This is a genomic window from Shewanella alkalitolerans (genome assembly GCF_019457575.1).
GTDB lineage: Bacteria > Pseudomonadota > Gammaproteobacteria > Enterobacterales > Shewanellaceae > Shewanella > Shewanella loihica.
The window spans coordinates 2,011,270-2,068,940 of the sequence record NZ_CP080422.1; the positions used below are offsets into that span (position 1 = coordinate 2,011,270).

39 protein-coding genes and 7 tRNA genes (2 of these 46 only partly in view) are annotated in these 57,671 nt (G+C 50.7%); 34 read left to right on the plus strand and 12 right to left on the minus strand.

Going from position 1 to position 57,671, the window contains the following annotated elements; translation table 11 throughout:
- From K0J45_RS09060 to K0J45_RS09075, 4 genes are all read right to left on the minus strand, one after another.
- Positions 1 to 334: the beginning of a GGDEF domain-containing protein gene (locus tag K0J45_RS09060; protein WP_220045036.1), read on the minus strand. 686 nt of this gene lie to the left of the window's left edge; 334 of the gene's 1,020 nt are visible here — the first part of the coding sequence; the start codon lies at positions 332 to 334; the stop codon falls past the left edge of the window.
- A gap of 157 nt (positions 335 to 491) precedes the next feature.
- Complete coding sequence (locus K0J45_RS09065; RefSeq protein WP_220045037.1) at positions 492 to 3,116, minus strand: PqiB family protein; 2,625 nt, start codon at positions 3,114 to 3,116, stop codon at positions 492 to 494.
- Positions 3,103 to 3,735: a paraquat-inducible protein A gene (locus tag K0J45_RS09070; protein ID WP_220045038.1), complete on the minus strand. Its 633-nt coding sequence runs from the start codon at positions 3,733 to 3,735 to the stop codon at positions 3,103 to 3,105. The genes K0J45_RS09065 and K0J45_RS09070 overlap by 14 nt, the downstream gene beginning before the upstream one ends.
- Positions 3,728 to 4,354, minus strand: a complete 627-nt coding sequence (locus K0J45_RS09075; protein WP_041406612.1) for a paraquat-inducible protein A — start codon at positions 4,352 to 4,354, stop codon at positions 3,728 to 3,730. Before K0J45_RS09075 ends, K0J45_RS09070 begins: the two co-directional genes overlap by 8 nt.
- Before the next feature lie 244 nt (positions 4,355 to 4,598).
- Here K0J45_RS09075 and K0J45_RS09080 point away from each other — a divergent pair, with 244 nt between their 5' ends.
- The 13 genes from K0J45_RS09080 (at position 4,599) to K0J45_RS09140 (ending at position 25,489) form a co-directional block, all read left to right on the plus strand.
- Entirely contained in the window at positions 4,599 to 4,895 is a 297-nt protein-coding gene (locus K0J45_RS09080) for a YebG family protein (RefSeq protein WP_011865597.1), read from the plus strand.
- A gap of 17 nt (positions 4,896 to 4,912) precedes the next feature.
- The gene (locus K0J45_RS09085; protein ID WP_220045039.1) at positions 4,913 to 5,371 is read left to right on the plus strand and encodes a GAF domain-containing protein; all 459 of its coding nucleotides are present in this window, start codon (positions 4,913 to 4,915) and stop codon (positions 5,369 to 5,371) included.
- Between the two features lie 272 nt (positions 5,372 to 5,643).
- The gene (gene proQ / locus K0J45_RS09090; RefSeq protein WP_220045263.1) at positions 5,644 to 6,288 is read left to right on the plus strand and encodes an RNA chaperone ProQ; all 645 of its coding nucleotides are present in this window, start codon (positions 5,644 to 5,646) and stop codon (positions 6,286 to 6,288) included.
- Positions 6,289 to 6,319: 31 nt separating this feature from the next.
- A complete protein-coding gene (prc, locus tag K0J45_RS09095; RefSeq protein ID WP_220045040.1) occupies positions 6,320 to 8,365 on the plus strand; it encodes a carboxy terminal-processing peptidase in 2,046 nt (681 codons plus the stop codon).
- Positions 8,366 to 8,437: 72 nt separating this feature from the next.
- Entirely contained in the window at positions 8,438 to 10,999 is a 2,562-nt protein-coding gene (gene pepN / locus K0J45_RS09100; protein WP_220045041.1) for an aminopeptidase N, read from the plus strand.
- A 180-nt stretch (positions 11,000 to 11,179) separates the two neighbouring features.
- Complete coding sequence (locus K0J45_RS09105) at positions 11,180 to 11,398, plus strand: DUF2835 domain-containing protein (protein WP_434086958.1); 219 nt, start codon at positions 11,180 to 11,182, stop codon at positions 11,396 to 11,398.
- A 325-nt stretch (positions 11,399 to 11,723) separates the two neighbouring features.
- Positions 11,724 to 13,772, plus strand: coding sequence for a DUF1302 domain-containing protein (locus K0J45_RS09110; protein WP_220045042.1), 2,049 nt, complete (start codon positions 11,724 to 11,726; stop codon positions 13,770 to 13,772).
- 18 nt (positions 13,773 to 13,790) lie between these two features.
- Positions 13,791 to 15,155 (plus strand): DUF1329 domain-containing protein, encoded by a 1,365-nt coding sequence (locus K0J45_RS09115; RefSeq protein ID WP_220045043.1) that lies wholly within the window; start codon positions 13,791 to 13,793, stop codon positions 15,153 to 15,155.
- Positions 15,156 to 15,270: 115 nt separating this feature from the next.
- Positions 15,271 to 16,284 (plus strand): WD40/YVTN/BNR-like repeat-containing protein, encoded by a 1,014-nt coding sequence (locus K0J45_RS09120; RefSeq protein WP_220045044.1) that lies wholly within the window; start codon positions 15,271 to 15,273, stop codon positions 16,282 to 16,284.
- Positions 16,285 to 16,296: 12 nt separating this feature from the next.
- Positions 16,297 to 18,600: an efflux RND transporter permease subunit gene (locus tag K0J45_RS09125; protein ID WP_011865606.1), complete on the plus strand. Its 2,304-nt coding sequence runs from the start codon at positions 16,297 to 16,299 to the stop codon at positions 18,598 to 18,600.
- A 264-nt stretch (positions 18,601 to 18,864) separates the two neighbouring features.
- The gene (locus tag K0J45_RS09130; RefSeq protein WP_220045045.1) at positions 18,865 to 23,709 is read left to right on the plus strand and encodes an NAD-glutamate dehydrogenase; all 4,845 of its coding nucleotides are present in this window, start codon (positions 18,865 to 18,867) and stop codon (positions 23,707 to 23,709) included.
- 62 nt (positions 23,710 to 23,771) lie between these two features.
- Complete coding sequence (gene pyrD / locus K0J45_RS09135) at positions 23,772 to 24,797, plus strand: quinone-dependent dihydroorotate dehydrogenase (protein ID WP_220045046.1); 1,026 nt, start codon at positions 23,772 to 23,774, stop codon at positions 24,795 to 24,797.
- A gap of 158 nt (positions 24,798 to 24,955) precedes the next feature.
- Positions 24,956 to 25,489 (plus strand): cell division protein ZapC, encoded by a 534-nt coding sequence (locus tag K0J45_RS09140; protein ID WP_011865609.1) that lies wholly within the window; start codon positions 24,956 to 24,958, stop codon positions 25,487 to 25,489.
- Between the two features lie 798 nt (positions 25,490 to 26,287).
- On the opposite strand, the gene K0J45_RS09145 is transcribed toward K0J45_RS09140, so the two are convergent.
- From K0J45_RS09145 to K0J45_RS09160, 4 genes are all read right to left on the minus strand, one after another.
- Positions 26,288 to 26,364 (minus strand) — tRNA-Met (locus K0J45_RS09145).
- 47 nt (positions 26,365 to 26,411) lie between these two features.
- Positions 26,412 to 26,488: transfer RNA gene (locus K0J45_RS09150), tRNA-Met, on the minus strand.
- Between the two features lie 47 nt (positions 26,489 to 26,535).
- Positions 26,536 to 26,612: transfer RNA gene (locus tag K0J45_RS09155), tRNA-Met, on the minus strand.
- 47 nt (positions 26,613 to 26,659) lie between these two features.
- Positions 26,660 to 26,736, minus strand: a tRNA-Met gene (locus tag K0J45_RS09160).
- 270 nt (positions 26,737 to 27,006) lie between these two features.
- Between K0J45_RS09160 and rlmKL the strand changes: the two genes are divergently transcribed.
- The 5 genes from rlmKL (at position 27,007) to rmf (ending at position 33,532) form a co-directional block, all read left to right on the plus strand.
- Positions 27,007 to 29,142, plus strand: coding sequence for a bifunctional 23S rRNA (guanine(2069)-N(7))-methyltransferase RlmK/23S rRNA (guanine(2445)-N(2))-methyltransferase RlmL (rlmKL, locus tag K0J45_RS09165; RefSeq protein ID WP_220045047.1), 2,136 nt, complete (start codon positions 27,007 to 27,009; stop codon positions 29,140 to 29,142).
- A complete protein-coding gene (locus tag K0J45_RS09170; protein WP_144199065.1) occupies positions 29,135 to 29,371 on the plus strand; it encodes a glutaredoxin family protein in 237 nt (78 codons plus the stop codon). Before rlmKL ends, K0J45_RS09170 begins: the two co-directional genes overlap by 8 nt.
- A gap of 1 nt (position 29,372) precedes the next feature.
- Positions 29,373 to 31,292 carry an ABC transporter ATP-binding protein gene (locus K0J45_RS09175; RefSeq protein ID WP_220045048.1) on the plus strand — a complete coding sequence of 640 codons (1,920 nt, stop codon included), beginning with the start codon at positions 29,373 to 29,375 and terminating at the stop codon, positions 31,290 to 31,292.
- A 24-nt stretch (positions 31,293 to 31,316) separates the two neighbouring features.
- Entirely contained in the window at positions 31,317 to 33,170 is a 1,854-nt protein-coding gene (locus tag K0J45_RS09180) for a DUF3466 family protein (protein WP_220045049.1), read from the plus strand.
- A 185-nt stretch (positions 33,171 to 33,355) separates the two neighbouring features.
- Positions 33,356 to 33,532, plus strand: coding sequence for a ribosome modulation factor (gene rmf / locus K0J45_RS09185; RefSeq protein WP_011865614.1), 177 nt, complete (start codon positions 33,356 to 33,358; stop codon positions 33,530 to 33,532).
- Between the two features lie 58 nt (positions 33,533 to 33,590).
- Here rmf and fabA read toward each other — a convergent pair whose 3' ends face one another.
- Together fabA and K0J45_RS09195 are read right to left on the minus strand one after the other, a co-directional pair.
- Positions 33,591 to 34,106, minus strand: a complete 516-nt coding sequence (gene fabA, locus K0J45_RS09190) for a bifunctional 3-hydroxydecanoyl-ACP dehydratase/trans-2-decenoyl-ACP isomerase (protein ID WP_144199071.1) — start codon at positions 34,104 to 34,106, stop codon at positions 33,591 to 33,593.
- A 67-nt stretch (positions 34,107 to 34,173) separates the two neighbouring features.
- A complete protein-coding gene (locus K0J45_RS09195; RefSeq protein ID WP_220045050.1) occupies positions 34,174 to 35,883 on the minus strand; it encodes a S16 family serine protease in 1,710 nt (569 codons plus the stop codon).
- Positions 35,884 to 36,449: 566 nt separating this feature from the next.
- Here K0J45_RS09195 and K0J45_RS09200 point away from each other — a divergent pair.
- The 11 genes from K0J45_RS09200 to K0J45_RS09250 all read left to right on the plus strand — a co-directional run bounded on the left by K0J45_RS09200 (position 36,450) and on the right by K0J45_RS09250 (position 46,946).
- Complete coding sequence (locus K0J45_RS09200; protein WP_011865617.1) at positions 36,450 to 37,118, plus strand: GntR family transcriptional regulator; 669 nt, start codon at positions 36,450 to 36,452, stop codon at positions 37,116 to 37,118.
- Between the two features lie 12 nt (positions 37,119 to 37,130).
- The gene (gene prpB / locus K0J45_RS09205) at positions 37,131 to 38,009 is read left to right on the plus strand and encodes a methylisocitrate lyase (protein ID WP_220045051.1); all 879 of its coding nucleotides are present in this window, start codon (positions 37,131 to 37,133) and stop codon (positions 38,007 to 38,009) included.
- Positions 38,010 to 38,110: 101 nt separating this feature from the next.
- Positions 38,111 to 39,235 (plus strand): bifunctional 2-methylcitrate synthase/citrate synthase, encoded by a 1,125-nt coding sequence (prpC, locus tag K0J45_RS09210; RefSeq protein WP_220045052.1) that lies wholly within the window; start codon positions 38,111 to 38,113, stop codon positions 39,233 to 39,235.
- An 86-nt stretch (positions 39,236 to 39,321) separates the two neighbouring features.
- Positions 39,322 to 41,910 (plus strand): Fe/S-dependent 2-methylisocitrate dehydratase AcnD, encoded by a 2,589-nt coding sequence (acnD, locus tag K0J45_RS09215; RefSeq protein WP_220045053.1) that lies wholly within the window; start codon positions 39,322 to 39,324, stop codon positions 41,908 to 41,910.
- Between the two features lie 58 nt (positions 41,911 to 41,968).
- Complete coding sequence (gene prpF / locus K0J45_RS09220; RefSeq protein WP_220045054.1) at positions 41,969 to 43,138, plus strand: 2-methylaconitate cis-trans isomerase PrpF; 1,170 nt, start codon at positions 41,969 to 41,971, stop codon at positions 43,136 to 43,138.
- A 269-nt stretch (positions 43,139 to 43,407) separates the two neighbouring features.
- Positions 43,408 to 44,052 carry a UvrY/SirA/GacA family response regulator transcription factor gene (gene uvrY / locus K0J45_RS09225; protein ID WP_220045265.1) on the plus strand — a complete coding sequence of 215 codons (645 nt, stop codon included), beginning with the start codon at positions 43,408 to 43,410 and terminating at the stop codon, positions 44,050 to 44,052.
- A gap of 31 nt (positions 44,053 to 44,083) precedes the next feature.
- The gene (gene uvrC / locus K0J45_RS09230; RefSeq protein WP_220045055.1) at positions 44,084 to 45,913 is read left to right on the plus strand and encodes an excinuclease ABC subunit UvrC; all 1,830 of its coding nucleotides are present in this window, start codon (positions 44,084 to 44,086) and stop codon (positions 45,911 to 45,913) included.
- Positions 45,914 to 45,960: 47 nt separating this feature from the next.
- Positions 45,961 to 46,518 carry a CDP-diacylglycerol--glycerol-3-phosphate 3-phosphatidyltransferase gene (gene pgsA / locus K0J45_RS09235; protein ID WP_011865624.1) on the plus strand — a complete coding sequence of 186 codons (558 nt, stop codon included), beginning with the start codon at positions 45,961 to 45,963 and terminating at the stop codon, positions 46,516 to 46,518.
- 140 nt (positions 46,519 to 46,658) lie between these two features.
- Positions 46,659 to 46,734, plus strand: a tRNA-Gly gene (locus tag K0J45_RS09240).
- Between the two features lie 12 nt (positions 46,735 to 46,746).
- Positions 46,747 to 46,820 (plus strand) — tRNA-Cys (locus K0J45_RS09245).
- Between the two features lie 39 nt (positions 46,821 to 46,859).
- Positions 46,860 to 46,946 (plus strand) — tRNA-Leu (locus K0J45_RS09250).
- Positions 46,947 to 47,031: 85 nt separating this feature from the next.
- Here the strand turns inward: K0J45_RS09250 and K0J45_RS09255 are convergent.
- The gene (locus K0J45_RS09255) at positions 47,032 to 48,042 is read right to left on the minus strand and encodes a tyrosine-type recombinase/integrase (protein WP_258406803.1); all 1,011 of its coding nucleotides are present in this window, start codon (positions 48,040 to 48,042) and stop codon (positions 47,032 to 47,034) included.
- 18 nt (positions 48,043 to 48,060) lie between these two features.
- Positions 48,061 to 48,348 (minus strand): DUF4224 domain-containing protein, encoded by a 288-nt coding sequence (locus K0J45_RS19800; RefSeq protein WP_350355024.1) that lies wholly within the window; start codon positions 48,346 to 48,348, stop codon positions 48,061 to 48,063.
- A 721-nt stretch (positions 48,349 to 49,069) separates the two neighbouring features.
- Between K0J45_RS19800 and K0J45_RS09265 the strand changes: the two genes are divergently transcribed.
- From K0J45_RS09265 to K0J45_RS09285, 5 genes are all read left to right on the plus strand, one after another.
- Positions 49,070 to 50,236, plus strand: coding sequence for a PD-(D/E)XK nuclease family protein (locus tag K0J45_RS09265; RefSeq protein WP_220045057.1), 1,167 nt, complete (start codon positions 49,070 to 49,072; stop codon positions 50,234 to 50,236).
- Positions 50,237 to 50,582: 346 nt separating this feature from the next.
- A complete protein-coding gene (locus tag K0J45_RS09270; RefSeq protein ID WP_220045058.1) occupies positions 50,583 to 51,512 on the plus strand; it encodes a restriction endonuclease in 930 nt (309 codons plus the stop codon).
- A gap of 96 nt (positions 51,513 to 51,608) precedes the next feature.
- Positions 51,609 to 54,278 (plus strand): type I restriction-modification system subunit M, encoded by a 2,670-nt coding sequence (locus tag K0J45_RS09275; RefSeq protein ID WP_220045059.1) that lies wholly within the window; start codon positions 51,609 to 51,611, stop codon positions 54,276 to 54,278.
- Entirely contained in the window at positions 54,271 to 55,551 is a 1,281-nt protein-coding gene (locus K0J45_RS09280; RefSeq protein ID WP_220045060.1) for a restriction endonuclease subunit S, read from the plus strand. The genes K0J45_RS09275 and K0J45_RS09280 overlap by 8 nt, the downstream gene beginning before the upstream one ends.
- Before the next feature lie 61 nt (positions 55,552 to 55,612).
- Positions 55,613 to 57,671, plus strand: the 5' portion of a protein-coding gene (locus K0J45_RS09285; RefSeq protein ID WP_220045061.1) for a type I restriction endonuclease subunit R. The gene runs 1,928 nt beyond the window's last position; only the first 2,059 of its 3,987 coding nucleotides appear in the window; it begins with the start codon at positions 55,613 to 55,615; the stop codon falls past the right edge of the window.

A 57,671-nucleotide genomic window follows, 5' to 3' on the forward strand; every position in this document is an offset into this window, starting at 1 on the left:
GCTGCTGAAAGACGGTGGCGTCCTGGTTGGTATCCTTGATCGATTGCGACAGCTCTATGGTCATGGCCTCGAGATTCTGGCGCATGTTGAGCACATTGACCTCGCTGGGATCGGCAATATGTTCGCGGTATAGCAGCTCGGCGGTGACCGGCGGACAGGTGTTGTACTCATTGACTATCCTGTCCATCTTGGTGATGAGTTCTGGATTTTGTTGACCTACGTAGGCGTACCAGAGGGCATAGTTGGTGGGGGTCGTCGGGATCTGATGCTTTAACATCAAGGGGACGGCTCTCTTGAGATTGATTGCGGCTTCGCGCAGCAAATCTTTGCTCATATCGACTCCAGAAAAACGTGGTCTCGTTTGCGCCAAGTAGATCAAGGGGGCGCTAAGTGGTGCAATGTCTTGCCGTTGGCAGATGACGCCCCTTAAGCGGTCGCTAATTAAAGCATAGCCACCAAAGTGACGCCCTGCCTTTCTATACTAGAGAGCCTTAATTAAGACTTTGTTGATTTGGCGCCCATTTTAGCCAATTAGGATCCAGTTTGCTCTGCAGACTAAATACCTGATGCTGACCGATGCGATTTTGCTCTGTGGTCGCCGATTGAGTCGCCACACCTATGCCGCCGGCGATAATGGTCTCAAGGGAGCCGGTTTCTATCTGCGCGCCGGAGAAGAGGCCGAGATCGACCTTGATGCCGGAGAGATCCCAGAACTGACTGCTCTGATTCACCAGGTGGCTATAGTCCTTGGCAATCTGCGCCGTCATCTCTACCTGAGTACCGGTGGGCGAGAGTTGCACCTGTTTGACTTCGCCAATCTTAATGCCGCGGAAGATGATAGGCGTGCCTATCTTGACCGAGCCCAGGTTGTCATCCACCAGGGTGAAGGTGAGGGCATCTTGACTGAGCAGGGTGGGCGATTCGACGCTGCCCATAAAGTCATGCACCTGATTGCCACTCTGGCCCGGTAGCACAGACACATAGGGGCCAGTGATCAGGGTTTCGGCAGCGGTGACGCCGGAAAGCGAGATGTTAGCATCGACGATAAAATATTGGGCGTCGTCGACCAAGAAAGGCGCGGCGTAGTCGCCATAGAGGTAGGCATCCACGCTGACGCTGCGTAAGTCCTGTGACAGCTTGACTCGCTCGACTTCGCCTATCTGGTGGCCCTGATAGCGTATCGGCGCGTGGCTGCTCAGGCGGGTGCTGGCATCGAACACTATGCTGATGGGAGTTGCCTTGGTGCGGGCCAAAGTCTCTGAGCCATAGAGGTGGCTCTGATTGCCGATATCGTCTTGTTCCAGCAGTCCAAGGGAGACGCTACCCTTTAATGCGCCTTCCAGCGGCGCCACGTCAACCTTGACGCCGTTGAGGCTGGCATCGACGCTCAGCGCACTGTTACGCCAGAAGATGGTGCTTGGCTTAACCAGAGAGGCGAACTGCTTGTCGATACCCAGCTCGATGGCAAAGTCTTCGCTGCTGGCGCGCCAGTTGACTCCCTGCACCTCACCGATCTGCATCTTCTTGTAGTAGATGGGGGAGTGGGCGGCGAGTCCGGCACCATCTGGGCTGCCAAGCACTATCTTGAGACGATTCTGCTTGGCGAGATAGCCTTCTGCCTGCTTAGTGTTGGCAAACAGCGGCAGCGATTGGCTAGGATTAGCGGTCTTCTTGCTGCGGCCCTGCACCAGGCTGATGGCGCCCTTGGTGAGCGTGGTCAGATCCCTCGTGTTTACGCTCACGCCATCAAGTGAAGCGTCGATGGCCAGAGCAGACTCGGCAACGAAGTAGCTCCCCTGATGGATAAGCTTGGCAAACTCTGGCCAGATCTGGATGCGGTAGGCAAGACCCGAATAGTCAGGCTTAAACTCGACGTTATCTACCTGACCTATGGGCAGCTGCTTAAAGCGCACTTCGGCGCCGGCGTTGATCCCCGGGTTCTCCTCGGCGCTTAGGCTTAGCATGAGTGGCGTTTGTGAGTGCTTTGGCGCCTTGGCCAGCAGCGGATAGCTGGTCTGGTGCTCGCCGCTGCCGGGTAGAAAGGCCACCACATTACCGGTCACCAAACGGCTGGCATGCTTGATGCCGCTGAGGGAAAGATCAGCGCCCTCTAGCCAGAATTGGCTGTCTGTGCCTAATAGCTCGGCATATTGGGTGGCGATGCTGGCATCGAAGCTGACGCCCGCTTCAGTCAGGTGAGTCTGGGTGATCTGGCCGATACTGATGCCGCGATAGACGATGTCGGCGCCCGTGCTCAGGCTATCGGCATCGTTGGCCGTGAGGCTAAAGGTGATGCCACCGAGGGCATGTTCCTTATCTTCGAAGATGGTGAAGGTCTGATTGACGCTGGCTTGTTCGCTGCTGCCCTGGGATGAGAAGCTGACGCCGCCGGCGAGGATGGCCGACAGGCTCTCTGTCTTGACCTTGATGCCTGAGAGCGAGGCGTCCAGCGCCAGGCCAGAGACGTTCCAGAAGCGTGAGTCTTGCTTCACCAGATGGGCATACTTCTTCTCTATATACGCATTGAAGAGGATGCTGTCGTCGTTCACCAGGCGGTAGCTGACTATTTTGCCGACCGGGATCTGACGGTAAAACACCTGAGAGCCCACATCTAATGAGCCGAGGGATGCGCTGGTGAGTTCTATCATCAAACCGTCTGAGCCAGGTGCCACGGGCGGCGCCTGATCTTCGGCGGTAAATTCGTTCTTGTAGTCCCCCTCGCCAGGCTGAATGGCGATATAGTTGCCCGAGAATAGGGCGTCCAGCCCCTCGACGCCGGTGATCGAGGCCTTAGGGGTCACCAGCCAAAACTTGGTTTCATCGCGCAGGAAGGGCGTCGAGCGGTAGTCCATCAGCAGATCTACGTAAACGCCCTGGAGCTGGTCGTCGATACTGATATCTACCACCTTACCCACGGTGAGGCCCTGGTATCTGACCAGCGTCTTACCCACGTCGATCCCCGTGGCGCTGGGGAAATGAATGCGCACCTCGACGCCGGATTCGCGAATACTCTTGATGCCCAGCCAAGCACCGAGTGCCAGGGCGATCAGGGGAAGTAGCCAGATGGGAGAGAAGAGTTTTTTCTTAACGACTTTTGGTGTTTCAATTTGTGTCATCTTTCGATTCCAATCGGTCCCAGAGTAAACGCGTGTCTAATACTTTTGCCGCCAGCTGTGTCAGCAGGATCACCAAGGCGAAGGCGGTGGCCGCCGGTGCCGGTTTGGCATCCCAAATCTGTCCCATGTTTATGAGCGCCGCGGTAATGGAGATCACAAACAGATCCAGCATGGACCAGCGGCCTATCCATTCGATGATATGAAAGCCGGCCATGAGTGTCTTTTTCGAGATCGGCAGGCGATAGCTGATCGCCGTCAGATAGAGCGCCAGCCCAAAAATCTTCAACATAGGCACTAAGATACTGGCGGTAAACAGAATAATGGCAATAGGTAATAGGTCTAGGTGCACCAGATGATTGATGCCGCTGAAGATGGTGTCCTGGCGTACCTGCCCCTGACTTGTCATGATAGTGATGGGGTAGAGGTTGGCCGGAAACAGCAAGATGGCGGCGGTGATCAGTAGCGCCCAGCTCTTCTGTACGCTGGTGCGATCCCGGCTCTGCACCGCTTGTCCGCAGCGCGGACAGTTACCCTGCTCGAGATGGCAGAGGAACTTGCAGGTAGGGCAGTTGGTCAACCCCAATGATTCGCCCTGGGGAGGCCTGCTGAGCTTACTCATCCAGTACGCCCCACATATGTTCTATGTCATATTCCCGCTGCATGAAGATCACCATGATAAACAGCATGGTGAAACAGAAGGTGCCGATGCCAAAGTAGAGGTCGGTGTAATCTGAGAGCTGAAATACCGAGACGAAGATGCTGATCATATAGATCTCCAGCATGGAGAGCTGGGCCAATAAGCTGTGCTGTTTCAGTAGCTTCTTATAGATGTTGCGAAAGAAGGGCACCTTGAGTCGGTATTTGACGATCAGCACCTGGGTCAGAATCGACAGAATAAGCAGGCCGGGAGCGATCACTGCCGCCACTAACACGGCAATGCCAACCACCCAATAACCCTGTGAGGCAACGGCCATGGCGCCGCCGGCTATGGTGGTGGTGCGAATACTGCCCAGAAAGTGCATCTCAAGCACTGGGAAAAAGTTGGCGGGAAAATAGAGCACCAGCGCCGTGATACACAGGGCCAACATGCCGTTGAGCGAGCAGTAAGGGGTATCATAGAGGTTAGTGTGGCAGCGAGGGCAGAGGGCCCGCACACCCGTTGGCAAAGCGCGTTTTCTCACGACCAGATCGCAAGCACGGCAGAGAACGATACTCTTATCTAACACCTCTGTTTTCATATCTGTTCTGGGGCGCTTCCTGTCATCTAAGGTCATAGCAAGAGTGCTAATTTCTTGATATAGACCAGTAATCTATTGCCTATAAGATATTACTATAGTCAATCTATTGAAATACCTAATAAGTTGGCTCCCAATTCCGGAGCTTATAGTTGCGCAGATTCTAACAGATAAAGTTTGAGACTTGCATAAGAAGTTGTATTTATGAGATTCTACAACTGTATATAAAAACAGTGTGAGGGCGGATATGGCAGTTATAACGAAATTTGTCGTAGTCAGAGAAGGGGTGGAGAAGATGACATTCACATCTAAGAAGGAGGCGGATGCCTACGATAAGATGCTCGATATCGCGGATAATCTTCTTCCTTTTATCGAGCAAGTTGATTTAGGCTTAGATGAAAATGCATTGGAACAACTCTGTTTCTACATGGCAGAACATAAAGATCAGCTCATGGGGCTCTTAAAAGGTGGCGCAGTGACAAAGGCTGCACCGGCTAAGAAACCTGCGAAAAAAGCAGAATCAAAAGCTGAAACGAAAACATAAATTGTTAGGAAATTTGTATGAGTACACCTTGTTATACGACGCTTACCCGTCAAGTTGAAGCCCTGTTTAGCGGCGAAGATAATCTCGTTACTGCGATGGCGAACTTCTCGGCGTTGCTCAACGAGCATCTGGATGATATTAACTGGGTTGGCTTTTATGTGCTGCAAGGTGAACAACTGGTTCTGGGTCCCTTCCAGGGGAAAGTGGCCTGTACCCGCATCCCAATGGGTAAAGGGGTTTGCGGCACCGCGGCCCAGAATAACACCACCCAGCGCATCGCCGATGTCCATGCCTTCGACGGCCACATCGCCTGTGATGCCGCCAGTAACTCGGAAATTGTTATCCCGCTGCGCCGCGAGGGTCAGGTGATCGGCGTGCTCGATATCGATAGCCCCTCATTCTCTCGTTTCGACGAGGCGGATCAATTGGGGCTAGAGTCCTGCGTAAAAAGTCTGGAAAAGGCTTTATTTGCTTAAACTACAACCAATTTTGCATAATTGATGGTCGCTTTCGTCTGGCGCGCCCTTATAATAGGCCGCTTGATGAATTCAAAAACACGCCGTGACATTTTTCATTAGTTGAAATGAATACATGGCGTTTATTGACTGTAATTGATAAGGTATGTTGGATTGTGTGGTCGCCGCCCAGGGGCAAATAAGCGACCCGATGTCTAACCAATATGAACGACACGCCAGTGCCGACGTTAACCCGGCGAGGTGATAGTCCCTTTTAAACTGTGGAAGTAATGATGGAATCAACAGAAAAGTTGACCGACACCAACGCAATTCTTGCGTATTTATATGAAACATTTCCTTTATGCTTTATCGCTGAAGGTGAAACTAAGCCTCTAAAAATAGGATTGTTTCAAGACTTGGCTGAAAGGTTAGCTGATGATTCTAAAGTCAGTAAAACGCAATTAAGAATCGCCTTACGCCGTTACACCAGTAGCTGGCGTTACCTGAAAGGGGTTAAGGCTGGGGCACAGCGTGTCGATCTTGACGGCAACGAGTGTGGCGAGCTGGAACAAGAGCATATCGACCATGCACAGGCTACACTGAAGGAGAGCCAAGAGAAGGCTAAGGCAAAGCGTGCGGCGAAAGCGGCAGCAGAGAAAACAGACAAGTCTGGTCCTAAGCCTGAGAAGAAAGCCTTCAAGAAGCCACTGCCTAAGCGTAGTAGCAAACCAGCGCCTAAAGCGGCTAAGCCACAGGTTGAAGCAAAGGATTTAACCCCGGCAACACTGACTGAGTTGAAACCAAATCAACGCGTGAGTGTCAAACTAGGTAAATCGCCTGTTGCAGGTGTTGTCCTGGACATCAAGAAAGAAGATGTTCAAGTGCAGTTAGATTCAGGATTAACGGTAAAAGTCCCGGTAGAGCATATCCTGTTATAACTGTTCATCGTTTAAAAGGAGTAACTTGTTGATGCGAAAACTCACTCTGGCAGCATCCATTGCCAGCATCTTTGTAGGATTCTCGGCATGGGCACTGACGCCCAGTATTCCATCTAGCGAGTTGCCCTCTCTAACGCAAGAGCCGCAACATAAAGTAGCGAGTAAGCGAGTGACGGGTCTGTTCACTCGCGCCCATTATCATAGATTCGATCTGGACGACGCCTTCTCAGAGCAGGTGTTCGATCGCTATCTTAAGCAGCTCGATTATCGCCGCAATGTCTTACTTCAGAGTGATATCGACAGTTTCAAGCCCTATGCGACCCAATTCGACGACATGTTGAAGAGCGGCGATCTCACTGCCGCCTACAAGATGTTCGATCTGGTGCAGCAGCGCCGCTATGACCGTTTTGCCTACGCCTTATCCCTGCTCGACCAGGAGATGGACTTTAACGTCCCCGGCGACAGTTATCAATACGACAGAGACGATGCCGCCTGGCCAAAAGATGAAGCCGAGCTCAACGAGCTGTGGCGTCAACGGGTCAAGTACGATGCGTTAAACCTCAAGCTGACCGGTAAGAACTGGGATGAAATTGTTAAGGTGCTCGATAAGCGCTACAACAATGCCATCAAGCGTTTGAGCCAGACTAAGAGTGAAGATGTTTTCCAGGGTGTGATGAACGCCTTCTCTCGTAGCGTCGAGCCACACACCAGCTACCTTTCACCGCGCAACGCCGAGCGTTTCCAGATGGAGATGAACCTGAGCCTTGAGGGCATAGGCGCCGTGTTGCAGATGGATGATGACTACACAGTGATTAAGAGCCTGGTTGCTGGCGGCCCTGCGGCCAACAGCGAAAAGCTGGCGCCGGAAGATCGTATCGTGGGTGTCGGCCAGGAAGGTAAAGAGATAGTCGATGTGATCGGCTGGCGACTGGATGATGTGGTCGAGCTGATCAAGGGGCCTAAGGGCAGCAAGGTTGTGCTGCAGATCCTGCCTAAGAAGGGCGGCTCTTCTGCCAAGCCAATCGACGTGACCATAGTCCGTGACAAGATCCGCCTAGAGGATCGCGCCGCGACCTCTGAGGTGATCGAGCCGGAAACCGGTGATTACGCCGGCCGCAAGGTCGGGGTGATTAAGATCCCAGGTTTCTATATGAACCTGTCTCAAGATGTCACCAAAGAGTTGGTTAAGCTAAAAGAGGCCAAGGTTGAAGGTGTGGTCATCGACCTTAGAGGTAATGGTGGCGGCGCATTAACCGAAGCGACACTGCTTACCGGCCTGTTTATCGAGCAGGGCCCGGTGGTACAGATCCGCGATGCTAACGGTAAGGTGTCGCAAAACCGCGACAATGACGGCCGTGTGACCTATTCTGGACCGCTCACCGTGATGGTGGATCGTTACAGTGCTTCGGCATCTGAGATCTTCGCCGCCGCACTGCAAGACTATGATCGCGCGCTTATCGTAGGTGAGTCGACCTTTGGTAAGGGCACAGTGCAGCAGCATAAGAGCCTGGGCCGTATCTATGATATGTACGACAAGCCTATCGGCCATGTGCAATACACCATCGCCAAGTTCTACCGCATCAATGGCGGTAGCACCCAGCTTAAGGGAGTGACGCCAGACATTCCATTCCCGAGTGCACTCGAGCCGGGTGAATACGGCGAAGCCGAGGAGGCCAACGCACTGCCTTGGGATAAGGTGCCAGTGGCTCAGTACGGTACGCTTGGGGATATCACTCCAGAGCTAGTGACTAATCTTGATTCGCGTCACCAGCAACGTATCAAGAAAGACGTTGAATTTGGCTATATCGATCAAGATATTGCCGAGTTCAAGAAGAGTCACAAAGAAACCAGCGTCTCTTTGGTCGAAAAAGAGCGTGTGGCCGAGCGTGAAGCCAACGACGAGAAGCAACTTGCGCGTCTCAACGAACGCCGCGCCGTGGATGGACTCGAAGCACTTAAGTCTCTGGATGACGCCGAAGAAGATGTGAAGGCGCCAGATGCATTTCTCGATGAGACTGTCTATATCACACTGGATCTAGTGGATATGGAAAGAGTGGCTAAAAACCAGGCGAAATAATATTGAGCCAAATTTTTTAAAAACGCGCTATTGGCGCGTTTTTTTATAATCTTTTCAGATGAGGGAATCTTAATGGCACAGGTTAAGGCCAAATATTTAAAAGACTATCGCGCACCGGATTTCACTATTACTCAGGTGGATCTCTCTTTTGTGCTCGATGGTGCCAATACTCAGGTGACTGCGGTCAGCCAGGTGAAGCGTCTAAAAGATGCTGTACACACCCTTGAACTGGACGGTGAAGGCTTAAGCGTTAGCCAGCTGCTGGTCGATGGTAAGGTTCATGATTATCGCGTCACCGAGGGGCAGCTGAGTATCGAAACCGACTTAGCCGACTTTGAACTCACCATAGTGACTAAGCTGGATCCCGAGGCTAACCTGGCGCTGGAAGGCCTATACATGTCAGATGGCGCCTACTGCACTCAGTGTGAGGCGGAAGGATTTAGACGCATCACCTATTTCCTCGATCGCCCCGATGTGCTGGCGATTTACAAGGTGCGCATCGAAGCCGACAAGGCGGCGTTTCCTTATCTTTTGAGCAATGGTAACCGTGTCGATTCGGGCGAACTTGACGGCGGACGTCACTTCGTCTGTTGGGAAGACCCTTTCCCGAAACCTGCGTACCTGTTTGCCTTAGTCGCGGGTGATTTCGATCTGCTGGACGATAGCTTTACCACTAAAAGCGGCCGCGAGGTTGCGCTGCAGGTCTTCGTCGACAAGGGCAACCTGCATAAGGCTCACCACGCCATGGCATCGCTGAAGAAGTCGATGGCCTGGGATGAGAGCCGCTTCGATCTCGAATATGATCTCGATATCTACATGATAGTCGCGGTGGATTTCTTCAACATGGGCGCCATGGAGAATAAGGGCCTGAACGTGTTCAACACTAAATATGTGTTGGCAGATAAAGACTCGGCAACCGATGAAGATTATCACGGCATCGAGTCTGTAGTGGGCCACGAGTATTTCCATAACTGGACGGGTAACCGTGTCACCTGCCGCGACTGGTTCCAGCTGAGTCTGAAAGAGGGCCTGACGGTGTTTCGCGATCAGGAATTCAGCTCAGATGTGGGTTCGCGAGCGGTCAACCGTATCCATGCCATCAAGGTGATCAAAAACCAGCAGTTCGCCGAAGACAGCGGTCCAATGGCCCATGCCATTCGCCCCGAGTCTGTGATCGAGATGAATAACTTCTATACCGTAACCGTCTACAACAAGGGCGCTGAGGTGATCCGCATGATGCACACCCTGCTCGGTGAACAGGGCTTCCAGGCGGGGATGAAGTGTTATTTTGAGCGCCACGACGGTCAGGCGGTGACCTGTGATGATTTCGTCGCGGCGATGGAAGATGCCAGCGGGGTGGATCTGACTCAGTTCAGACGTTGGTATAGCCAGTCGGGTACCCCTGAGCTCTCTGTCGCCGAGTGCTATGACGCCGAAAAACAAGAATATCGTCTGAGCCTGCGCCAGCATACGCCGCCGACGCCGGAGCAGAGTGAGAAGTTACCGCTGCATATCCCGCTCGATCTCGAGCTGCTTGGCAGCGACGGCCGTTCGCTGCTCAGCCAGGTCTTTAGCATCACAGAGGCAGAGCAAGAGTTGGTGTTTAACGGCATGAGCGAGCAGCCTGTGCCGTCATTGCTGCAAAATTTCTCCGCGCCGGTGAGACTCAACTTCGACTATAGCGTAGAGCAACTTATTCACCTGATGCGCTATGCCAGCAGTGAGGTGGCCAAGTGGGAGGCCTCGGCCGCACTCTTTAGCCAGGCGGTTTGGCAAAATGTGGCCCATCTTAAGGCGCAGAAGGCTATGTATGTCGACCCTCGTTTGGTCGATGGGGTGAAAGGCTTACTGCTCGATGAGCAGCTGGATCAGGCATTGCTGGCAGAGGTACTTAGGTTCCCAAGCTTAAATACCCTGGTAGAGCAGGTGACTAGTGTCGATCTCGATGCCCTGGCTGCGGCCCGCGAGTTTATGCTCGAAGAGATCGCCGCTGGTTGTGAAGATGAGCTGCTTGCGCGTTATCGTGAGCTGAGTCTGTTAGACGATGCCGGGGCGAGAGCCCTGAAGAATGCCTGCCTCGGTTTACTGCTGCAAACGTCAGATGCTCATCAAGGCCTGGCTCAGCGCCAATATGAGCAGGCGGGCAACATGACTGATAGCCTGGGCGCTCTGGCCGCGCTCAACCTTGAGCAGTCTGAGCTGCGCGCCAGTCTACTGCAAGACTTTCAGCAGAAGTGGGCCGATACGCCATTGGTGATGGATAAATGGCTGACGCTGGAGGCATGCTGCCCGGGTAAAGATCGCTGTGACGCACTGCGTGAGCTTACCCAGCATAGTGCCTTTAGCTTCGCCAATCCCAACCGGGTACGCTCCTTGATCGGCGCGTTCGCGGCGGCAAACCCTGAGGGGTTCCACCGCATCGACGGCAGTGGTTATCGTTTCCTGACTGAAGCTATCATTAAACTTAATACCTTAAACCCTCAGGTGGCTGCACGTATCATTACGCCGCTGATCCAATTTAAGAAGTTTGATGAACAGCGCCAGCAATTGATGCGCAGTGCTCTGCAGGAGATTTTGGCCTTGCCGGATCTGTCTAAAGACCTTTATGAGAAGGTCTCTAAGGCGCTGGCTTAGTTACTGGCTTAGTTTCTGATTAAGTTACTGGCCTAGTTTCGGACTAAGTTACAGGCTCATTTTCTGGATTAGTTACTGGCTTAGCGGTTAGCGAATCGTTAGGCTGACTTAACGTAAACAGATTGTCTAAGAGAGTAGGGCGAGGTGTATAGCATCTCGCCCCATTTTAGAAAGCAAACTATGATGATATTTACCTTTCCCATGCAGGTGAGTTACCAGGAGTTTCTCAATTATTATCAAGGCAGTATCGATAAGATTGAGGTGAAAGACAGCTCAGGTAAGACTCTCTGGATCCACGCCCGTCACTTCAGACCTTTTCTGACCACCTCAGGTATCAGGGGTTACTTTCGTCTGCAACTCGATGACCAAGGTAAACTGGTTTCTCTGACCCAACTTTAAGATTATTAGAGTATATACTTCAAACGGGCGATTTCGATTCATCAAAGGCTTAGCTTTCGATGATACAAGTTTAATTGCCTGTTTATGCTTGCTTTTTCAACGGGCGTTTTTCATCTGGTACGACTTGTTAGAATAGATTTAAATCGTGTGTTTGAATTTACGTAAGCCCTTTAGCTTAAGTGCACAAATCTCAAGGTAATTTTCTGTTTTTTCGCCTTGCTCATCACCCCCAAATGCTGTAACAATGGTGTTACCTGTACGCTAACAAGATGTTGGCCACCATTCCTATAACAAAGAATCCAGCAGGTTACGGAGAAGAGCTAAAATGAAAAACGTTAAAAATGGCTTTAACAAGTCAGCGCTAGCTTTGGGGATCGTCGCAGCGTTGAGTATTGGAGCGACTACGGGCGTGCAAGCCGTGTCGTTCGATTGGGGAGAAGTTCAAGGTTCGTTCGATTCAACATTCAGTGCCGGTGCAAGTTGGCGTGTTGAGGAGCGAGACTGGGATAATCAGATCGGTAAGGTGAATCACCCGCGCTTTGACTGGTCAAACTATACCGCATTCGGTAACACCAAATATACTTCGGCCGAGATTTGGGCTCAGCCGGGTTCCTACTCGAGTAATGGTGACTTGAGTAACATGCTCTACTCTCAGGGTGACGTAACCTCTATGGTGTTCAAGGGATTGCATGAACTGTCACTCAAATATAAGAATTTCGGTCTGTTTGCCCGTGGCATGTATTTCTACGACCAGAAGGCCAATAACGGCAGCTATGGTTATAGCGATCCGATAACCGGCAAAGAGTATGACCCTTGCGCCGACTCCGAAGCTTCTAAGGTACAGTGTAAAGATGTGCGCCTGTTAGATGCCTTCATCTATGGCGATTTCGATCTTAATGATGGTGCCAACCCACTTAGCGTTCGTATCGGTAACCAGGTGGTCTCTTGGGGTGAAAGCACCCTGATCCCGCACGGTATTGGTGTCATCAACCCGGTGGATCTTAACATTCTCAATGCGCCGGGCGCCGAGCTTAAAGAAGCCTTCAGACCTCAGGGGATGATCTGGGCGTCACTGGGTGTGACGGAATCGCTCTCGGTTGAAGCCTTCTATCAATATGATTGGGAACCAGTTTGGGTGCCGACTCCGGGCTCTTACTTCTCAACCAATGATTTCGCCGGCTATGGCGGCTATTCGCAAAATGCGCAGCTGGGCTTCAACGCTAACCCAGATATCAATCTCGACTTCTTGATCGGCGAGTATCAGAAGCTGGCGGCCATGGTGGCATCGGGTCAATATGATGCGGCGACACTGGGTTCATTGGCACTGGCTTATCCGACTAAGGTGACCCTGATGCAAGATCAGGCGAGCGCCAGCGACTCGGGCCAATACGGTATCAAGCTAGGTTACTATGCGCCAGAGCTAGGGGAAACCGAGTTTGGTTTCTACTATATGAACTATCATAGCCGTCGCCCGCTGATCAGCGGCACCGCGGCTAACTTTACCCAGGAAGCGATTGGTAAAGATTTAGCGACTCTGGCAGCCCTAGGGGCAACTGGTGGTACGGTCGATCGTCAGACACTGCTGGGTCTAGAGACCTTCTCTAAGGCACAGATCGAATACCCAGAAGATATCAAGCTCTATGGCTTTAGCTTCAATACCCTGATTGGCGACACTTCTGTGGCCGGTGAGATAGCTCACCGTCAAGATGAGCCGCTACAGATAGATGACGTGGAACTCCTGTTTGCCGCCATGCCACAGCAGCTGGCCAATGCGGGATTGCGTCCAGAATTTGATGGCATCTCTCAGGTGAAAGGCATTGGCTCTGGTGAAGCGGCCGAGGGTTATATCCGCCGTGATACGACTCAGGCACAGGTGACCTTTACCCATCTATTTGGTCCAACCCTGGGTACCGATAACCTAGTCATGCTGGCCGAGGTTGGTGGTGTGTGGATCCACGATATGCCAAGTTTCGATGAGCTGCGTCTCAATGGACCAGGTACTGCGCGCTCTGGCGGCAACCCAAATATGCCTGGCATCATAGAGGCTGTTCACAATGGTCCTGAGACTAACCCTTTCCCAACAGATTTTGCCTGGGGTTATCGTCTGGTGGCCAAGGCCGAATACAACAACCTGTTTGCCGGGGTCAACATGGCGCCGCGCATCATCTTCTCACATGATGTTGACGGGATCACACCCGATCCTATGTTCCTGTTCACCGAAGGTAAGAAGTCCGTCGCTATCGGCGTGAACTTCGATTATCAGAGTCGTTGGGGTGCAGATTTCTCCTACAACTCCTTCTTCGGTGGTGTCGGCACCACGAATCTGATGTCAGATCGTGATTACGTGTCGTTTAACATCAAGTATTCAATCTAATTCACAAGGACAATAAGAATGAAAAAACTAACACTATTGTCGGCAGCTGTGATCGTCGCATTGACCGCGCCAACAGCCTTTGCAAAAGTATCAGAGGCCGAGGCGGCCAAGCTTGGCACCGAACTCACGCCGCTCGGCGGTGAAAAGGCGGGTAACGCAGATGGCTCTATCCCTGCCTGGGATGGTGGCATCACCAAACCTGTTGCGGGTTACGAAAAGGGGATGCATCATCCAGATCCTTTCCCTGGCGATAAGATTGAATTTACCATCACTAATGCCAACAAGGCGCAGTACAAGGATAATCTGACCGAAGGCCTGCTCAAGCTGTTCGATCTCTATCCTGATACCTTCAAGATGAATGTCTATCAGACACGCCGCACCGCCTCTGTGCCGCAGTTTGTCTACGATGCCACTAAGGCCAATGCTTCGCGCGCCGAGTTAGTGGCTGATGGTAACGGTATCTCTGGCGCCTCAATCGGCGTGCCTTTCCCCATCCCACAAAATGGTCTCGAGGCTATCTGGAACCACGTGCTGCGTTTTCGTGGCGTAGATGTGGAAACCGCCCGTAGCCAGGCGGCGCCTACAGCATCTGGTAGCTACACCTTGGTGGAAACTGCCGAAGAGATCCGCTTCGAGTACTCTCGTCCCGAGATGACTCTGGATAAACTAAAAGAGTCGAACACCCTGTTCTACTTTAAGCAGGTGGTGACACAGCCGGCACGTCTGGCGGGTACCGCACTGTTGGTGAAGGAGACCATGGATCAAGAGGCGCTACCGCGTCAGGCCTGGACCTATAACACAGGGCAGCGCCGCGTGCGCAAGGCGCCAAACGTCGCCTTCGATACTCCGGGTACTGTGTCTGATGGTCTGCGCACCACAGACGATTTCGATATGTTCAACGGCTCGCCAGTGCGTTACAACTGGGAACTGCTAGGCAAGAAAGAGATCTACATTCCTTACAACGACTACAAGCTGCACTCAGATAAGCTCAAGTATGAGCAGATCCTAAAACCTGGCCATATCAACCCAGATTATGTGCGTTGGGAGAAACACCGCGTGTGGGTGGTCAAGGCTCAACTGAAGGAAGGGATGCGTCATATCTACAAGACTCGCGTCTTCTATCTAGATGAGGATTCTTGGCAAGTGTCTATGGCGGATATGTACGACAACCGCGATGAGCTTTATCGCGTCGCCGTGGCACACGCCATCAACTACTACGAAGTGCCGACTCACTGGACCACACTCGAAGTGATCCACGATCTACAATCTCGTCGTTACCTGGCTATGGGTCTGGACAACGAGGGTCGTATGTATAACTTCGATGCCAAGTTGAGCGAAGCGAACTTTACCCCAGCGGCATTGAGACGCGCTGGTATTCGTTAAGCGCTTATACCTAGGCACTTATATTTGACTAGGTACTTGTGTATTAAGGACTCGTTCTTTAAAGAGTTAGCGTAGAGGGGCCTGTTGGCCCCTCATTTCACGAAAGGAAGTTTGTATGTGGTTTAGCATGCTTCGGCTTGTCGCTTTATCTTCACTCTGTTTTGTCACTCTCGGCGGGGCCCAAGCGGCAACCGAGGTGACAGGCTCCGATATTCAGCCGCTGGCGACGCACTCCCTGGTATTGGATATCGCCAAGCAGGGCGAGACCATGATTGCCGTAGGCGATCGCGGTCATCTATTCCGTTTTACCGATAGCTGGCAGCAGGTGAGTTCACCGAGCCGTGCCTTGCTGACCAAGGCGACCCTATTAACGCCAGAGCTTGGCTGGGCAGTGGGCCATGACGCCACCATCTTGCATACCCAAGACGGCGGTAACAGCTGGGTAGAGCAGATGCGCTCTCCCGAAATTGAAAAGCCGTTTTTGGATGTGCTCTTCTTCGATGCCGAGCATGGTATCGCCATTGGCGCCTATGGTCTCTTCTACCGCACCCAGGATGGCGGTAAGCAGTGGCAGCAAGAGTTTCACACTGAGCTTTTGTATGAAGAAGATCAGGCGTATCTGGATGAGTTAAAGGCTGAAGATGAAAGCCTTTACTTGAAAGAGCGCAGCACCTTACTGCCTCACTTTAATCGCGTGGTGCGCCTGGCCGATGACCGCCTCTTGATGGTGGGCGAACTCGGTTTAGCGGCCCAGTCACAAGACAAGGGCCTCACCTGGCAGCGTATCGACTTTCCCTACGAGGGCTCGCTGTTTAACATCTTAGTGGCTAAACAGGGGATCTATGTGCTCGGCCTTCGCGGTCACCTGTTTAAGAGTGAAGGGGATCTCGAGCAGTGGCAAGAGATTGAGCTGACCACAAAATCTACCCTCAATGGCGGACTAGTGCTGAGTGACGACAAGGTCAGGCTGGTCGGCAACGGCGGCGTGGTGATCGACGTGGCCAGCGATGATAGCGTGACTGTGGTAACGCAGCGTCAGGGGGAAAACCTGGTGGCTATCGGTCAGGATAAGACGGGTACACTGTGGATTGCCGGTACCAAAGGCTTAGTTGCATTACAACAAAAATAATAAGGCCCAGGCATGTTAGATAAATTAGTTAATGGATTAGAATCCTTCCTGTTTCGGCAACGGGCCTATGTGATATTCGCCTTCTTGCTGGCAACTCTGTTTCTCGGCTTCCAAGCCAGCCATCTGAAGATGGATGCGGCGTTCGTTAAGAACATTCCGCTTAACCATAGCTATATGCAGACCTATCTGAAGCATCAGAAGCAGTTTGGCGGCGCCAATAGCATCATGGTGGCGGTGGAAGACAGCAGTGGCAACATCTTCAACCCCAACTTCTTCGATACCCTAAAACAGGTACACGATCAGCTGTTCTTCATCCCAGGCGTCGATCGCGCCCAGGTGAAGTCGCTCTATTCGCCCTCGACCCGCTTTACCGAGGTGGTGGAAGATGGTTTTGCCGGCGGCCCGGTGATCCCGGCGGATTTCTCGACTACCCCTGCCGGGCTTGAGGTGGTGCGTAGCAACATAGAGAAGGCGGGCATCGTCGGGCGTCTGATCGCCGAGGATTACTCGGCGGCCATGGTGACCGCGCAGCTGATGGACTTCGACCCTCAGACTGGCGAGCCGCTTGATACCCTGGCGTTTGCCAGTCAGCTCGAGAAGGAGCTGCGCGGCCAGTATGAAAACGACAAGATAAAGATCCATATTATTGGCTTTGCCAAGATGGCCGGCGATGTGGCCGAGGGGGCCAAGGGCGTGGTGCTCTTCTTCGCCATTGCTATCTTGGTAACTGCCGTGATGGTGTATCTCTTCTCCCATTCGGTCAAGCTGACCCTGCTGCCTTTGGTGTGTAGCCTGGTAGCTGTGGTTTGGCAGCTCGGTCTGCTTACTGTGGTGGGCTTTGGCCTGGACCCTATGTCGATTCTGATCCCCTTCCTGGTATTTGCCATCGGGGTGAGTCACGGGGTGCAGATGATCAATGCCGTCAGGCGCCGTGTGGGTGAGGGGGAAACCACTAAGGCCGCCGCCGCGCTGGCATTTCGTAGCCTGCTGATCCCTGGTGGGGTAGCGCTGCTCTCCGATACCGTGGGCTTCATGACACTGCTGGCCATCGATATCGGTATCATTCGTGAGCTGGCCATCTCGGCCTCTTTGGGTGTGGCAGTGATCATCCTGACCAACCTGGTGCTACTGCCACTGCTGATCTCCTTTACCGAGGTCAAGGCGCTGCCGACAAAGTCTAACGGTAAGGTGGATGCGCTCTGGCGTAAGCTCTCTAATTTCGCGACCCCTAAGTATGCGGTTATCGTGTTGCTGGCCACCGTAGCCCTCTATGGCGTCGGCCTGCAGCAGGCGAGTAAGATGAAGATCGGCGATCTGCAGGGCGGCGCGCCTGCGCTGCATTTTGACAGCCGCTACAACCAGGACACCTTCTATATTACCGATCACTTCTCCATCACCACAGACGTGATGACGGTGATCGTCGAGGCGTTTCCCGAGGCTTGTACCTATCATGATGTGCTGACCCAGATAGATGAGTTTGAGTGGTTGGTGGCTAATACTCCGGGGGTTGAGTCGACCGCGAGTCTTGCCTCTATTGCTAAGCGGGTCAACGCGGGTTTCAACGAGGGTAACCCTAAGTGGCAGGTGCTGCCTCGCACCACGGCGAGTCTGGTCCAGGCGGTAGGGCAGATTCCGACCACTTCGGGCCTACTGGATGGCAACTGCTCTGTGATGCCTGTGTATCTGTTCCTTAAAGATCATAAGGCGGAGACTATCGAGCAGGTGATCGACAAGGTCAAGACACTGTCGGCCAAGATGGACAGCGACAAGCTCAAGTTTAAGCTGGCTTCAGGCCCGGTTGGTGTGATGGCGGCGACCAACGAGGCGGTGGCCGAGGCGCAACTGCCTATGATGCTCTATGTTTATGGCGCTGTGTTTGTGCTCTGTTTAATCAGCTTCAGATCGATTCGCGCGACCGTGGCGGTGATCCTGCCACTCTATGTGGTATCGACCCTGGCGCAGGCGCTAATGACGCAGCTCGATATCGGTCTGGCGGTGAGTACCCTGCCGGTGATCGCCCTAGGTGTGGGGATAGGTGTGGACTATGGTATCTACATCTTGTCGACCATGGCGGTCAAACTCAGAGATGGCATGCCGGTGCAAACAGCTTATCATCAGGCCCTTATCGAACGGGGCAGCGCGGTGATCTTCACCGGCCTGACACTGGCGATTGGCGTGAGCACCTGGTTCTTCTCGGCACTTAAGTTCCAAATGGACATGGGGATCCTGTTAACTTTCATGTTTTTAGTGAATATGTTGGGTGCAATAATTATTTTGCCTGCGATAGGCGCAGTTTTCTGGCGTAAGCCGCGATAGTGAACTGAAAGAGAGAGCATTAGCTCTCTCTTTTTTTGCATAGTTACGCTCACTTTACGATTGTTTTTTCATCATGCACATCAATAGGGCCGCAAAACCCCGGGGGATGAGGATCTACCACTAAAATAGTTCTCGAAAATTGGCACATTTAGTAATAAACTTCGCGCTATGACTTAGGTCACATAATTAGATTTGGCCTGTCATATGCTCAAGCATCCATAAAATTACAAAAACGCTGCCATAGACCCTAAAGGAAACAGCAACATGGCCTTGAAAGATGCAATGCCTTCAGTACTACTCGAGAACGTAGTCAGCCTAATTCATTCGAAAGTTCCCAATACACAAGCCAAGCAAGTTGAACAGTTCGCAACTTGTATTTATGCCCACATGTCGAAAGATGACTTGCAACACCGCAATGACAGTGATCTTTACGGCGCCGTCCTCAGCCTTTGGAATGCCGCGAACAAGACGCCTGTTGGCGAGACCCATATTCGCGTGTTTAACCCGAGTCAATCTAAGCATGGTTGGAAATCATCCCACTCAATTATCGAGGTGATTCAACCGGATATGCCTTTCCTTGTTGACTCTGTAGGCATGGCGCTTAACCGCATGGGCATCACTACCCATATGATGCTGCACACGCCATTGACCGTGAAGCGTGACCAAGGCGTGATCACAGGTGTTAGCTATAACGACGACAAGGACGAGAGCAACGACAAGGTTGCCGTATTCCTGATCGAAGTCGACAGACTGAGCAGCGATGCCGATATCAAGAGCCTAGAAAAAGAGATTCAATCTGTATTGGGTGACGTGGCTGCTTCGGTCAACGACTGGCAGGCGATGTCGAACAAGCTGAGCGAGACCATCGCCGAGCTGCCTAGCCGTCCGTTCCCGGGTGAGAAGCGTGAGCTAGATGAGGCCATCAACTTCCTGACCTATCTGAACAACCATCATTTCACCCTGCTGGGTTACCGCCGTTACGACCTGCACAAGGTCGAGGGCGATCTTGAGCTGCTGCCGGCTAACGAGACCAGCCTGGGTCTGATGAACGTACCGGGTAAGCCTAAGAGTTCTAAGGGACTCATGCTTTCCAGTCTGTCAGATACCGCACGTAAAGAAGCACTCGACAGCAGTCTGCTTATCCTGACCAAGAGCACTGAGAAGAGCCGTGTTCACCGCCCAGCCTATGTCGACTATATCGGCATCAAACGTTTCGACGAGCAGGGTAATGTTATTGGTGAAGACAGATTCATCGGCCTGTACGCCTCAAACCTGTACAACCGTAGCCCACGTGAGATCCCGCTACTGGCAGAGAAGATCCAGCGCGTACTGGACGACTCTGGCCTGACGCCGCATTCTCACGACTACAAGGCTTTGATGCATATTCTGGAAACCTTGCCGCGTGACGAGATCGTTCAGGCACGGGAATCTGAACTGGCCAGCATGGCTCATGGCGTACTCGAGATGCAAGATCGCGACAAACTCAAGTTGTTTGTGCGCAAGGATGGCTTTGGTCGTTTCCTCTCTTGCCTGGTATACGTCTCTAAAGACAGATACAACACTAAGCTGCGTGAAGATACTCAACGTATTCTGGCGCAACACTTCAACACTAAAGAAGATGTTGAATTTACAACTTATTTCTCTGAGTCTACGCTCGCGCGTACTCACTATATAGTCAAAGTCGATAATAATATTACGGATGTAGATGTGGCTGCCATCGAAAACAATCTAATTGAAGCTGCGCGTTCATGGGAAGACAAGTTAAACACAGCGCTGATCACTGCCCAAGGCGAAGAGTCTGGCAACCGTTTGGTCAAACGTTATGTGAATGCGTTCCCACGCAGCTACAAAGAAGATGTGTTGCCTAGCTCTGCCGTTGTGGATATCGAGCACTTAGAAGCGCTGGATGACGATCACAAGCTTGGCATGCTCTTCTATCAGCCACAGGAAACTGCGCTTAAAGACAACAAGGTGCGCCTGAAACTCTTCCATAAAGATGAGCCAATCCATCTGTCTGATGTATTGCCTATGCTGGAAAACTTCGGCCTGCGCGTGATCAACGAACGTCCATATGAAGTGATGACCGCCGACGGTTCGACCTTCTGGATCCTTGACTTCTTGATGACGGTACAAGGCGCTGCGGTTGATAACCTGGCCGACAGCCAAGATAGATTCCAGACAGCCCTGTCTCAGGTATGGCGTAAAGAGCTTGAAGATGACGGCTTTAACCGTCTGGTATTGGCGACGGGTCTGTCTGGCCGCGAAGTGTCAGTGCTACGTGCCTATGCTAAGTATATGCGTCAGATCGATGCCACCTTCAGTCAGGCCTACATCGAAGAGACCTTTAGCAGCTACCCACAGATCGCCGATCTGCTGGTGAAGATGTTTATCCGTAAGTTCAACCCTAAGCTAAAGACCCGTACTCTGGCTAAGTTTGTTGAACAGATCGATATGCGTCTGGAAGATGTGTCTAGCCTGGATGACGACCGTATCATTCGTCGTTACCTGGATCTGATCAACGCCACGCTGCGTACCAACTTCTATCAGGTGCTGCCAGACGGTAGCAACAAGCCATACGTGTCATTCAAGTTCTCTCCTGAGGAGATCCCTGAGATGCCACGTCCGCTGCCTAAGTTTGAGATCTTCGTCTACTCGCCAAGGGTAGAGGGTGTTCACCTGCGTGGTGGCAAGGTTGCCCGCGGTGGTCTGCGCTGGTCTGACCGTCGTGAAGACTTCCGTACCGAGGTACTGGGTCTGGTAAAAGCTCAGCAGGTGAAGAACACAGTTATCGTACCTGTGGGCGCCAAGGGTGGTTTCGTCTGTAAGCAACTGCCGACCGAAGGTGGCCGCGATGCCTTCTTCACCGAAGGCCAAGAGTGTTACCGCCTGTTTATCCGCGGTCTGCTGGATATCTCTGACAACATCGTCGAAGGCGAAATCGTGCCTCCAGCAAACGTGGTTCGTCACGATGAGGACGATCCATATCTGGTTGTGGCGGCCGACAAAGGTACCGCGACCTTCTCTGATATCGCTAACGCTATCTCTGAAGAGTATGGCTTCTGGCTAGGTGATGCCTTCGCATCCGGTGGTAGTAACGGTTACGACCATAAGAAGATGGGTATCACGGCGCGCGGCGCGTGGGAATCGGTTAAGCGTCACTTCCGCGAAATCGGCGTTGACTGTCAGACCACAGATTTCACCTGTTTGGCGATCGGTGATATGGCCGGTGACGTATTCGGTAACGGTATGCTGCTTTCTGAGCACACACGTCTGGTGACGGCATTTAACCATATGCATATCTTCATCGACCCGAATCCGGATGCGGCTAGCAGCTATAAAGAGCGTGCGCGTCTGTTCGAGATGCCGCGTTCAAGCTGGGAAGATTACAATAAAGATTTGATCTCTAAGGGCGGTGGAATATTCCTGCGCTCGGCCAAGTCGATCACCCTGACGCCAGAAATGAAGAAGATGCTGGATACCAAGAAAGCATCTATGACACCAAACGAGCTGCTTAAAGAGCTGCTGAAGATGAAGGTGGATCTGATCTGGAACGGTGGTATCGGTACCTACATCAAGGCGACCAGCGAGACGCACGCCGAGGTGGGTGACCGCGCCAACGACGCACTGCGCGTCAACGGTAACGAGGTTCAGGCCCGTATCATAGGCGAGGGTGGTAACTTAGGTTGTACCCAGCTGGGTCGTATCGAATACGCCGCCAACGGTGGTCGCATGAACACCGACTTCGTGGATAACGTGGGTGGTGTGGATTGTTCGGATAACGAAGTGAACATCAAGATCTTGCTGAACGCCATGGTGGCCGAAGGTGAGATGACGGTGAAACAGCGTAACCGTCTGCTGGTTGAGATGACTGACGAAGTCAGCCGCATCGTACTGCAAGACTGTAAGGATCAGACCCGTACCATCTCTGTGACTCAGGTGCGTGGCGCCGAGCAGTTGAAAGAGCAGATCCGCTTCATCCATTATCTGGAGAAGGAAGACAAGCTAGACAGAGCACTCGAGTTCCTGCCGAGTGATGATGAGCTGGCTGAGCGTTTGGCGAACGGTAAGTCACTGACTCGCCCTGAGCTGTCGGTACTGGTGGCTTACGCCAAGATGGTATTGAAAGAGCAACTGCTCACGCCGGAAATTACCGACGATTCTTTCCTGAGTCAGCTGCTTATCGAATACTTCCCTCGTCAGCTACAGGAGAAGTACAGCGAGCGTATGGTTACCCATCCGCTGCGCGCCGAAATCATTGCCACCTCTTTGGCCAACGAGTTGGTTAACGACATGGGCTTGAATTTTGTTCAGCGTATGCAAGATGAGACAGGTGCCTCAGTCGCCGAAGCCGCTATCTGCTACACTATGGCTCGTGAAGTATTTGGTTTAGCTGAATTAACTAAATCGATCACGGCGCTAAACGGTGTGGTACCCGCTGTGGTTCAGGGTGAGATGCTGCATCAGTTGCGTCGTAATCTACGCCGCGCGTGTCGTTGGTTCTTACGTCATCGTAACCGTAACCAAAGCATCGAGCAGGTTGTGGCCTTCTTTAGCCCAGTGTTCCAGGAACTTCGTCAGAACGTTCATCAGTATTTGGTGGAAGATGAAGTTAACGGCATCCGCGCCGAGATTGCAGCGCTGGTGAAAGAAGGAGTACCAGAGCAGGTGGCGACCGATGTCGTCAACATGAGCACATTGTTCTCTGCACTGGATATCTCACAAATTGCCGAGTTGGAAGACAAGCCAGTGGCCTTGGTTGCCGAGACCTACTACAAGTTAGGTGCTCGTATCGACCTGCACTGGTTCCTCGAGCAGATCAGTGCCCAGCCTGTGGCTAACCACTGGCAGGCGCTGGCGAGAGCGGCATTTAGGGAAGAACTCGATTGGCAGCAACGTTCACTGAGTTCAGTAGTGTTACGTACCTGCCCATCAGTTTGCGACGCTGACGCCATTATCGATCAGTGGGTCGAATCCAATCAGGGCTTATTGGAGAGATGGTTCCACATGCTTGCAGACTTTAAGACCTCGCAGACCCATGAGTTTGCGAAGTTCTCAGTCGCCCTACGTGAGCTGAATCTGTTGATCCTTCATTGCGAAGGTCAATCGTAAAAAATAACAATTAGTCATGAGCCCTGGCAATCGCCGGGGCTTTTTTCGGTCTAGGAGAATGCATGTTTTACAAAATCGCACAGAAAGTGATGTTTCAGATGGATCCAGAGAAGGCCCATAACCTTGCTATAGGCAGTCTGAAGTCTACTGCGAATTCGCCATTAAACTGCTTTTATGCACAGAAGCTGCAAGCGGCCCCTGTCGAGTTTATGGGATTGACCTTTCCAAATCCTGTCGGCTTAGCTGCCGGTATGGACAAGGATGGTGAATGTATCGATGCGTTCCACGCCATGGGATTTGGCCATGTGGAGGTGGGCACGGTTACGCCACGTCCACAGCCTGGTAATGATCAGCCGCGCCTGTTTCGTTTAAAGCCGGCTAAGGCGATTATCAATCGCATGGGCTTTAACAATAAGGGTGTCGATAATCTGGTCGCTAACCTGAAGGCAGCCAAGTCTGGTGCCATGGTTGGGGTGAATATCGGTAAGAACAAGGATACGCCGGTAGAGCAGGGCAAAGAGGATTACCTCATCTGTATGGATAAGGTTTACCCCTATGCAGCCTATATTGCGGTCAATATCTCATCGCCAAACACACCAGGCCTGCGCAGTTTGCAGTATGGCGATCTGCTTGATGATCTATTGGGATCACTAAAAGCTAAGCAGAAAGATCTTGCCGAGCGTCATGGAAAGTATGTGCCGATCGCGCTGAAAATTGCGCCGGATCTTGAGCCAGACGAGATTGAGAAGATTGCCGAGTCGCTCATTCGTAACGAGTTCGATGGTGCTATCGCCACCAACACCACGCTGACCCGCGACGGTGTCAGCGGCTTGGTGAATTCTAATGAAGCCGGTGGCTTAAGCGGTAAGCCGTTGAATTCATTATCAACAAAAGTGATCAAGCAATTAGCTGATTGCCTGAAAGGTCAGGTGCCCATCATAGGGGTTGGTGGTATTAACAGTGCTGCCGATGCGCTCGATAAACTCGATGCGGGTGCAACCATGGTACAAATTTATTCTGGTTTTATTTATCGCGGACCAGAATTAATTAAAGAGATCGTCGATGCTTATCGCGTAAAAAGTAAATAAGATCTTATTTTAGATCTTAAAACGATCGCGCGATCTTATTTGGATCGCGTTTGATCGCGATAACGTGTTGTAATCTATATCATATTTATAATTTTTTTTTGATATTGGATGAAATATCATCTATTATCGAGCTGTATTAAAGTATATAGGTACACGTTATGTTATTAATGCCACAAAGGGATTGGCAATGGATATATAACGATTCGTATGGGGTTTTAAGCGTTTCGTTAGGTTCGGATATGGAATTTCTGACTCCCTATAAAACGAAAGCACTTATTCCTGATGCCCTGGCCACCACGGAATTTAATGTCGAGCACGCCAAATTCTATATAGAGTTTATTGAGCGTATTGGTAAGTCATTAAATATAGCCGACGCGGTGAGGGTACAGTTGGCGCTTAACGCCACGGCTGCACATTTTCTATTAAAACCTCAGATGCCTAAGTCTTGGTTTTTTGAGACATCTGCCGTCTGTGTTTACAGTGAACTAGGCAAGGTGTTCCAGTTGAAATGCCAAGGCGAGGTGGTGCAAGTACTAGTGGTCGAGTCTAACATTCAGGCATCCCTGGTTATGTTGTTATCGCCAGAATTGCATTTGAGCGACAGTAAGGCGATGCGTCAATTCGATTGCATTAAGGTGATGAACGATAGATTGCATCCGCTAAAGGCCAATCGTCAGATAGCCGCGGCTTAATAACGCTAAAAACGAGAATAGATTAATTGGATGGGGAGCGACTGCTCCCCATTTTCATGCCCGCTGCTTGATCTATTTATTTTATTGCGATGATCGAATCTAAATCATTTTTTCGATCCATAGTGTTTTCTCATCTCTTTTTCTTTATTTTTCTTCTTCATTTTCTCGTCTTTGATTAAGCCGCTATGTGCTCATCAAATAGGCACTATTGATTTTATTCATCTGCGCAACACAATGGAGAAAATGAATACTCGCTAACCAATAATGCTTTGCTGTCTATTTTGTGATCACATTTTTTTGGTTGGCGCATTGGGTAGAGGTCTAAAAGAGAGACATATTTAGGCTTGTGAATGTGAGGGGGTAATTACAATTGTAGCGACTTTATTGACTTGGATTTTGATAAATGTTTTTAAGCGTGGTGAAGTAGGTCAGAGGTCTTTGCAAATTACTGATTACTGATTACTGATAGCATTGAGAGTTGAATCTGACGGGTAGCCAAACTGCTTTTTTACATTTGATTAAGATAGGAAAGAGGGGAATTGATTACGTAAGAGATTGGTTGCGGGAGCCGGATTTGAACTGGGCTGCATACCGTCGACGACCTTCGAAGCTCATATCGCGAGTTGAACCAGGCGAGCTACGCTTGAATATATATAAAGGGGGCTAAATCTGAAATTGGTTGCGGGAGCCGGATTTGAACCGTGGACCTTCGCTGCTTGTATAGAGAGTTGAGCCCGACGAGCCGTTTTTCTCTTGGTTAGGGAGCTAATGATAATGGAGAGTTTTTACATAAGAAATTGGTTGCGGGAGCCGGATTTGAACCGACGACCTTCGGGTTATGAGCCCGACGAGCTACCAAGCTGCTCCATCCCGCGTCCGTAAGAAACGCTGTAGTTCTTTTGATTCTTGCTACGAAAGAAATTGGTTGCGGGAGCCGGATTTGAACCGACGACCTTCGGGTTATGAGCCCGACGAGCTACCAAACTGCTCCATCCCGCGTCCGTGAGATACGCTGTAGTTGTTTTGATTCTTGCTACGAAAGAAATTGGTTGCGGGAGCCGGATTTGAACCGACGACCTTCGGGTTATGAGCCCGACGAGCTACCAAGCTGCTCCATCCCGCGTCCGTAAGAAACGCTGTAGTTGTTTTGATTCTTGCTACGAAAGAAATTGGTTGCGGGAGCCGGATTTGAACCGACGACCTTCGGGTTATGAGCCCGACGAGCTACCAAGCTGCTCCATCCCGCGTCCGGATGTTTACTCTAACCCCTGTTGCGCCAACAGCTCAGTTGCTGTGTAGTACTCAGTGCGTCAAAGCGGGGCGAACTATATCGACATGGCGGAGCCAATGCAAGTAACGATTACGAATTTCGCGTCAAGCGTTTATTAATCCGTCAATGTGCTGCCTTATCGATCAAGCCAGGAAATTTTAAACCTTCATTTGGCAGAACTTTTTATCATTTAATCTGAGGACAAGGTATAATGACGGATTGATTTTTGAAGTGTGTCTATCTATCCATGTTGAATTTTTTTGCCGCAGCCCCAAGAGGCTATGAGTACGCCCTGTCGTTGGAACTGGCAGAGCTTGGCGCCGCCGAGATAAAGGAAAGCGTTGCCGGTGTCTATTTCTCTGCGCCCCTTAATCTGGCTTACCGTATAACCCTATGGTCGCGACTCGCCAGCCGTATCATTCTGGTGATCTACAAGGGGCCCTGTGAGAATCCCGAGCAGCTCTATAATGCGGCCTACTGCATCGACTGGCAGACCCATTTCTCCAATAAGAGCAGCTTCAGCATAGATTTTCATGGTGTGGGTGGCTTTATTAAGAACTCACAGTTTGGCGCGCTTAAGATAAAAGATGCGGTCGTCGACCGTTTTCGTGACGATGGCTGCCCACGTCCCGATGTGGCCCGTGTCGATGCCGACTTTAAGATAGATGCTCATTATCGCCGCGGCCAAATTACCTTAGGGATTAACTTCTCTGGGCCTGCACTGCATCAGCGCGGTTATCGCTCCACCACGGGGGAGGCGCCGCTGAAGGAAAATCTGGCGGCAAACATGTTGGTACGTAGTGGCTGGCAACAGGCACCGAAAGATCTACTCGACCCATTCTGCGGTAGCGGCACCATATTGATCGAGGCGGCCATGATGGCCTGCGATATCGCCCCAGCGTTGCAGCGTCGCCGTTTCGGTTTCGAGCATTGGCTACGCCATCAAGAGGCCGATTGGCAGGAGCTGCTCGCTGAGGCCAAGGCTCGCGCCTCTATCGGTACCAAGCGTTGTGAGATAAAGTTTTATGGCTCTGATATCGATTCGCGTCTGGTCGCTTTGGCAAAGCGTAACGCGCAAAACGCTGGCGTTGCTGAGCTTATCGAGTTTTCAGTATCTAACGCCCTCAATGTGACGCCGCCGGTGGAGCAGGGCTATCTGATCACCAACCCGCCTTATGGTGAGCGTCTGGGCAATGTCACTTCGCTGTTGCAGCTCTACTATCAGCTGGGTGATAAACTCAAGGCCGAATTTGGTGGCTGGCAGGTAGCTGTGCTCAACAGCGACATCGAACTCCTCTCGGCCCTTAAGCTGAAAGCCGATAAGCAGATGAAGATGTATAATGGCGCGCTCGAGTGTGCCTTTAACCTCTATACGCTGCATGCCAACAGCACCCGTCGCCTTGACCCTAGCCAGGTGCTGAGCCAGGGCGGTGAGGTGAGCGAGGTCGCCACGGCCTTTAGCAATCGTATCAAGAAGAATCATAAGCAGCTGAGCAAATGGGCTCAGCGCGAGGGGATAGACAGCTATCGCCTCTATGACGCCGATATTCCCGAGTACAATGTAGCGGTAGATATCTATCTGGATCATGTGGTGATCCAGGAGTATTCGGCGCCTAAGTCGATTCCCGAGGCGGTGACTAAGCGTCGTCTGACCGATGTCTTACTGGTGCTGCCGCAGGCCATCGGTGTCGACCCCGATAAGATTATTCTCAAGACTCGTGAGCGTCAGAAGGGCACCAACCAATACCAGAAACTGGATGCCACTAAGCTCGAGCTGGTTACCACAGAGTACGGCGCCAAGTTTAAGCTCAACTTGAAGGACTACCTGGATACAGGTCTCTTCTTAGATCACAGACTAACCCGTAAGCTAGTGGGTGAGAAGTCGAAAGGCAGAGACGTGCTTAACCTGTTTGCCTATACCGGCAGCGCCTCTGTGCACGCCGCCCTGGGGGGTGCCAAGTCGGTGACTACGGTCGATATGTCTAACACTTATCTCAACTGGGCGCAGGACAACTTCGAGTTGAATGGCCTTAAAGGCAAGCAGTATCAGTTTATTCAGGGCGATTGCCTGCAGTGGATAGATGATTGTGACCAACAGTATGATCTGATCTTCATCGATCCACCGACCTTTTCTAACTCCAAGCGCATGGAAGATTCTTTCGATGTGCAGCGCGACCACGTCAAGTTGTTGAGCGCGCTGGTGAAGCTGCTGCGTCCGGGCGGGGAGATACTGTTCTCCAACAACAAGCGCAAATTTAAGATGGATACCGAGGTGCTCAGCGCCCTTGGTTTGTCGATCACTAACCTGGATAAGCAGACGTTACCTCTGGATTACAAGCGTAATCCGCATATTCATAACACCTGGTTGATTCAGCATGCCTAAGACCAGCGGCTATATTCTTTTTCATACCGATGCCTGCCACCTGTGTGAGCAGGCCCAGGCGCTTATCACTGCGCTGAACATCGATTTTGTCTTGCAGGATATCTGCGATGACGAGCAACTGGCGCAGCGCTATGGCGTGCGTATCCCAGTGCTGCTGCGTAGGGCCGATGACGCCGAGTTAGGCTGGCCTTTCGACAGCGAGCAGTTGCAACAATTTACAGGAGCATAAATTGAGTCTGGTTCGTATTAATAACGGCTCATTGGCCTATGGCTACACCCCCTTATTGCAAAACGCCGACTTTACCATAGAGCCGGGCGAGCGCGTCTGTATCGTGGGCCGTAATGGCGCCGGTAAATCGAGCCTGATGAAGGTGATTGGCGGTGAGGTGTTACTCGACGATGGCGAGTTTAACATCGCCACAGATGTTAAAGTCAGCCGCCTGCAACAGGACCCACCCAAGGCTGAGCAGGGCACGGTTTACGCCTATATCTCGGCGGGTTTACAGGAGGTGGGTGAGAAGCTAGAGCGTTATCATCAGCTGTCTCACGATGTTGCCCACGTTGACGCCCAGGAGATGGAGCGCCTGCTTAAGCAGATGGAACGTCTTCAATCGGATCTCGATCATCTCAACGGCTGGCAGCTCGATACCCGCATCAATCAGACCTGTGAACTTCTAGGACTGGACGCCGATGCGAGCCTGGCTAGCCTGTCTGGTGGCTGGCAGCGCAAGGTGGCCCTGGCGCGTGCCCTGGTGAGCGAGCCTGATCTGCTGCTGCTCGACGAGCCGACCAACCACCTGGATATCGACACTATCGAATGGCTGGAAGAGTTTTTGCTTAACTATCGTGGCGCCATCGTCTTTATCAGTCACGACCGTGGCTTCATTCAGCGCATGGCGACCCGTATCGTGGATCTCGACCGCGGTGTGGTGACCTCCTGGCCCGGTGATTACCAGACCTACCTAGACGGCAAGGCAGAATGGCTAAGGGTTGAAGAGGAGAAGAACGCTCAGTTCGATAAGAAGCTGGCCGAAGAGGAAGCCTGGATCCGCCAAGGGATCAAGGCGCGCCGTACCCGCAACGAAGGCCGCGTGCGCGCGCTTAAAGCGCTGCGTATGGAGCGTATGGAACGTATCAATCGTCAGGGCGGCGCTAAGATGGCCGTGGCCGATACCGAGCGCTCGGGTAAGCTGGTATTTGATATCAAAGATCTCAACTACAACCTGCCAGATAAGAACCTGGTAAAGAATTTTACCACCGCTGTGATGCGCGGCGATCGTATCGCCCTTATTGGCCCTAACGGCTGTGGTAAGTCGACCCTGATCAAGCTGTTGATTGGTCAGCTTGCGCCTCAGTCTGGCGAGGTGAAGGTGGGCACTAAGTTAGAAGTGGCCTATTTTGACCAATACCGTGAGGCGCTTGATCCGGAAAAAACCGTTGAAGACAACGTAGGTGAAGGCAAGAAGACGGTCACTATCAATGGTCAGGACAGGCATATCTTAAGCTACCTGCAGGACTTTCTGTTTTCACCCATGCGCGCCCGTACGCCGGTGAAGGCACTGTCCGGTGGGGAGAAGAATCGATTATTGCTGGCGCGCCTGCTGTTAAGGCCGGCAAACCTGATCATTCTCGATGAACCGACAAACGATCTTGATATCGAGACCTTAGAGTTGCTAGAGTCGCTGTTAACCGATTATCAGGGCACCTTGTTATTGGTGAGTCACGATCGTGCCTTTATCGATAACACGGTTACCAGCTCCTGGTGGTTTACCGGTAACGGCGGCTGGAGCGAATATGTCGGCGGCTACCAGGATGCCGTGTCCCAGGGGGCAAAATTTTATTCTGAGGAACCAGTTGCCAAGGACGCTGTCCAACCCAAGGTTGCAGAACCGGTTAAGCGTGAAACCAAGGCGGCCAGTAAAGCAGAGAAGAAACTTTCTTATAAATTACAGAGAGAACTCGATGCCTTGCCTGCCAAGATGGAGCAACTCGAAGCTGAGATCGAAAGCTTGCAGGCAGTTATCAATGAGCCCGATTTTTATACTCAAGCACAAGATCTGGTCAGTAGCCGATTAAATGAATTGGCAGAGCTGGAACAGGAATTAGAAGTGTGTTTCGAACGTTGGGAAGAGCTAGAAGCCCTCAAATAGACGATAGAATAATAGGAAAAGTACATGAAGTTGAAGTTTGATAGAGCCATCTCTTTAGTCGCAGCAGGAGTGATCACCGCGCTGCAGACGGCTCACGCTGCACCTGTCTATGAGATCCAGAACATTCAAGACTATGATCTTAATGGTACCTTAGAGTCGACCATCAACGGCTACGGCATGTTTGTCAATCAGCAAGATAAGATGGTGGGGATCTCTAAGGGTAAGAAGAAGCTCGAGGTTGACGACGAGACAGGCAGTGCTATCGATATCGAAGAAGGTATCCCACCCGAGCAGCGGGTGTCTTATTCAATTAACTTGCCCATCATAGCTAACAACTTTACCTTTGATGCCGATGGCAATGGCGCCAGCGGCAGCTGGATCCCAACCTTCGATTCGGTTTTTGGCACCACACACCCGAAAGATACCGACGCGGATCAGCCTGAGACCATTAACTCGATCAATGCCTATTACTATGGCATTAACAATAATGGCGTCAAGATAGGAAGCTATACCGCTCCAGAGCAGAAAACCGAGTTTACCGGCGAGCGCAACGACAATAACCAAGATCAGGAATATTGGTATTACCGTGAATTTGAGGAGCGTGGCTTCCTCAAGACTGCAGAAGGGACAGATATTGCCTTGGTACCACCCTATACCGTTTACAGCAAAGACGATACCGATGTAGTTGTGGGCGGGGTCTCTGTGGCGGCGGCCATCAATGACAATAACTTGATCACCGGCTATGCGACCACAGATCTGGCTAAGTCGAGTGCATCTCGAATTGACAGTTGTATTGATGGCGAGACCTATCCCGTCGATGTCTGTGTGCAAAATGACCAGTATCCTGATAGCAACAGTGTGCGCCGCATTATTTATCAGACACGCGCTTTTGTGTGGCAGTTTGATGGCACGGATGTTACGCCGACAGAATTACCGCTGGGACTGGAGTCAACCTCTGATAACGTATTTACCGCACAAGGCCTTGGAGTTAATAGCCAAGGTACAGTAGCTGGCCGTTCACATGTCTATCGTAACGACAACAAGGATAAGTTGGCGTTCGATGCCGCCTATTGGAAGAAAGATGCTCAGGGTGATTACCAATATCACTGGGTGAAGATGACTAACGATCAGCTGTACTCTGTTGCCAATGATATCAACGACAATGGCATACTGATCGGTAGCTATCATAGATACATAGAAGGCTATCCACGCGATAAGTTCTTCTATCTGGACACCAACGCCGAAGATCCAACCTTCGTGACACCTAATGACTTCTATAATGTGATGTCTGATCGCAGTTCGCGTCCACGTGATATTAACAACAAAGATCAGGTTGTGGGCGATATTGAAGTGACGGCCGAAAAAGAATTGCCACGCATGAAGGGGGCCTTTCTCTATGACAAGGCGAGCGATGAGTTTAACGTTATCGACGATCTCCTGGTTTGTGAATCTAAGGGTTATGTTAAAGACGATGCCGGCAAGTGGACCCGCAACCAGGTAGAGGTGGTCGACGGTGATGGCAAGACCCTTTACTATGATAGCGAGATCCGCATCGTCGAGGCTAACAGCATTAACGATGATGGCACCATAGTAGGCACCGCCTTCATTCGTAAGCCTTCCTATCAATATGATGAGAAGGGGAATCTGGTGATTGGCGAGAATGGTAAGCCGTTATTTGCACTCAATGCCAATGGTCAGCCGGTAACCGCCTATCTGCCACGTATGGTGGTGCTAAAGCCGACCACATCGGGTACGGCCTGTGAAGTGGAAGAGACAGATAACTCGGGCAATGGTAAATATGAGCGTAAAGGCGCCGCCAGTTTTGCCTGGTTGTTGCTGCTGCCGCTGGTTTGGTTGAGACGTCGTGTTCAGGTCTAAGGGTTGTTAGAACTTATCGAACTAAAAATCGGGGCTTATGCCCCGATTTTTTATTAATAAGGAACTCATGCGTTTAAAAAATAACCCTATCGAAAGGCGAATTTTTGATTGATCTCGTGATGAAAAAGTTCTATTTCTATGGATGAGGCTTCGGCCTTTAGGATTTGAGAACAGAGGATGCTTGCATGAAAAGACAAAAAAGAGATCGTCTCGATAGAGCTTTTTCAAAGGGATTCCAGGCCGGGATAGGTGGCCGCTCGAAGGATAACTGTCCTTATTCTACTTTAGACTCTAAATCACACTGGCTCGGAGGGTGGCGCGAAGGCGTCGATGGCCGTCTCAGCGGCCTGTTCAACAAGTGATTTAGCTGTTTGCCCTCTGTTAAGAGGGCATTTTCGTAAATGAGCTATCGCAAATCGCTTAGAAGCTAGAGGTATCGGTAAAGATACCGACTTTTAAATCCGTCGCCGAATAGATCTCACGTCCATCGACTTCCATTACCGCATCGGCAATACCCATGACCAGCTTTCTGTAGACCTTACGCTTAATGGTCAGCTTGTAGGTAACCTTCTTCGCATCGGGTAGCACCTGGCCGGTAAACTTCACTTCACCAACGCCCAGTGCGCGGCCCTTACCTTCGGCGCCTTCCCAGCCGAGGAAGAAACCGACCAGCTGCCACATGGCGTCTAGGCCCAGACAACCAGGCATCACGGGATCTGTCTCGAAGTGACAGCCGAAGAACCAGAGTGATGGATCGATATCCAGCTCAGCAACAATTTCACCCTTACCAAACTCACCGCCGTCATCGTTGATCTTAGTGATGCGGTCTATCATCAACATGTTGTCGATAGGCAGACGAGGCGAGTTGGCGCCAAATAGGTTACCGTGCCCGCAGGCGACTAATTCTTCTTTACTGAAACTGTTTGCTTTATTCATTGTTAACTTCACTCTAGCAATTTGAGTCGCCAAGGTTAGCTAACACGTGTACGCCAAACAACTCCGATCAGCTAGAAAGTTTCAGTTTATGGAGCAAGTTGGCAAAAAAAGATCGCTCTTCATCGGGGTAACCCGCGAGTCCTTCTAATCGCGCCTGTACCATGCCATACAGGCTTTCCTCGGGGAATTGACCATTATCATCTCGGCTGCCGGCGGGTTTGTTCATCAAGATGGCTACCGCCTGATCCGTATGCTCGACCTGGTACAGGTGAAACTCTTTTGCCTTCACTGCGGCTATCACGGCTGGCGCCAGGTTGAGTTGCTGCACGTTAGATGCTGGGATGATCACTCCTTGAGTGCCCGTGAGTCCTCTACGTTGACACAGGTCGAAGAAGCCTTCGATCTTCTCGTTAACACCGCCAATGGCCTGTACCTGGCCAAACTGATCTATGGCGCCGGTGGCGGCGATACCTTGCTCTATTGGCTGCTCGGCAATGGCCGACATCAGGGCGCAGTACTCTGCCAGTGACGCGCTGTCGCCATCGATCTCCTGGTATGACTGTTCGAATACTATGTTGGCATTAAGATGCAGCGGCGCATCCTTACCGAAGATACGGTAGAGGCAAGAGGTGAGGATCATCAAGCCCTTGGCGTGTATGTTGCCGCCAAGTTCCGATTTACGTTCGATATCGGCCACCTCACCGTCGCCATAGTGCACGGCGGCAGTGATCCGCGCCGGCTCACCATAGGTGTATTCGGCGGCATCCAATACGGTCAGTCCGTTGATCTGACCTATCATGGCACCTTGGGTCGGCAGGTTGATGAAGTTGTCATCGAAGCTCTGGGCTGACAGGCTCTGAGAAGCGTTATGGCGCGTCTGATGGCGGGCGAGGGCTAGGGCGATGTTCTCGCCGTTAAGTTGCTTGCTCTTGCCGTAGAGGGCGGCCTGTACCATGAGCTGACTGATCCCCAGCGTCTCAAGGCTCAGGTGGCGCTGATGCTCTGCCAGGCGGGCACTGTAATTAAACAAAGGCGCCAGCGCCGACTGTTCCAGCGTGAGCTGGTTGGCTTCTGCCAGTTCGACTAGATAGTTGCCATAGTCGAGTTCGCTAAATTCATTGAGATCTATTTCATCCACTAACTCACCCAGTAGGGGAAAGGCCGCAGGAAAGTTACGCTCTTCCAGGTAACTGACGCTATATAAGGTGCTGCTGCCTACCAGGATGATCTTGCTGTGCAGGGGAATTGTCGGCCAGCCAGAGTGCAGCTGGTATTCACCGCGATGGGCAGCCTCCATTACCAGTTCCCACAGGGCTTCGCGTTTCCATAGCGATTCGGCGCAGATAAACAGGTAATCACAGTCGGCCATGGCGCCCGGATGATAGACATTAGGATTGTGGGCATCGAGATGACCTATGAGATCCCGGCGTTTAATGGCGCCGCTCAGATAGCGATAGGGTTTACTCGCGCTGCATAGGCACTCATCACCCGCCTCGGTCTGCCATGCCAGGCTGGCGTCTGGTGCCAGTCGGTTAAGATAGTGGGTCGGTCTGTGTCCCTGATAGTCGACCAGGGCTGAAATGAGGGCGAGCCTATCGATACCGCTCTGATCGGCCAGATACATATGCTGGCCGCAGGCCTTAGCTAATAGGTTGAAGGCATCAAGTGTGCGTTCCTGGCCAAGCAGTCGACTGTGTAAGTTAGGCTTAAGTTGGTCAACCTTAGGTAAGTTAAATTGGGGCGATAAAGCGGCAGCGTCGATGGAATGTGCGATCATTTCTGGGGTGAATTATTGAAACATGGGCTGATGTTAGCACAGTTTGGTGATGGCTCGACTTACTTTCGCGTTAGTTTTGACCTAGTTTCACGATAGTTTTGCGCGAGTTTCAATTTCGTATAGTCAAATGTGGCTGTTTATCTGTCCGCATTCTTGTGGGTGTAAGTGTGGGCGTATGTGTGGACCTATGTGCTGAAGAATATGTAGGCTTAGCTTGGAATTCGACTCCCATAGAGGTTAATGACTTCCTCTCATAAAACATTTTGTCGACAATCAGGTTGTTCAGGTAGCATTTTTAGTTGCTCTTTGAACTGACCACTAAGTCACATCTTCTAGGCATTAACGGCCCGATTCATAAGAGCGATTAGCCCTCTTTATTCAAATCGAATTGCCTGTTTAATGACCGCTTCCTCGTTGGGTTTTGTCAATCGTTCAAATGCAAGGCATTAAGACTTTAGTCGAAATAGACCTCTTTTTGTCGACAATTTTCCGGTTTTAGCTTGAGAAAGTCGATTGTGAAGGCTATATTGTCGACAACTAATTGTTTGACGGCGATCACATTCATCATGACTCGATATAGCCAAACCCCCGTGACAACGGCAGATAAAACCTTTTATCAACTCAGGCAAGACATTGTCGAAGGGGTAATTGCTGCGGGAGCTAAGCTAAGCGAGACAGAATTGTCGACAACCTATGGTGTCAGCCGCGCCGTGATCCGCGAGGCGATCAATCGTCTCGAGTCTTGTCATATCGTCGAGCGTCGGGCCAACGTGGGCGCCAGAGTGGTGGCGCTCAGTGAAGAGGGGCTGCTGGCCCTGTATGAGATCCGCGAGTCCCTCGAAGGTATGGCCGCGCGACTGGCGGCGAAGAACATGAGCGATGAAGAGGTAGCGGAGCTCGAAGCCCTGCTGGTCAGCCATTTTCAAGACGTCAAACAGGGTGAATCCTATTACCAAGAGGCCGGCGATGTGGACTTTCATTACCGCATCATATTGGGCAGCAAGAATAAGCATCTTATCTCTATGTTGTTCGACGGCATCTATCATCTGGTGCGTATGTACCGCGTTCAGCTTGGCATGGCGGGGCCTAGAGTCACCACCGCCTATGACGAACACAGGCATATAGTGCAGGCCATCGCCAATCGCGATCAGGAGCTGGCCGAGATGCTGATGCGTAGACATATCACCTATTCAAGAAACAACATCAGAAACAAACTCTCATCAATTCAGTCATAAGAGGAAGCGAGCATGAGCGCAGGAAAGAAATTCCGTCAGGCCTTGGCCGACAACAAGCCATTGCAGATCGTCGGAACCATTAATGCCTACACGGCCATGATGGCCAAGCAGATCGGTCACAAGGCGATCTATCTCTCTGGTGGCGGGGTAGCCAACGCCTCTTATGGTCTGCCGGATCTGGGGATGACCTCCCTAAACGATGTGATCGTCGACGTGCAGCGCATCACCTCTGCCTGCGATCTGCCGCTGCTGGTGGATATAGACACAGGTTGGGGCGGGGCATTTAACATCGCCAAGACCATCAAAGATATGGAGAAGGCGGGCGCCGCGGCCGTGCACATGGAAGACCAGGTCGCTCAGAAGCGTTGTGGGCACCGTCCTAACAAGGAGATCGTCTCTGTTGAGGAGATGGTGGATCGTATAAAGGCGGCAGTCGATGCGCGCACGGATCCTGACTTCTTCATCATGGCCCGTACCGATGCCTTCGCTCAGGAAGGACTGGAGGCTGCCATCGAACGTGCCAAGGCCTATGTGGCTGCTGGCGCCGATGGCATTTTCGCCGAGGCAGTAAAGACAGAAGAGCATTACCGCGCTTTTGCCGAAGCCCTAGATGTGCCTATTCTGGCCAACATCACAGAGTTTGGTCAGACGGAGCTGTGGAACCGTGAGCAGCTTGGTCAGTGGGGCGCGGCCATGGTGCTCTATCCATTGAGCGCCTTCAGAGCCATGAACAAGGCGGCAGAGAACGTATATCAAACCATTCTGCGCGACGGCGACCAGAAGGCGGTACTCGATACCATGCAGACCCGCATGGAGCTCTATGACTATCTTGGTTATCACGCCTACGAGCAGAAGCTCGACCGCCTGTTTGCCGAAGGTAAGAACAAGTAATACAGCATGGCCCGCCAAGGGCGGGCCAGGTTGACAGCATACCCCCTACAACCTAGATGATGCAGTACTAGGGATAGACAAAAATATAATAGGAAGACGTTATGGTAGATAAAAAATTAGGCGGCGCCGGACTACGTGGACAGAGTGCTGGCGAAACAGCGTTATGTACAGTGGGCAAATCAGGCTCAGGTTTAACCTATTGTGGTTACGATGTGTCGGATCTTGCGGATAATGCCACCTTCGAAGAGGTTGCTTACCTGCTATTTAATGGCGAGTTGCCCAATGCGGCGCAGCTGGATGCCTACAAGAGCGAACTGATGTCGATGCGCGACCTGCCACAGACCCTCAAAGAGGTGCTGCAGCGCATTCCTGCCGATGCCCATCCTATGGATGTGATGCGTACCGGTTGCTCTTTCCTGGGTAACCTAGAGCCAGAGACAGATTTCAGCCAGCAAAACAAGGCGGCCAACCGTCTGCTAGCGGCGTTTCCAGCCATCATGTGCTACTGGTACCGTTTCAGCCATAACGGCGTCGAGATCGACTGCGTGACCGACGAAGACTCGCTAGGCGGTCACTTCCTTAAGCTGCTAAATGGCAAGACGCCATCGGATCAACATCGCCGCGTGATGGACGTATCGCTGATCCTCTACGCAGAGCACGAATTCAACGCATCGACCTTCACCGCACGTGTGTGTGCCTCGACCCTATCTGACATGTTCTCTTGTATCACAGGTGCTATCGGTTCGCTGCGCGGCCCACTGCACGGCGGTGCTAACGAGGCGGCGATGGAGATGATCCAAAAGTTCAGCTCGCCAGAAGATGCCAAGGTGCAGATGGCCGGCATGCTGGAGCGTAAAGAGAAGATCATGGGCTTTGGTCACGCCATCTACCGTGAGTCGGATCCGCGCAACGTGATCATCAAGGCCTGGTCTGAGAAGCTGGCGAAAGAGTTTGGCGATACCTCTCTTTACGATATCTCTGTGGCCTGTGAAGAGTATATGTGGGACACCAAGAAGCTGTTCTGTAACGCCGACTTCTTCCATGCGTCAGCCTATCACTTCATGGGGATCCCAACTAAGTTGTTCACCCCTATCTTCGTCTGCTCGCGCCTGACCGGCTGGGCAGCCCACGTGATGGAGCAGCGCGCCAACAACCGCATCATCAGACCGAGTGCGGACTATATCGGCTCTGCGCCGCGTAAAGTGGTGCCAATCAGCGAAAGATAAGCCTAGATACCAGCCCCTCTGCCTTTCAAGGCTCAGGGGCTGTTTTGGTTTGCTTGCTTCAACTCTTAAATCGTTTGGATGATTTTATGAACTCTTTACATCGTAAACCGCTTCCCGGCAGCGTGCTCGATTACTTTGATACCCGCAGCGCCGTCGAGGCCTTAAGCGCAGGCGCCTATGACAAACTGCCCTATACCGCTAAGGTGCTGGCAGAAAACCTGGTAAGACGCTGCGAGCCCGAACTGCTTAACGACGCCCTGAGTCAGCTCATCGATCGTAAGCGCGATCTCGACTTCCCCTGGTATCCGGCGCGCGTCGTTTGCCACGATATTCTCGGCCAGACGGCACTGGTCGACCTGGCTGGTCTACGTGATGCCATCGCCGAGAAGGGCGGGGATCCGTCCAAGGTTAACCCTGTGGTGCCGACTCAGCTGATCGTGGATCACTCGCTGGCGGTTGAACATGCGGGCTTTGAAAAAGATGCCTTCGAGAAGAACCGTGCCATCGAAGATCGCCGCAACGAAGACAGATTCCACTTCATCAACTGGACCAAGACGGCCTTTAAGAATGTTGATGTGATCCAGCCCGGCAATGGCATCATGCACCAGATCAACCTGGAGAAGATGTCGCCGGTGATCCAGGCCCGTGATGGTGTGGCCTTCCCCGATACGCTTGTGGGTACCGACAGCCATACGCCTCACGTGGATGCGTTGGGCGTTATCGCCATAGGCGTGGGCGGTCTGGAAGCCGAGAACGTCATGCTGGGTCGCCCATCCTACATGCGTCTGCCGGACATCGTCGGTGTTGAGCTGACGGGTAAGCGTCAGAGCGGCATCACGGCCACGGACATCGTGCTGGCTCTGACCGAGTTTTTACGTCAAGAGAAAGTGGTTTCAGCTTATCTCGAGTTCTTCGGTGAAGGCGCCGCGGATCTCACCCTTGGGGATCGCGCCACCATCTCCAACATGACCCCTGAATTTGGCGCCTCGGCGGGTATGTTCTATATCGACCAGCAAACCATCGACTATCTCACCATCACGGGTCGTGATAGCGAGCAGGTCAAGCTGGTGGAAAACTATGCCAAGACCACGGGTCTGTGGGCCGACAGCCTGAAAGATGCTGAGTATGAAAGGGTACTGACCTTCGATCTTTCGAGCGTAGTGCGTAATATCGCCGGTCCTTCTAATCCGCATCGCCGCGTGGCAACCAGCGAGCTCGCCAGTCAAGGCATCGCCGGTGTAGTCGAGCAGGATGAGAAGCTGATGCCAGATGGCGCTGTGATCATCGCCGCCATCACCAGCTGTACCAACACAAGTAACCCAAGAAACGTAATAGCAGCGGGCTTGCTCGCCAAGAAGGCCAACGAGCTTGGCTTAGTGCGTAAGCCCTGGGTGAAAACCTCTTTCGCGCCTGGCTCTAAGGTGGCCGAGCTTTACCTGAAAGATGCAGGGCTTCTGCCTGAGCTTGAGCAACTGGGCTTTGGCATCGTAGGTTTTGCCTGCACCACCTGTAACGGCATGAGCGGGGCTCTTGACCCTGTGATCCAGCAAGAGGTGATCGACAGAGACTTGTATGCTACCGCCGTATTGTCGGGCAACCGTAATTTCGACGGTCGTATCCACCCCTATGCCAAGCAGGCGTTTCTGGCCTCGCCGCCGCTGGTGGTGGCCTATGCCATCGCGGGTACCATCAGATTCGATATCGAGAAAGATATCTTAGGTCATGATGACAAGGGCGAGCCGATTCGCCTCAAGGATATCTGGCCGAGCGATGAAGAGATCGATGCCATCGTCAAGGCGAGCGTTAAGCCGCAGCAGTTTAGGGATATCTACACCCCTATGTTCGACCTGGCGGTGGACTATGGAGAGGATGTGAACCCTCTGTATGATTGGCGTCCACAGAGTACCTATATTCGTCGTCCTCCCTACTGGGAAGGCGCGCTTGCCGGTGAGCGTACCCTGAAGGGCATGCGACCGCTGGCGGTACTTGGGGATAACATCACCACAGATCATCTCTCGCCTTCAAACGCCATTTTGGCCAGTAGCGCCGCCGGCGAATACCTGGCGAAGATGGGTCTGCCCGAGGTGGACTTTAACTCTTATGCGACCCATCGGGGCGACCATCTTACTGCCCAGCGCGCGACCTTTGCTAACCCTAAGCTGATCAATGAGATGGCGTTGGTGGACGGTGAAGTTAAGCAAGGCTCACTGACTCGCCTAGAGCCAGAAGGTGAGGTGATGCGTATGTGGGAGGCGATCGAGACCTATATGGATCGCAAGCAGCCGCTGATCATCATCGCCGGCGCCGACTATGGTCAGGGTTCGTCCCGTGACTGGGCGGCCAAAGGGGTGAGACTGGCTGGGGTTGAGGCGATTGTCGCCGAAGGCTTCGAGCGTATTCACCGTACTAACCTGGTGGGTATGGGTGTACTACCGCTGGAGTTCAAGGCCGGTGAAAACCGTCACACCTATGGCATCGACGGTAGTGAAACCTTCGATGTGATTGGCTCGCCGACACCTAGGGCAGATCTGACGCTGGTGATCACCCGTCAAAACGGTGAGCGTGTCGAGGTGCCTGTGACCTGTCGTCTGGATACCGCCGATGAGGTACTTGTCTATCAGGCAGGCGGTGTGTTGCAGCGCTTCGCGCAGGACTTCCTCGAAGCGAACGCCTAAGGGCAGTCAATAGCGGGTAGGGCGATTATGCCTTGCCCGCTTCTTAAAGGATAAGCCAATGAAACAGATGAAAATTCCGGCAACCTATATGCGCGGCGGCACCAGCAAAGGTGTCTTTTTTGCGTTAAAGGATCTGCCTTTAAATGCCCAGCAGCCGGGCCCGGCCCGAGATGCCTTATTGCTTCGGGTGATCGGCAGTCCAGATCCTTACGGCAAGCAGACAGATGGCATGGGCGGGGCTACATCCAGCACCAGTAAGACGGTGATTCTGGATAAGAGTCTACGCGATGATCATGACGTGGATTACCTCTTCGGTCAGGTGGCCATAGACAAGCCTTTCGTCGATTGGAGCGGTAACTGCGGTAACCTGACCGCGGCGGTGGGGGCCTTCGCCATCACCCAGGGCTTGGTGGATAGCGCGAAGATCCCAGACAACGGCACAGCCGTGGTGAAGATCTGGCAGGCCAATATCAACAAGACCATAATCGCCCATGTGCCTATGGTGGATGGTGAAGTGCAGGAGCTGGGGGATTTCGAGCTCGACGGGGTGACCTTCCCGGCGGCAGAGGTGCTGGTGGAGTTTGTCGACCCGGCCGATGGCGAGGGAGATATGTTCCCTACGGGTAATCTGGTCGACAAGCTGGAGTTGCCGGGCGAACCTGTCTTCGATGCCACCTTTATCAATGCCGGTATCCCTACTATCTTCCTCAAGGCGGAGCAGCTGGGCTACGAGGGGACTGAGCTGCAAGAGGCGATCAACGGCGATGCCGCGGCGCTTGAGCGCTTTGAAACCATTCGCGCCCACGGCGCCTTGCAGATGGGGCTGATTCAGTCTCTCGATGAGGCCGCAGGTCGTCAACACACGCCCAAGATTGCGTTTGTGGCGCCGGCTAAGGCCTATACCTCCTCCAGCGGTAAGCAGATCGCAGCCGATGAGATAGACCTGCATGTGCGGGCGCTGTCTATGGGTAAGCTGCATCATGCCATGATGGGAACCGCGGCGGTAGCCATAGGCACGGCGGCATCGATTCCCGGCACCTTAGTCAATCAGGCGGCCGGCGGGCAGGCCCGTGAGAGCGTGCGTTTCGGTCACCCCTCTGGCACCCTCAAGGTGGGCGCCAAGGCAAGCGAGCAAGATGGTCGCTGGCAGGTCGAAAAAGTCAGCATGAGTCGCAGCGCGCGCGTGCTGATGCAAGGCTGGGTTTGCGTGCCCGAGTCCTTGGGGTAAGACAATATTCACTCAATAAAAAGGATGCCTCGGCATCCTTTTTCGTTTTCAAATGCTAGTGCTTTAGTATGAAGGGCACTGGAGACTCATGCTTGAGTGCTATAATTGTCCCTTAAGCTTCCCAGCGGATAAAAATAGTTCACTTATAATTCATATGCTTAGTTGCACTTAATTTCCGCTTTCTTCTTAACCCCATTTGGGATAAATTACAATCTGTTGCCGACATGCCGTCTATGTGGGCCGAGTATTAGCTGAAGGGTAGATTGAAGTTGATTTCTGTATTTTTAGTTGATGACCATGAGTTAGTAAGAACAGGAATCCGCCGCATCCTAGAGGATGAGCGCGGTATCAAGGTTGTCGGCGAAGCAGGGGATGGCGAATCTGCCGTGCAGTGGTGCCGTAATAACGAGGCTGACGTGATCCTGATGGATATGAATATGCCTGGCATTGGCGGACTCGAGGCGACCCGTAAGATCCTGCGCTATCAGTCCCACGCCAAGATCATCGTCTTAACCATACATACCGAAGATCCTTTCCCGACCAAGGTGATGCAGGCCGGCGCCTCAGGTTATCTGACCAAGGGAGCGACGCCGCCCGAGGTGATACAGGCTATCCGTCAGGTGGCACACGGCCAGCGTTATCTGTCGCCGGAGATTGCCCAGCAGATGGCTCTGAGTCAGTTCAACCAGTCGGAAGAAAATCCGTTTAAGTCCTTGTCTGAGCGCGAACTGCAGATCATGATGATGATCACCAATGGCGAACGTGTGAGTGACATCTCTGAGCAGCTCAATCTGAGCCCCAAGACGGTCAACAGCTATCGTTATCGTTTGTTTGCCAAGCTTGGGATCAGCGGCGATGTCGAGCTGACCCGATTGGCGATCCGCTACAAGATGTTGGATACCGGCCAGTTCTAGTGTTAACCCGCGTGACTTTTATGGCCTCGATGTGACAGATAGCTTTAATGCGACCCAGTTTTTAAAAACCGTTTCCTCCTCTGCCGGCGTTTATCGCATGTACGATGCACTGGGGGTCGTTATCTATGTGGGCAAGGCCAAAGATCTCAAGAAGCGCCTCAGCTCCTATTTCAGACGTAATCTGCCCAACGTCAAGACTCAGGCCTTGGTGTCTCACATCGCCAATATCGATGTGACCCTGACCCCCAGCGAGACCGACGCGCTGATCCTGGAAAATGATTACATCAAGCAGTACATGCCCAGATATAATGTACTGCTTCGAGACGATAAGTCTTATCCCTATATTTTCCTGAGCGGCCATCGTCATCCAAGGCTCGCCTATCACCGCGGGCCTCAGCGGGAGAAGGGGCACTATTTCGGTCCCTATCCCAATGGCGGCGCGGTGCGCGAAAGCCTGCATCTGATGCAGAAGCTGTTTCCTATCCGTCAGTGTGACGATCTTTACTATAAGGCGCGCTCCCGTCCCTGTTTGCAGTATCAGATCGCCCGCTGCAGCGCCCCCTGTGTGGGTAAGATAAGCGATGAAGATTACGCCGAGCAGGTAAAGCTGGCGAGCCTGTTTCTGCGGGGCAAGGACCAACAGGTGATCGCCACCCTGGTGGGCAAGATGGAGCAGGCGGCTATGGATCTCAATTATGAGGATGCCGCCCGTTTTCGTGACCAGATCAGTGCGCTTCGCCGCGTCGCCGAGCAGCAGGAGGTGTCCAGCGACTCAGGCGACATGGATGTGATTGGCGCCTACTACGCCTCGGGCATCGCCTGTTTCCATCTGCTGTTTATTCGGAACGGTAAGATCTTCGGCAGTCGCAGCTATTATCCTAGCGTGCCGGACGAGACTGAGGTCAGCGAGGTGCTGCGCGCCTTCATGTTGCAGTTTTATCTTAATGTCGACAGTCAGCGCACGCTGCCGAGAGAGATAGTGGTCAGCCACGAGTTTGAAGATATCCATGAGCTCGAGGAGGCAATTGCCCAGGCCTCCAATAGACGCCTGCTGATCAAGACCAAGGTGCGTAGCGAGCGCGCGAGTTTCCTGCGTATCGCCGATGCTAACGCCAAGAATGCGGTAGAGACACGTCTGTCCCACCAGAATACCGTCGAGGAGCGTTTCCTGTTGCTAGAGGAGGCGCTGGAGCAGAGTCAGGCGATCAATCGCATGGAATGCTTCGATATCAGCCATACCATGGGGGAAAGCACTGTGGCTTCCTGTGTGGTGTTTAATCGCGAAGGGCCGAGCAAGGGGGAATATCGCCGCTATAATATCTCAGGCATCACCCCTGGTGACGATTATGCGGCGATGAAACAGGCGATCGGTCGCCGCTTCGATAAGATAGAGGCAGACGGCAAGATCCCCGACATCCTCTTTATCGACGGCGGCATGGGACAGTTGAGGATCGCCCAGAAGGTGGTAAATGAAAAGTTTGCTCACCTGGATGTGGCGCCGACGCTCATAGGTGTGGCAAAGGGGGAGGGGCGTAAGCCTGGACTCGAGACCCTCATCTATGGCGAGAACGAGGTGGCCTTTAGTCTACCGGCAGATTCCGGCGCGCTGCATCTGATCCAACATATTCGCGACGAGTCACACCGTTTCGCGATAACCGGCCACCGCAATAAACGTCAGAAGACCCGCAATACCTCGACGCTCGAGTCTATCCCTGGGGTGGGACCTAAGCGTCGTAAGGCGTTGCTGCAATACTTAGGTGGTTTACAGCAGGTTAAGGGGGCCAGCGTAGCGCAATTGTCTAAAGTGCCGGGCATTAGCCTAGAAATGGCACAAACAATACATGATGCGTTGCGAGGGTGAGAAAATTAAGGCAAGATTGGCGCTGCTTTTAGATAATTGGTTTTCACATGCCGTTTAATGTACCGATAGCTCTCACATTTTTTAGATTAATATTACTACCTGTTTTTGTAGTGCTTTTTTATGTGCCTTACACTTGGTCACCCTTTGCGGCTGCGTTCGTATTTTGGCTGGCGGCGGTGACCGATGCACTAGATGGCTACGCGGCGCGAAAATTACAGCAATCGACCCGTTTCGGTGCATTCTTAGACCCTGTTGCCGACAAGATCATGGTGACCACGGCGTTGGTGCTCTTGGTGGCCGAATATAAGAGTATCTGGCTGACCCTGCCGGCGCTGTTTATGATTGGCCGTGAGATAGTGATCTCAGCACTGCGTGAATGGATGGCCGAGATCGGCAAGCGCGGCGCGGTTGCCGTGTCCTGGATAGGCAAGTATAAGACGGCGGCGCAGATGGTGGCCATCATAGGCCTTATCTGGAAGCCTAACGAGTTTCTGACTTACACGGCGATGGCACTGTTTTACGTGGCGGCTATCCTGACGTTTTGGTCCATGGTGAGCTACATTATGGCGGCCTGGGCGGATCTCACAGACGAATCGAACAATTAAAATGCAATGCGATCACTTAGTGTTCAAACAGTGCATTAAGGTGAAATAGGGCGTTGACACTTGAGGGTAAATCGGTAGAATGCCAATCCGCAGTCAGGGGAAAGCTTGTTAAGACTCTGACGCGGAATAAGATGAAGTAAGCGACATTAGCTCAGTTGGTAGAGCGATACCTTGCCAAGGTATAGGTCATCGGTTCGAACCCGATATGTCGCTCCAATCTTAACCTAAGGCGCGATGGCAGAATGGCTATGCTGCGGATTGCAAATCCGTCGATCTCGGTTCGACTCCGGGTCGCGCCTCCACTTTATGTTTTAGTGCAAGTATGCGGTAGAACACACTTTGCCCGAGTGGTGGAATTGGTAGACACAAGGGATTTAAAATCCCTCGCTGGTAACAGCGTGACGGTTCAAGTCCGTCCTCGGGTACCATTTAAATCAATGGCTTAGGTTGAGTAGATGCATACTACTTTATCTGGTCCGAACATTTTCCGAAGATAATTTCCGAACATCGCAGCTATTTTTGTGTGCTGTCAACGCTCGAAACCTCCTTAACTTTTCTGTCAGACCGAGCCGTTTGTCCAACTGATTTGTGTCCAGAGATCGCCTGTTTTTCTTCCAGTGTACCCGGGATGTCGGATATGCCTTTGGCTTTAAGGTCGTGAAAGGTAAAGTCTAATGCAAGGCCGGTAGCTTTCCTTGCTGTATTCCTATCTCTTGCCCATCGGCTAATGAAGCCATCTCTTGACCAGGCGCTGCCATCCTCTTTGCATACAACGAAAGTGGAACTAACTCCTGGTTGGGGTAAAGATTTAGCCAGTTCGATCGCTGCCCGTAGCCGTGGTGACCAGAGTTTGATTTGCTCGGTGCCAGTTTTGCTCTGGGCAATGAAAATTCCGTTTTCAAGCAGCTGAGAAGTACGCATCTTTAGGATGTCGCCTTGTCTTGCACAGCATAAGTACGCCAATTCCATAGCAACTTTGACCACTGCTGATGCATAACTATAGAGCGCTTGGTATTCTGCGTCTGTAACATAACGTTTTCGGCTTGTCTCCTTGAATTTACGAACGCCTTGACAAGGATTTATCTTACATAGCCCGCGCTCGTAGCCATATCGGAAACAGCGACTCAAAAATGCATGTTCTCTATTCGCTTGAACTCGACTAGCTATTCCACGTTTATCCATATAGAGCCTGACGTGGCGAGGTTCTACATCGTCAACGTGTACTTTGCGAAATACTTTTAAAACTTTCTTTGAGTATTTGTGGTAATCCCTTTGGGTTTCTTGACCTAGCGCTTCAAAATCCGCACTTTGGAAGAATAGCGAGATTAAACCCGCCACAGTAGAATCTTCATTTGCGCTATTGACTGCTTTTTCCCAGCAATACCAAACTTCAGAAATTGAAGCGTCAAGACTACATAGTCTAATAGCACCTCCATCTTTTGGTCTCCATTCATAAGCACTTTTTCCACGATAAACTCGTCTTGGCAGTGAGTAATCGCTTTTGTTTTTTCGTACTCCACTCATAATTAATTCTCCTGTTTTTTATTGCAAGCTAGAATAATCTGGAAGTTCTTTATATGATTGCGATTTCAAGGGGTGATTTAACTGGTGCCATGTTAGTCTCGGCCTCCCATGTATATCGACTATATGATTTATTCTGTATTTAGTTAGGATGAAGATTTGTTTCGAGGGATTCTTAGCTCCTGTTATTAATTCAATTTCTTTTTCTGTTAATAGTGTCATTTCTGGTGGTTTGTTACTCATGATATTCTCCCGTCTATATGTCAAATGTTCTTGTTTGTTATTTGTGCTGAATTTATAGCGATTCATTTTAATAATGTCAACGCATCAAACACATTTATTTGTTTTTTGTCAAACATTTACGGGTGTATTTTTTATAATAACAATTAACTTTTATTTGATACCGGATATTATGGGTTGTTATTATGTGGGGTCGCCTAAGGATTGATTAAGTTTTTAAATAATTGGTTTAGAAGGCTTAGGCATTTTATTATCAGATATAAATAATAGCTAATATCTGTGTTCTTTTTAAAATTCAGTAGCAAATGTTGGTTGTGCGATGATGTGCCGTTATGCTTTCAGACTTACATAAAAACTACACCTACCCTGACTTAGTGCTATCATGTCGTGGGTTTATCGCGACAGGCACAGATTGTACGCCAAGTTGCTAGATACCCTGCAAATCGCTAGCAAAATCATATTTTGGTAACTCCAGCAACGTAAATGAAAACTTTTATGAGAAACTCCTGAAGGGCGCTATGTTGTTAGCTTACGTTTAAGTGAGGGGGGATGTGAAGTGCATAGTGGCGGTAGAATCAAAGCAATCAATGGCCTAAATGAACTTTTTGTATATATTCTCATTGATTTAGGACATGATCACCAAATAGTATTTTAGGTTAAGATACTGGCAGCTAGGTGCTTTTCGAAGAATGATTGTTATTTAGGAAGCTTACCGTAAAGGCTGTGTGAGTTTCTGAGTTATCGAAGTGCATTTACAAAGACACTTTTGTTTTTTCAAAGGAATGGCAATATGGAAAGCTTACTGGTGAACGTTAGCAAATATGCGGCGAGCCATCAAACATCACCAATTGAAAACTTCATCACTGAAGCCTTCTCATGGATTCTCAAGTATGACGTGACAGTAAGAACTGCTTTTTCAACTTTATTAAAAAAGAAAGCAGAACAAAATAATGTCATATTTAAATCGCTCAGTGGATCAAACGATATTGAAACGCAAGTTAATTTTTCTGGAAAGTTTCCGGATTTAGTTTGGACTGCTGAGGATAATGACTTTTGCGCTATTTTTGAGCATAAAATTTGGTCGGAACTGCATTCCAATCAACTTAATAATTATCGTGACTATGCAAGGCAATATCTTAACAATGCCTATGTCATAGTTTTAATTACAGCGCATGTAGGCCAGCATCGCCAGTCTCCAGATATTGCATTGTGTTGGCACGAAGTTGCAAAAATTATTGAAGAGCTCGAGGGAAATGATGAGAGAGAAAGTTGGCTGCGTAGTGAGTTTAATCACTTACTTAAAAGTAATGGGCTGTTAAACTTTACACCAATTAACCCATTGGCTATTTCTTATTATAACGATGCTAAAAATATTGACGCTCAGCTCTATAAAATAGTTCAGCGTACAATTGAAAGCCCATGGCCTGTATATGATAGTGATATTAACTTCCATCACTCTGCCAAGCATCGCTGTTCTCGCGGTAAATATGATTGCTGGGGACGCATTGGATTGGAATTCTGCTCTAACAGCACTGAAAATGATGAAGTTGGTTGGAAGCCCGCATTATTTTGTGGATTCATGATTGACGGAGAGGATCACAGAGCAAGCGATTTACTTACTGACGGCCCGATTGCAACCGTTATATTAAGTGTGAATAAAAAACTTCAATCAAAGTTGAAAACAGGTGGACACTATGACCGCTTCGTGAAAGATCTACAGAAAGAATTACCTAACAGTTGGCAAGTGAGTGATAGAACCACCAAAGGACAAAGAGCCAATCCGTGGCATCCATTGATTGTATATTGCAGTCTTTCCCATTTTATGAAAGGTGCAAACATTTTTGAGGAGCAAGATGCAGCCTATTTCAATCAAATGGTAGCATTACAAAGACTGTTTTTACGCATCTCTTCCTTCGGAGATTTTTGCATGGAAATGAAGCGACAACATGATCTTTAGTCGTAAGTTCCCTATACAGCAAAGGATAGATACGTGTGAAGTCATGACAGTTCGGTACTAATTCAGTCGCTTCTTTTAGTCGGTTAAGTTTTAAGCATTATCCGGGTTGTAACCCTTGTCTTAAATTTTTATGTAACTTGTTGATTTTTTTGTTAAGAATGTTTGAGCTTTGCAAGCTTACTCTAGATATTGTTTGAAGTATCTGGCAATATCGGACTTTGATTATGCCCGTTTGGTAAGTGTCTGGCTTTTATTAGAAATTCTTCGTAACTGCTCTATTTTAAGTTTACGTTTGAGCTAGGTGCGTACGCTAGATAATTCGTCCGGTTAAAGGTGAGGCCCAAGGATGGTTGAAACAATTCCAAGCTACGAAGAAATGATGCCTGTGGTTCTTAAGGTTTTGGCTGATGGACAACTGAAATCGTTGCGTCAAATCACAGAAGAAGCATCAGCAGCTTATGGTTTCACCAATGAGCAGTTGGCGCTGACGCTTCCGAGTGGTAAGCAAACCTACGTCTATAGCCGTGTGGGTTGGGCCAAAGAATATTTGGTTAAAGCCGGGCTTCTTGAGCAGCCAAGCCGTGGCATTTGCAGCATTACCGAGCGTGGCCGAGCCACGCTGCGTTCTAATCAAAAGGTCAACAACCAGTACCTGAGTCAGTTTGATGAGTTTGTTCAGTACAAACAGATGTCAAATCAGGCCACATCTCAATCATCAAAGGCTAAGTCTTCAGAAACGGTGGACGACTCAAGTCTTACGCCTTCTGAACAAATCTCAAAAGCCTTCTCGGCACTAAACTCCGCGCTTGCAGATGAACTGTTGGGGCAAATCCACAGCGTGTCGCCCAAGTTCTTCGAGCAACTGGTGGTCGATTTAATGCTGGCCATGGGTTATGGCGGTAGCCAAAAGGATGCAGGGCAGGCAACTCAGTACACCAATGACGGTGGTATCGATGGCATCATCAAAGAAGACAAGCTAGGGCTTGATTCCATCTACCTGCAAGCCAAACGCTATCGCGATAACACTGTCGGTAGGCCAGACATTCAAGCCTTTGCCGGGGCACTTGATATGCACCGTGCCCGCAAAGGGGTGTTTATTACTACCTCCAGTTTCAGCAAAGATGCTCGCGAATTTGTTTCAATGATTGAAAAGCGCATAGTGCTCATCGATGGCCGTGAACTCGCGGCGCTGATGATAGAGCACAATGTTGGCGTTTCGACTCGCGAGCTATATGCCGTAAAGGCGATAGACTCAGATTATTTTTTGGTAGACTAGCCAACTTTTACTTTGTATTTATTTTTGTCTGAGTGAATTTAGGCCCTCAATAAAACTGATTACTAAGATAGATCTTCAATAACTTTTGGAAATAAAATGCAAAAACTGACGCTTAACAAACTGTCCCGTAAGCTTTTTGAAGCTTGTGACATTCTGCGGGGCAAGATGGATGCTTCTGAATACAAAGAATACATTTTCGGGATTCTATTCCTTAAACGTATGTCTGACCAGTTTCATAAAGACTATGAAACCAAAGTAAAAGAGTTAAAAAAAGCAGGTCATAGTGACGCAGCTATCCAAACCGTAGTTGCTAAAGCGTCTCAGTTTAGTTTTTTCGTACCAGAGAAAGCGCGTTGGGAAAATCTGCGTCATTTAAAAACCAACGTTGGTTCAGGGCTAAACAAAGCGCTTGAAGCATTGGAAGAGAGCAATACCAAGAAAGGCTTGGAAGGCGTACTCAAGCACATTAACTTCAACCGTAAGGTGGGTAAAAAGCCTATCCCTGATGAGCGTCTGGTTGAGTTTATTCAGCACTTTGACAGCATCCCTCTCTCAAATGACGATTTCGAATTCCCCGATCTATTGGGCGCAGCCTACGAATACTTGATCAAATACTTCGCCGACAGTGCAGGCAAAAAAGGTGGTGAGTTCTATACCCCTGCTGAAGTAGTGCGCTTGCTGGTAGAAATTCTTGAGCCTGCTGAAGGCATGGAGATTTACGACCCCACCTGTGGTTCAGGCGGTATGCTAATCCAAAGCCGCAACTACGTGCAGGAAACCGGCGGCAACGTTAAGAAAATTCACCTGTTCGGCCAAGAAGACAATGGTGGCACCTGGTCTATCTGTAAGATGAACATGATCTTGCACGGAACAGGTGGTGCAGACATTGAAAATGGTGACACGCTAGCCACACCACTGCACCGAACCAAAGATGGTGAAGTGCGTCCTTTCGACCGCGTAATTGCCAACCCTCCGTTTTCACAAAACTATAAGAAAGCGGATATGCAGCTCAAAGAACGCTTCAACACCTTTATGCCAGAGTCTGGCAAGAAAGCGGACTTGATGTTTGTGCAGCATATGGTGGCCTCGCTTAAAGCGAATGGTAAAGCTGCTGTGGTCATGCCTCATGGCGTGTTGTTCCGTGGCGCAGAAGAGCGTACTTGCCGCCAAGACTTTATTGAACGTGGAATTCTTGAAGCCGTGATTGGTCTGCCTCAAGGCTTGTTCTACGGTACGGGCATTCCTGCCTGTGTGTTGGTTCTCAACAAAGCAGGACGTGAAAACCGTGACTCAGTGCTGTTTATTAACGCTGACCGTGAATATCGCGAAGGCAAAAACCAAAACAGCCTACGCCCTGAAGATATTGAGAAAATCACCAGCGTCTATAAAGCCATGCTGGAAGATGAAGAGCATCAAGGCGTCGAAAAATATGCGCGTTTGGTTCATAAAGACGAACTCAAGCGTGAAGATTACAACTTCAATATTCGCCGCTATGTCGATAACAGCCCGGCACCTGAGCCTCAAAACGTTAAAGCACACTTAAACGGCGGTATTCCAACCAAAGAAATTGATGCACTGCAAAGCACTTGGAATGATTACCCAGGATTGAAAGAAAGCCTGTTCGTTCCACGTACTAACGACGAGTTTCAAGATTTTTCCGATGAGTTTGAAGGACTGTCATCGCTCAAACCACATATTGAAAACTTCCCAGCAGTACTGAAAAAACATGCGGATTTTCAAGCGGCGTTGGATGATTGGAAACAAGACTTTGCTGGCTTTGAAGCGCTGGGCGATAGAAAGCTTGGCGATGAAGGTGTATTTGCACTGCGCCGCGAATCTCTGAATACCATTGAAAAGCACCTAATGCCGATCAAACTGTTGAACCAATACAAGGTGCGTGGTGCATTGGCTGATTGGTTTAAAACCCTGGAAGCAGATTTCAAATCTGTTGCTGCAAGCGGCTGGAATGCTGAGCTTATTCCTGACGAAGTGCTGTTCGCCAGCCAGTGCGCGGATGTGGTGGAAGAGCTGGAGACCAAACAGGCGCGTATCAGTGAACTACAAGCCTTCGTTGATGCAGCAGATGAAGAGGACTACGAGCCGACTGATGAAAACCCTGCTCTGCCGTCTGAGTATGTTAAACAGCTTAAAGACGAGCTGAAAGAACACAAAGCGACGATAAAAACCAGCTTGGCAGTGCTGAAAGCCCAAATCAAAGATGCATTCACCCAGCTGAAAAACAGTGCCGAACTGCCAAAAGGCACTAAGCAAGGGGATTTTGCAAAAGGGCTGACAGGCAAAGAACTGAACTTCGCAGTCCATAACGAGATTATTGCTTTAGCGGATGAACACGACGTTCAGTTAGATAACCTTGAGCTGATCAAAGCGCACGCGCGAAAAGGTGCTCTAGCAGCGGCTGAAGCAACAGCGATTGAAACCAAGCTGGCAGCACACAAAGCGTTAGAAGATGAGTTGAAACAGCTGAAAGCGGAAATCAAGGAAACTGAAAAACGCCGAGATGAACTGCTTGAGGCTGCCCGAGCGGCAATCACACCAGAACAGGCGAAAGTGTTGATTCTGGACAGGTTCAAAACCGAGTTAGACCGCCAATACCAAAGTTATGTCCGTGCATTGTTGCTTGACCGTATTGCTGCAATCGAGAACCTACATCGCAAATACCTAGTTACCGCCAAAAGCATTATTGCTAAGCGAGAACAGGAAGCGTGCAAATTAGCTGGCTTTATGAAGGAGCTTGGCTATGAGTGACTTTTGGGAGGTTCGGATTCAAGATATTGCTGAAGTATTGGTCAGCAATGTAGATAAAAAAAGCTATGCGGGTCAAAAGGCTGTAGTTCTTTGTAACTACATGGATGTCTACTCGAATGATTATATTTCTTCTGATCTTAACTTTATGGAATCAACTGCCTCAGAGGCTGAGATTAAGAAGTTTTCGCTGAGGAAAGGCGATGTCGTTATAACCAAAGATTCAGAGTCCCCTTTCGATATTGGGATTCCGTCAGTTGTAACTGAAGATATTGATGATCTGGTTTGTGGTTATCATTTGGCCATAATTCGACCAAACCTAGATAAGGTTGATCCGTTGTTTTTGGCTAAACAATTGAGTAGTGAAAAAAGCACTCGGTATTTCGCCCGAGTTGCAGCTGGTTCGACACGCTTCGGATTGTCGATTGGTTCCATCCATGCTTTACCGATACAAATTACTTCTCTGGAGGTACAGAAAAAAATAGGCGAAATAGGGCTGACCATCGACAACCAAATCGACGCCACTCAAGCCCTTATCGACAAATATACAGCTATCAAACAAGGTATGATGGCGGACTTGTTTAGCCGAGGTATCGACCCAGAAACCAAAGCTCTTCGCCCAACGTTTGAAGAAGCGCCAGAGCTTTATCATGAGACGCTATTGGGAATGTTGCCGAAGGGGTGGGATGCTTATGATATTGAAGATATATCAGACGTAATTGATCCTAACCCAAGTCACAGGAATCCAATATATCGTGCTGATGGTTTCGCGTTTATTTCAACCGTTGAATTTATCGAAGGTGACAGCGTTGAAACCAATACTTCGAGAAGAGTCGCGGAGTCTGTTGTTTTAGAACAAGAAAGGCGATGTGCTTTCAATGAAAAGTCTATTGTCTTTTCTCGTAAGGGGACAATTGGAGAGACTCGTTTTGTGCCTACATCGTGCAGGTTTGCTTTGCTGGATTCTCTATGTGTTCTGAACCCCAAAAACGTCGATGTGACATACTTCTATCATTCTCTACGCTCCCCATCTCTTAAAACTCAAATTAACCAGATGGTGATGGGGCAGGCTCTTCCGCAAGTGAGTATTGGCAGAGTCCGTGAGCTACTGATCCCTATGCCAAATGATGCAATGGAGCAACGGTTAATTGGACAACGTATTGGTGGAATCGCTGAGCTTTTAAACTCAGAGCTTTTGCACCTAAGAAAACTTCAAGCCCAAAAGTCTGGCCTATTGCAGGACCTCTTAACAGGCAAAGTCCCCGTACCCGCATAACCAAAAATTAAAAAATGGCAGCAGGCAAATGCCTCGCTGCCTGCAATAAGGATATCAAACAATGTCAGAGTACCAATTGGTTGAAAAGCCGCTGCTAAACCAGCTTAAAAGCATGGGCTGGGATGTAACGGATTTAGGGCAAGGTGTGCCGACCGACCCTACCACCAGTTTTCGCAGCTCTTTTCGTGAAGTCATCTTAAAAGATATTTTTAAAACCGCAGTACATCGCATAAATACCACTGATGACGGTAGACCCTGGCTGACAGATAGCCAATTAGATGTCTTAATCGATGATGTCACCGACTTTGGTACTCACAAATTATTGGCGGCTAATGAAGAGTTTATTGGCCGTCTGCATAAGTGGCAGATCGACCGTAACGAGTTGGAAAATGAGGATGACCCAGTCGTTAAGCTGGTTGACTTTGATAACTGGGAAAACAACACCTTCACCGCCATCAATCAGTTCCGTGTTGACACCCCAGGGCTGGGGAAAGAGCATATTCGCCCGGACATTGTACTATTCGTCAACGGCCTGCCGCTGGTGGTGATTGAGTGTAAAGAGCTGTCACAGCATTGCTGTAACCCAATGGCCGCAGGCATTGACCAATTGCGTCGCTATGCTGACTTGCGCGAACCTGAACACAGCAAACTGCGCGAAGGTGAACCGGCTCTGTTCTTTACTAACCAGTTGATGATCAGCACCTACGGTGATGATTGCAAAGTGGGCACCATCACCTCAAATGAAGATTACTACTTCAATTGGAAAACCATCTACCCAGATACTGAGCCCTATATCGCACCGGAAATCGGCACCCATCGCAGCCAAGAGAAGCTAGTTCAGGGCATGCTCCACCCACAAAGACTGCTTGATATTACCCGTTGTTTTACCCTGTTTATGGATACCGACAACGGCCCACGTGTAAAAGTGATTTGCCGTTACCAGCAATTTCGCGCGGTTCAGAAAATCATTGAGCGTATGGAGAAGGGCGAAACGGGGATTCAGCGTTCGGGCGTGGTTTGGCATACACAGGGAAGCGGAAAAAGCCTTACCATGGTTTTCTTGGTGCGCAAGCTTCGTCGCCATCCAGAGCTGAAAAGTTACAAGGTACTGATGGTCAACGACAGGAGTGACCTTGAAGAGCAACTGACCAATACCGCAGCGTTAATTGGTGATACGGTCGTTGAGATCAAGAGCACCAAGGATGCAAAAGAGAAGCTGGCGAACGACACCTCGAATACCAATATGGTGATGGTGCATAAGTTCCGCGAGCAAGACAGCAGTTTCCTTCCGGAATCTGTTCGCAAACTACTATCTAAGCATCTCGCAGAAGCAAAAGAAGCGGGCGATGTAGAGCGTATTGAAGAGCTGGAAGCTGATTTTGACGCTGAAATCGTCATGCATCGACCTTTCGGCGTGATCAACGCCGGTGAAAAAGTGCTGATCTTGGTGGATGAGGCGCACCGCACCCAGCGAGGCGGAAAAGACCGCCCCAGTCTTTCAGATAATCTGTTTGATGCTTTCCCCAAATCAACCCGAGTGGCGTTCACGGGAACACCGCTTATTGCTGACCATCACACATATCCAACCTGGAAGCGTTTTGGCGTTAGCCAAGAAAAAGCCTATATCGACAAATATAAGCTTCAGGATGCCGTCGATGATGGTGCAACGTTAAAAATCCTCTATGAAGGTAAAACCGCCGACAGTGCGATCTACGATAAAGCGGGGTTTGATACTAAGTTTGAAGATCTCTTTGCGGATAGAACGGAAGAAGAACTAAGAGAGATCCGTAAAAAATACGGTGCGGAAGGGGATATTCTTGAAGCAGAAAAGCGCATTGAGGAAATTGCTGAGGACCTAGTAAAACATTACATACGGCAGATTTTGCCAGCAGGCTTTAAAGCTCAGGTGGTGTGTTCTTCCAAGCAAGCAGCGATTCACTACCAAACCTACATTGAAAAAGCGCTGGCGAAAGAAATCGAGCAATACAAAAAGCAGCCAGAGCAATGTATCGACAAAGCCTGGCTTGAACGCCTTGAGTTTTTGAAAACGGCAGTAGTGATCTCCAGTGATGACACCAATGAAGCCGCGTCTTTCACCTATGCCAGAAAGCAAGCCAAAG

Excerpts from the sequence above, each read along its gene's own strand:
- K0J45_RS09065 (WP_220045037.1), bottom strand. The coding sequence starts at position 3,116 with ATGACACAAATTGAAACACCAAAAGTCGTTAAGAAAAAACTCTTCTCT.
- K0J45_RS09070 (WP_220045038.1), bottom strand. The coding sequence starts at position 3,735 with ATGAGTAAGCTCAGCAGGCCTCCCCAGGGCGAATCATTGGGGTTGACC.
- K0J45_RS09075 (WP_041406612.1), bottom strand. The coding sequence starts at position 4,354 with ATGAAAACAGAGGTGTTAGATAAGAGTATCGTTCTCTGCCGTGCTTGC.
- K0J45_RS09080 (WP_011865597.1), top strand. The coding sequence starts at position 4,599 with ATGGCAGTTATAACGAAATTTGTCGTAGTCAGAGAAGGGGTGGAGAAG.
- K0J45_RS09085 (WP_220045039.1), top strand. The coding sequence starts at position 4,913 with ATGAGTACACCTTGTTATACGACGCTTACCCGTCAAGTTGAAGCCCTG.
- proQ (WP_220045263.1), top strand. The coding sequence starts at position 5,644 with ATGGAATCAACAGAAAAGTTGACCGACACCAACGCAATTCTTGCGTAT.
- prc (WP_220045040.1), top strand. The coding sequence starts at position 6,320 with ATGCGAAAACTCACTCTGGCAGCATCCATTGCCAGCATCTTTGTAGGA.
- pepN (WP_220045041.1), top strand. The coding sequence starts at position 8,438 with ATGGCACAGGTTAAGGCCAAATATTTAAAAGACTATCGCGCACCGGAT.
- K0J45_RS09105 (WP_434086958.1), top strand. The coding sequence starts at position 11,180 with ATGATGATATTTACCTTTCCCATGCAGGTGAGTTACCAGGAGTTTCTC.
- K0J45_RS09110 (WP_220045042.1), top strand. The coding sequence starts at position 11,724 with ATGAAAAACGTTAAAAATGGCTTTAACAAGTCAGCGCTAGCTTTGGGG.
- K0J45_RS09115 (WP_220045043.1), top strand. The coding sequence starts at position 13,791 with ATGAAAAAACTAACACTATTGTCGGCAGCTGTGATCGTCGCATTGACC.
- K0J45_RS09120 (WP_220045044.1), top strand. The coding sequence starts at position 15,271 with ATGTGGTTTAGCATGCTTCGGCTTGTCGCTTTATCTTCACTCTGTTTT.
- K0J45_RS09125 (WP_011865606.1), top strand. The coding sequence starts at position 16,297 with ATGTTAGATAAATTAGTTAATGGATTAGAATCCTTCCTGTTTCGGCAA.
- K0J45_RS09130 (WP_220045045.1), top strand. The coding sequence starts at position 18,865 with ATGGCCTTGAAAGATGCAATGCCTTCAGTACTACTCGAGAACGTAGTC.
- pyrD (WP_220045046.1), top strand. The coding sequence starts at position 23,772 with ATGTTTTACAAAATCGCACAGAAAGTGATGTTTCAGATGGATCCAGAG.
- K0J45_RS09140 (WP_011865609.1), top strand. The coding sequence starts at position 24,956 with ATGTTATTAATGCCACAAAGGGATTGGCAATGGATATATAACGATTCG.
- rlmKL (WP_220045047.1), top strand. The coding sequence starts at position 27,007 with ATGTTGAATTTTTTTGCCGCAGCCCCAAGAGGCTATGAGTACGCCCTG.
- K0J45_RS09170 (WP_144199065.1), top strand. The coding sequence starts at position 29,135 with ATGCCTAAGACCAGCGGCTATATTCTTTTTCATACCGATGCCTGCCAC.
- K0J45_RS09180 (WP_220045049.1), top strand. The coding sequence starts at position 31,317 with ATGAAGTTGAAGTTTGATAGAGCCATCTCTTTAGTCGCAGCAGGAGTG.
- rmf (WP_011865614.1), top strand. The coding sequence starts at position 33,356 with ATGAAAAGACAAAAAAGAGATCGTCTCGATAGAGCTTTTTCAAAGGGA.
- fabA (WP_144199071.1), bottom strand. The coding sequence starts at position 34,106 with ATGAATAAAGCAAACAGTTTCAGTAAAGAAGAATTAGTCGCCTGCGGG.
- K0J45_RS09195 (WP_220045050.1), bottom strand. The coding sequence starts at position 35,883 with ATGATCGCACATTCCATCGACGCTGCCGCTTTATCGCCCCAATTTAAC.
- K0J45_RS09200 (WP_011865617.1), top strand. The coding sequence starts at position 36,450 with ATGACTCGATATAGCCAAACCCCCGTGACAACGGCAGATAAAACCTTT.
- prpB (WP_220045051.1), top strand. The coding sequence starts at position 37,131 with ATGAGCGCAGGAAAGAAATTCCGTCAGGCCTTGGCCGACAACAAGCCA.
- prpC (WP_220045052.1), top strand. The coding sequence starts at position 38,111 with ATGGTAGATAAAAAATTAGGCGGCGCCGGACTACGTGGACAGAGTGCT.
- acnD (WP_220045053.1), top strand. The coding sequence starts at position 39,322 with ATGAACTCTTTACATCGTAAACCGCTTCCCGGCAGCGTGCTCGATTAC.
- prpF (WP_220045054.1), top strand. The coding sequence starts at position 41,969 with ATGAAACAGATGAAAATTCCGGCAACCTATATGCGCGGCGGCACCAGC.
- pgsA (WP_011865624.1), top strand. The coding sequence starts at position 45,961 with ATGCCGTTTAATGTACCGATAGCTCTCACATTTTTTAGATTAATATTA.
- K0J45_RS09255 (WP_258406803.1), bottom strand. The coding sequence starts at position 48,042 with ATGAGTGGAGTACGAAAAAACAAAAGCGATTACTCACTGCCAAGACGA.
- K0J45_RS19800 (WP_350355024.1), bottom strand. The coding sequence starts at position 48,348 with ATGAATCGCTATAAATTCAGCACAAATAACAAACAAGAACATTTGACA.
- K0J45_RS09265 (WP_220045057.1), top strand. The coding sequence starts at position 49,070 with ATGGAAAGCTTACTGGTGAACGTTAGCAAATATGCGGCGAGCCATCAA.
- K0J45_RS09270 (WP_220045058.1), top strand. The coding sequence starts at position 50,583 with ATGGTTGAAACAATTCCAAGCTACGAAGAAATGATGCCTGTGGTTCTT.
- K0J45_RS09275 (WP_220045059.1), top strand. The coding sequence starts at position 51,609 with ATGCAAAAACTGACGCTTAACAAACTGTCCCGTAAGCTTTTTGAAGCT.
- K0J45_RS09280 (WP_220045060.1), top strand. The coding sequence starts at position 54,271 with ATGAGTGACTTTTGGGAGGTTCGGATTCAAGATATTGCTGAAGTATTG.